The 55947-nt window shown below is 58.1% G+C and carries 56 protein-coding genes and 4 pseudogenes (2 of these 60 only partly in view); 24 read left to right on the forward strand and 36 right to left on the reverse strand.

Annotated elements, in window-relative coordinates:
* The 9 genes from ACQK2M_RS01140 to ACQK2M_RS01180 form a co-directional block, all read left to right on the forward strand.
* Positions 1-3566, forward strand: partial view of a nitrate reductase subunit alpha gene (locus ACQK2M_RS01140; protein ID WP_425416274.1) — the 3' portion only. 169 nt of this gene lie to the left of the window's left edge; the window shows 3566 of its 3735 coding nt (coding positions 170-3735); its start codon lies beyond the left edge, outside the window; it ends in the stop codon at positions 3564-3566.
* Entirely contained in the window at positions 3563-5086 is a 1524-nt protein-coding gene (gene narH / locus ACQK2M_RS01145) for a nitrate reductase subunit beta (RefSeq protein WP_425416275.1), read from the forward strand. Before ACQK2M_RS01140 ends, narH begins: the two co-directional genes overlap by 4 nt.
* Positions 5086-5805: a nitrate reductase molybdenum cofactor assembly chaperone gene (narJ, locus tag ACQK2M_RS01150; RefSeq protein WP_425416276.1), complete on the forward strand. Its 720-nt coding sequence runs from the start codon at positions 5086-5088 to the stop codon at positions 5803-5805. Before narH ends, narJ begins: the two co-directional genes overlap by 1 nt.
* 11 nt (positions 5806-5816) lie before the next feature.
* Positions 5817-6563 carry a respiratory nitrate reductase subunit gamma gene (gene narI / locus ACQK2M_RS01155; RefSeq protein WP_425416277.1) on the forward strand — a complete coding sequence of 249 codons (747 nt, stop codon included), beginning with the start codon at positions 5817-5819 and terminating at the stop codon, positions 6561-6563.
* 92 nt (positions 6564-6655) lie between these two features.
* The gene (locus tag ACQK2M_RS01160; RefSeq protein WP_425416278.1) at positions 6656-7444 is read left to right on the forward strand and encodes a peptidylprolyl isomerase; all 789 of its coding nucleotides are present in this window, start codon (positions 6656-6658) and stop codon (positions 7442-7444) included.
* Positions 7441-7998: a hemerythrin domain-containing protein gene (locus ACQK2M_RS01165; RefSeq protein ID WP_425416279.1), complete on the forward strand. Its 558-nt coding sequence runs from the start codon at positions 7441-7443 to the stop codon at positions 7996-7998. Before ACQK2M_RS01160 ends, ACQK2M_RS01165 begins: the two co-directional genes overlap by 4 nt.
* Before the next feature lie 4 nt (positions 7999-8002).
* A complete protein-coding gene (locus tag ACQK2M_RS01170) occupies positions 8003-8620 on the forward strand; it encodes a carbonic anhydrase (protein ID WP_425416280.1) in 618 nt (205 codons plus the stop codon).
* Entirely contained in the window at positions 8617-9897 is a 1281-nt protein-coding gene (gene glp, locus ACQK2M_RS01175; RefSeq protein ID WP_425416281.1) for a gephyrin-like molybdotransferase Glp, read from the forward strand. Before ACQK2M_RS01170 ends, glp begins: the two co-directional genes overlap by 4 nt.
* 12 nt (positions 9898-9909) lie before the next feature.
* The gene (locus ACQK2M_RS01180) at positions 9910-10428 is read left to right on the forward strand and encodes a DUF2478 domain-containing protein (RefSeq protein ID WP_425416282.1); all 519 of its coding nucleotides are present in this window, start codon (positions 9910-9912) and stop codon (positions 10426-10428) included.
* An 81-nt stretch (positions 10429-10509) separates the two neighbouring features.
* Here the strand turns inward: ACQK2M_RS01180 and ACQK2M_RS01185 are convergent, their stop codons facing one another.
* The 3 genes from ACQK2M_RS01185 to ACQK2M_RS01195 form a co-directional block, all read right to left on the reverse strand.
* A complete protein-coding gene (locus ACQK2M_RS01185) occupies positions 10510-10845 on the reverse strand; it encodes a transcriptional repressor TraM (protein ID WP_425416283.1) in 336 nt (111 codons plus the stop codon).
* A gap of 297 nt (positions 10846-11142) precedes the next feature.
* Positions 11143-11811 (reverse strand): acyl-homoserine-lactone synthase, encoded by a 669-nt coding sequence (locus ACQK2M_RS01190; protein ID WP_425416284.1) that lies wholly within the window; start codon positions 11809-11811, stop codon positions 11143-11145.
* A gap of 82 nt (positions 11812-11893) precedes the next feature.
* Positions 11894-12628, reverse strand: a complete 735-nt coding sequence (locus ACQK2M_RS01195; protein WP_425416285.1) for a helix-turn-helix transcriptional regulator — start codon at positions 12626-12628, stop codon at positions 11894-11896.
* A 205-nt stretch (positions 12629-12833) separates the two neighbouring features.
* Here ACQK2M_RS01195 and ACQK2M_RS01200 point away from each other — a divergent pair.
* Positions 12834-14185, forward strand: a protein-coding gene (locus ACQK2M_RS01200) for an IS3 family transposase (protein ID WP_425416286.1) whose coding sequence is annotated in 2 segments (ribosomal slippage) — positions 12834-13170 and positions 13170-14185 — 1353 coding nt in all. Because the reading frame shifts where the segments join, the coding sequence is not laid out codon by codon here.
* Positions 14186-14287: 102 nt separating this feature from the next.
* The gene (locus ACQK2M_RS01205; protein WP_223479710.1) at positions 14288-14752 is read left to right on the forward strand and encodes a hypothetical protein; all 465 of its coding nucleotides are present in this window, start codon (positions 14288-14290) and stop codon (positions 14750-14752) included.
* A gap of 119 nt (positions 14753-14871) precedes the next feature.
* On the opposite strand, the gene ACQK2M_RS01210 is transcribed toward ACQK2M_RS01205, so the two are convergent.
* The 15 genes from ACQK2M_RS01210 to ACQK2M_RS01280 all read right to left on the reverse strand — a co-directional run bounded on the left by ACQK2M_RS01210 (position 14872) and on the right by ACQK2M_RS01280 (position 25279).
* Positions 14872-15798: a cation diffusion facilitator family transporter gene (locus ACQK2M_RS01210; RefSeq protein ID WP_425416287.1), complete on the reverse strand. Its 927-nt coding sequence runs from the start codon at positions 15796-15798 to the stop codon at positions 14872-14874.
* A gap of 31 nt (positions 15799-15829) precedes the next feature.
* The gene (locus tag ACQK2M_RS01215; RefSeq protein ID WP_425416288.1) at positions 15830-17308 is read right to left on the reverse strand and encodes a multicopper oxidase family protein; all 1479 of its coding nucleotides are present in this window, start codon (positions 17306-17308) and stop codon (positions 15830-15832) included.
* Between the two features lie 37 nt (positions 17309-17345).
* Complete coding sequence (locus tag ACQK2M_RS01220; protein WP_425416289.1) at positions 17346-17843, reverse strand: c-type cytochrome; 498 nt, start codon at positions 17841-17843, stop codon at positions 17346-17348.
* Between the two features lie 14 nt (positions 17844-17857).
* Positions 17858-18523 carry a L,D-transpeptidase gene (locus tag ACQK2M_RS01225; protein WP_425416290.1) on the reverse strand — a complete coding sequence of 222 codons (666 nt, stop codon included), beginning with the start codon at positions 18521-18523 and terminating at the stop codon, positions 17858-17860.
* On the reverse strand, positions 18520-18996 hold the full coding sequence (locus ACQK2M_RS01230; protein WP_425416291.1) for a DUF411 domain-containing protein: 477 nt from the start codon (positions 18994-18996) through the stop codon (positions 18520-18522). The genes ACQK2M_RS01225 and ACQK2M_RS01230 overlap by 4 nt, the downstream gene beginning before the upstream one ends.
* Complete coding sequence (locus tag ACQK2M_RS01235; protein ID WP_425416292.1) at positions 18993-19304, reverse strand: hypothetical protein; 312 nt, start codon at positions 19302-19304, stop codon at positions 18993-18995. The genes ACQK2M_RS01230 and ACQK2M_RS01235 overlap by 4 nt, the downstream gene beginning before the upstream one ends.
* Positions 19304-19861 carry a L,D-transpeptidase gene (locus tag ACQK2M_RS01240; protein ID WP_425416293.1) on the reverse strand — a complete coding sequence of 186 codons (558 nt, stop codon included), beginning with the start codon at positions 19859-19861 and terminating at the stop codon, positions 19304-19306. Before ACQK2M_RS01240 ends, ACQK2M_RS01235 begins: the two co-directional genes overlap by 1 nt.
* A 58-nt stretch (positions 19862-19919) precedes the next feature.
* Positions 19920-20174, reverse strand: coding sequence for a hypothetical protein (locus ACQK2M_RS01245; protein ID WP_425416294.1), 255 nt, complete (start codon positions 20172-20174; stop codon positions 19920-19922).
* 127 nt (positions 20175-20301) lie between these two features.
* A complete protein-coding gene (locus ACQK2M_RS01250; RefSeq protein WP_425416295.1) occupies positions 20302-21687 on the reverse strand; it encodes a multicopper oxidase domain-containing protein in 1386 nt (461 codons plus the stop codon).
* Positions 21680-22525 carry a c-type cytochrome gene (locus ACQK2M_RS01255; RefSeq protein WP_425419963.1) on the reverse strand — a complete coding sequence of 282 codons (846 nt, stop codon included), beginning with the start codon at positions 22523-22525 and terminating at the stop codon, positions 21680-21682. The genes ACQK2M_RS01250 and ACQK2M_RS01255 overlap by 8 nt, the downstream gene beginning before the upstream one ends.
* 51 nt (positions 22526-22576) lie before the next feature.
* Positions 22577-23074 (reverse strand): c-type cytochrome, encoded by a 498-nt coding sequence (locus ACQK2M_RS01260; protein WP_425416296.1) that lies wholly within the window; start codon positions 23072-23074, stop codon positions 22577-22579.
* Between the two features lie 153 nt (positions 23075-23227).
* On the reverse strand, positions 23228-23590 hold the full coding sequence (locus ACQK2M_RS01265) for a hypothetical protein (RefSeq protein ID WP_025030056.1): 363 nt from the start codon (positions 23588-23590) through the stop codon (positions 23228-23230).
* On the reverse strand, positions 23590-24039 hold the full coding sequence (locus ACQK2M_RS01270) for a c-type cytochrome (protein ID WP_425416297.1): 450 nt from the start codon (positions 24037-24039) through the stop codon (positions 23590-23592). Before ACQK2M_RS01270 ends, ACQK2M_RS01265 begins: the two co-directional genes overlap by 1 nt.
* A gap of 132 nt (positions 24040-24171) precedes the next feature.
* Complete coding sequence (locus ACQK2M_RS01275) at positions 24172-24909, reverse strand: DsbA family protein (protein WP_425416298.1); 738 nt, start codon at positions 24907-24909, stop codon at positions 24172-24174.
* On the reverse strand, positions 24839-25279 hold the full coding sequence (locus tag ACQK2M_RS01280) for a hypothetical protein (RefSeq protein ID WP_425420129.1): 441 nt from the start codon (positions 25277-25279) through the stop codon (positions 24839-24841). The genes ACQK2M_RS01275 and ACQK2M_RS01280 overlap by 71 nt, the downstream gene beginning before the upstream one ends.
* On the opposite strand from ACQK2M_RS01280, the gene ACQK2M_RS01285 reads away from it, so the two are divergent.
* Both ACQK2M_RS01285 and ACQK2M_RS01290 read left to right on the forward strand, forming a co-directional pair.
* Entirely contained in the window at positions 25202-25387 is a 186-nt protein-coding gene (locus tag ACQK2M_RS01285) for a DUF2933 domain-containing protein (protein ID WP_425419964.1), read from the forward strand. The two genes, ACQK2M_RS01280 and ACQK2M_RS01285, sit on opposite strands and share 78 nt — an antisense overlap.
* Positions 25388-25662: 275 nt before the next feature.
* On the forward strand, positions 25663-27777 hold the full coding sequence (locus ACQK2M_RS01290; protein WP_425416299.1) for a protein-disulfide reductase DsbD family protein: 2115 nt from the start codon (positions 25663-25665) through the stop codon (positions 27775-27777).
* A gap of 189 nt (positions 27778-27966) precedes the next feature.
* Here ACQK2M_RS01290 and ccmI read toward each other — a convergent pair whose 3' ends face one another.
* From ccmI to ACQK2M_RS01325, 7 genes are all read right to left on the reverse strand, one after another.
* Positions 27967-29121, reverse strand: a complete 1155-nt coding sequence (ccmI, locus tag ACQK2M_RS01295; protein WP_425416300.1) for a c-type cytochrome biogenesis protein CcmI — start codon at positions 29119-29121, stop codon at positions 27967-27969.
* Positions 29118-29573 (reverse strand): cytochrome c-type biogenesis protein, encoded by a 456-nt coding sequence (locus ACQK2M_RS01300; protein WP_425416301.1) that lies wholly within the window; start codon positions 29571-29573, stop codon positions 29118-29120. The genes ccmI and ACQK2M_RS01300 overlap by 4 nt, the downstream gene beginning before the upstream one ends.
* Before the next feature lie 26 nt (positions 29574-29599).
* Positions 29600-30157: a DsbE family thiol:disulfide interchange protein gene (locus ACQK2M_RS01305; protein ID WP_425416302.1), complete on the reverse strand. Its 558-nt coding sequence runs from the start codon at positions 30155-30157 to the stop codon at positions 29600-29602.
* Between the two features lie 3 nt (positions 30158-30160).
* A complete protein-coding gene (locus ACQK2M_RS01310; RefSeq protein WP_425416303.1) occupies positions 30161-32158 on the reverse strand; it encodes a heme lyase CcmF/NrfE family subunit in 1998 nt (665 codons plus the stop codon).
* Positions 32159-32222: 64 nt separating this feature from the next.
* On the reverse strand, positions 32223-32519 hold the full coding sequence (locus ACQK2M_RS01315; protein WP_425416304.1) for an SHOCT domain-containing protein: 297 nt from the start codon (positions 32517-32519) through the stop codon (positions 32223-32225).
* Positions 32520-32563: 44 nt separating this feature from the next.
* The gene (locus ACQK2M_RS01320; RefSeq protein WP_425416305.1) at positions 32564-33946 is read right to left on the reverse strand and encodes an ATP-binding protein; all 1383 of its coding nucleotides are present in this window, start codon (positions 33944-33946) and stop codon (positions 32564-32566) included.
* Positions 33943-34665, reverse strand: coding sequence for a response regulator (locus ACQK2M_RS01325; protein ID WP_425416306.1), 723 nt, complete (start codon positions 34663-34665; stop codon positions 33943-33945). The genes ACQK2M_RS01320 and ACQK2M_RS01325 overlap by 4 nt, the downstream gene beginning before the upstream one ends.
* Before the next feature lie 568 nt (positions 34666-35233).
* Between ACQK2M_RS01325 and ACQK2M_RS01330 the strand changes: the two are divergent.
* A pseudogene (locus ACQK2M_RS01330) lies at positions 35234-36335 on the forward strand (transposase).
* A gap of 620 nt (positions 36336-36955) precedes the next feature.
* Here ACQK2M_RS01330 and ACQK2M_RS01335 read toward each other — a convergent pair.
* Both ACQK2M_RS01335 and ACQK2M_RS01340 read right to left on the reverse strand, forming a co-directional pair.
* Positions 36956-38307, reverse strand: a protein-coding gene (locus tag ACQK2M_RS01335; RefSeq protein WP_425416286.1) for an IS3 family transposase whose coding sequence is annotated in 2 segments (ribosomal slippage) — positions 36956-37971 and positions 37971-38307 — 1353 coding nt in all. Because the reading frame shifts where the segments join, the coding sequence is not laid out codon by codon here.
* Between the two features lie 383 nt (positions 38308-38690).
* Positions 38691-39503 (reverse strand): IS5 family transposase, encoded by an 813-nt coding sequence (locus tag ACQK2M_RS01340; RefSeq protein ID WP_425416307.1) that lies wholly within the window; start codon positions 39501-39503, stop codon positions 38691-38693.
* 230 nt (positions 39504-39733) lie between these two features.
* Here ACQK2M_RS01340 and ACQK2M_RS01345 point away from each other — a divergent pair, with 230 nt between their 5' ends.
* The 6 genes and pseudogenes from ACQK2M_RS01345 to ACQK2M_RS01370 all read left to right on the forward strand — a co-directional run bounded on the left by ACQK2M_RS01345 (position 39734) and on the right by ACQK2M_RS01370 (position 45284).
* Positions 39734-40264 carry a hypothetical protein gene (locus ACQK2M_RS01345; protein ID WP_425416308.1) on the forward strand — a complete coding sequence of 177 codons (531 nt, stop codon included), beginning with the start codon at positions 39734-39736 and terminating at the stop codon, positions 40262-40264.
* 945 nt (positions 40265-41209) lie between these two features.
* A complete protein-coding gene (gene lgt, locus ACQK2M_RS01350) occupies positions 41210-42088 on the forward strand; it encodes a prolipoprotein diacylglyceryl transferase (protein ID WP_425416309.1) in 879 nt (292 codons plus the stop codon).
* 193 nt (positions 42089-42281) lie between these two features.
* Positions 42282-42626, forward strand: coding sequence for a hypothetical protein (locus tag ACQK2M_RS01355; RefSeq protein WP_425416310.1), 345 nt, complete (start codon positions 42282-42284; stop codon positions 42624-42626).
* The gene (locus ACQK2M_RS01360; RefSeq protein WP_425416311.1) at positions 42623-43417 is read left to right on the forward strand and encodes a heparan-alpha-glucosaminide N-acetyltransferase; all 795 of its coding nucleotides are present in this window, start codon (positions 42623-42625) and stop codon (positions 43415-43417) included. Before ACQK2M_RS01355 ends, ACQK2M_RS01360 begins: the two co-directional genes overlap by 4 nt.
* A complete protein-coding gene (locus ACQK2M_RS01365; protein ID WP_425416312.1) occupies positions 43414-44097 on the forward strand; it encodes a response regulator transcription factor in 684 nt (227 codons plus the stop codon). The genes ACQK2M_RS01360 and ACQK2M_RS01365 overlap by 4 nt, the downstream gene beginning before the upstream one ends.
* A gap of 157 nt (positions 44098-44254) precedes the next feature.
* A pseudogene (locus ACQK2M_RS01370) lies at positions 44255-45284 on the forward strand (IS110 family transposase).
* Between the two features lie 718 nt (positions 45285-46002).
* Here the strand turns inward: ACQK2M_RS01370 and ACQK2M_RS01375 are convergent.
* Positions 46003-46722, reverse strand: coding sequence for an urease accessory protein (locus ACQK2M_RS01375; protein WP_425416313.1), 720 nt, complete (start codon positions 46720-46722; stop codon positions 46003-46005).
* Positions 46723-47085: 363 nt separating this feature from the next.
* On the opposite strand from ACQK2M_RS01375, the gene ACQK2M_RS01380 reads away from it, so the two are divergent.
* Entirely contained in the window at positions 47086-47898 is an 813-nt protein-coding gene (locus ACQK2M_RS01380) for an IS5 family transposase (protein ID WP_425416307.1), read from the forward strand.
* A 16-nt stretch (positions 47899-47914) separates the two neighbouring features.
* On the opposite strand, the gene ACQK2M_RS01385 is transcribed toward ACQK2M_RS01380, so the two are convergent.
* The 3 genes from ACQK2M_RS01385 to ACQK2M_RS01395 form a co-directional block, all read right to left on the reverse strand.
* The gene (locus tag ACQK2M_RS01385; RefSeq protein ID WP_425416314.1) at positions 47915-48406 is read right to left on the reverse strand and encodes a cytochrome b; all 492 of its coding nucleotides are present in this window, start codon (positions 48404-48406) and stop codon (positions 47915-47917) included.
* 123 nt (positions 48407-48529) lie between these two features.
* Positions 48530-49159, reverse strand: coding sequence for a methyltransferase family protein (locus ACQK2M_RS01390; protein ID WP_425416315.1), 630 nt, complete (start codon positions 49157-49159; stop codon positions 48530-48532).
* 239 nt (positions 49160-49398) lie between these two features.
* A complete protein-coding gene (locus ACQK2M_RS01395; RefSeq protein ID WP_425416316.1) occupies positions 49399-50073 on the reverse strand; it encodes an EF-hand domain-containing protein in 675 nt (224 codons plus the stop codon).
* A gap of 593 nt (positions 50074-50666) precedes the next feature.
* Here ACQK2M_RS01395 and ACQK2M_RS01400 point away from each other — a divergent pair.
* Positions 50667-51368: an IS5 family transposase gene (locus tag ACQK2M_RS01400; protein WP_425416317.1), complete on the forward strand. Its 702-nt coding sequence runs from the start codon at positions 50667-50669 to the stop codon at positions 51366-51368.
* A 260-nt stretch (positions 51369-51628) separates the two neighbouring features.
* On the opposite strand, the pseudogene ACQK2M_RS01405 reads toward ACQK2M_RS01400, so the two are convergent.
* The 5 genes and pseudogenes from ACQK2M_RS01405 to ACQK2M_RS01425 all read right to left on the reverse strand — a co-directional run.
* A pseudogene (locus ACQK2M_RS01405) lies at positions 51629-51772 on the reverse strand (transposase); the annotation flags it as partial.
* Positions 51733-52257 (reverse strand): hypothetical protein, encoded by a 525-nt coding sequence (locus tag ACQK2M_RS01410; RefSeq protein ID WP_425420130.1) that lies wholly within the window; start codon positions 52255-52257, stop codon positions 51733-51735. The pseudogene ACQK2M_RS01405 and the gene ACQK2M_RS01410, both read right to left, overlap by 40 nt.
* Before the next feature lie 439 nt (positions 52258-52696).
* Positions 52697-52957, reverse strand: a pseudogene (locus ACQK2M_RS01415) (glutaredoxin family protein); the annotation flags it as partial.
* A 12-nt stretch (positions 52958-52969) separates the two neighbouring features.
* Positions 52970-53824 (reverse strand): DUF305 domain-containing protein, encoded by an 855-nt coding sequence (locus ACQK2M_RS01420; protein ID WP_425416318.1) that lies wholly within the window; start codon positions 53822-53824, stop codon positions 52970-52972.
* A 215-nt stretch (positions 53825-54039) separates the two neighbouring features.
* The gene (locus ACQK2M_RS01425; protein WP_425416319.1) at positions 54040-54282 is read right to left on the reverse strand and encodes a hypothetical protein; all 243 of its coding nucleotides are present in this window, start codon (positions 54280-54282) and stop codon (positions 54040-54042) included.
* A 247-nt stretch (positions 54283-54529) separates the two neighbouring features.
* Between ACQK2M_RS01425 and ACQK2M_RS01430 the strand changes: the two genes are divergently transcribed.
* Entirely contained in the window at positions 54530-55126 is a 597-nt protein-coding gene (locus tag ACQK2M_RS01430) for a c-type cytochrome (protein ID WP_425416320.1), read from the forward strand.
* 3 nt (positions 55127-55129) lie between these two features.
* A protein-coding gene (locus ACQK2M_RS01435; RefSeq protein WP_223479521.1) for a c-type cytochrome crosses the window boundary here: on the forward strand, positions 55130-55947 show its 5' portion. Its footprint extends 85 nt past the window's final position; 818 of the gene's 903 nt are visible here — the first part of the coding sequence; its start codon is at positions 55130-55132; its stop codon lies beyond the right edge, outside the window.

The raw sequence follows: 55947 nt of genomic DNA on the forward strand, positions 1-55947 counted from the left end.
GGTCCTGTTCCTGGAAGATCTACGTAAAATCCGGGATAGTCACCTGGGAGACCCAGCAGACGGACTACCCGCGCACCCGGCCCGACCTGCCGAACCACGAACCGCGCGGTTGCGCCCGCGGCGCCTCCTACAGCTGGTATCTGTATTCCGCCAACCGGGTGAAGAACCCGTTGATCCGCGGCAAGCTGATGAAGGTCTGGCGCAAGATGCGCGAGACCAAGAGCCCGATCGAGGCCTGGACGGCGATCCAGAACGACCCGATCCTGCGCCAAGGCTATGTCGAGACCCGCGGCAAGGGCGGCTTTGTCCGCGCAACCTGGGACGAGGCAACCGAAATCGTTGCCGCCGCCAATGCCTATACGGCCAAGACCTACGGGCCCGACCGGATATTCGGTTTCTCGCCCATTCCCGCGATGTCGATGATTTCCTATGCGGCCGGCACCCGCTACCTGTCGCTCTTGGGCGGGACCTGCATGTCGTTCTACGACTGGTACTGTGATCTGCCGCCTGCCTCGCCGATGACCTGGGGTGAGCAGACAGATGTGCCGGAATCCGCGGACTGGTACAATTCCAACTACCTCCTGCTCTGGGGCTCCAACGTCCCGCAGACCCGCACGCCTGACGCGCATTTCTACACTGAGGTGCGTTACAAGGGCGCCAAATCTGCGGTGATTTGCCCGGACTATTCCGAGGCCGCGAAATTCGGCGATGTGTGGCTGAACGCCAAGCAGGGGACCGATGCGGCGCTGGCAATGGCCTTTGGCCATGTCATCCTGCGTGAGTTCCACCTCGATCGGCAGACCGAGTATTTTGAGGAGTACTGCCGGAAATATTCCGACTTCCCGATGCTGGTGAAGCTGGAGGATAAGAATGGATCCTTCGTCCCGGGACGCTTTCTGCGGGCGGACGACCTGGACGGCAAGCTGGGCGAGGACAACAACCCCGAATGGAAGACCGTCGCTGTCGACGAGTCCTCCGGCGGGCTGGTCGCGCCCAACGGTTCCATTGGCTACCGCTGGGGTGAGCAAGGCGAATGGAACCTCGAGGAAAAGGCGGCCGGAGCCGAAACCCGGCTGAAGATGTCGCTGGTCCTCGACAGCGACCAGGACGACGTGCTCGGCGTCGACTTCCCCTATTTCGGCGCCGACGCGACCGAAGCCTTCTCGACCGGCGACAAACGCCCCAACGTCCTGACCAAAAACGTGCCGGTGAAACGGATCAAGACGAAGGACGGTGAGATCGCCGTCGCCACCGTTTTCGACCTGTTCTGCGCCAACTACGGTCTGGATCGCGGCCTGGGCGGCGAGTGGGTGGCCCAATCCTACGACGAGGACGTTCCGGGAACTCCTGCATGGGCGGAGAAGATCACCGGCGTCGATCGCGCCAAGATCATCCATGTCGCCCGCGAATTCGCCGACAACGCCGAAAAGACCCGTGGCCGGTCCATGGTCATTGTCGGCGCCGGGATGAACCACTGGTACCACATGGACATGAACTACCGCGGCATCATCAACATGCTGGTGATGTGCGGCTGTGTGGGTCAGTCCGGCGGCGGCTGGGCGCACTATGTGGGCCAGGAAAAGCTTCGCCCGCAGACCGGCTGGCTTCCCCTGGCGTTTGCGCTCGACTGGGGGCGGCCGCCGCGGCACATGAATTCGACCTCGGCCTGGTATGCACACACGGATCAGTGGCGCTACGAGACGCTGACGGCGGGCGAGATCCTGTCGCCGACCGCACCCGAAGGCGATTGGGACATCGGGCTCATCGATTACAACATCCGAGCCGAGCGGATGGGCTGGCTACCCTCTGCGCCGCAATTGAAGACCAATCCGCTGGAGATCGCGAAGGCGGCGAAGGCGGCTGGCAAGGAGATCGCCCCTTACATCGCCGAACAGCTCAAATCCGGTGCGCTGGAAATGTCCTGTCAGGACCCGGATGATCCGGCGAACTGGCCGCGCAACCTCTTCGTCTGGCGCTCTAACCTGCTCGGGTCCTCGGGCAAGGGGCACGAGTATTTCCTTAAACACCTGCTCGGCACCGATAACGGCGTGATGGGCAAGGACATGGGCGAGGAGGGCCGTCAGCTTCCGAAGGAAGCGAAATGGCACGAGGACGCTCCGCGCGGCAAACTCGATCTGCTGGTAACCATTGACTTCCGCATGTCCACCACTTGCGTCTACTCCGATATCGTTCTGCCGACGGCGAGCTGGTACGAAAAGGACGACCTCAACACCTCGGACATGCATCCGTTCATCCACCCGCTGCAGGCGGCGGTGGACCCGGCCTACGAGTCGAAATCCGACTGGGAAATCTTCAAGTCCATCGCGAAGAAGTTCCAGGAGGTGGTGCCCGGATATCTGGGTCAGGAAACCGACATCGTCGCGTTGCCCATTCTGCACGACACCCCTGCAGAGATTGCGCAGGACCAGGTCAAGGATTGGAAAAAGGACGAATGCGACCTGATCCCGGGCAAGACCGCGCCGAACTATATCGCGGTCGAGCGGGACTATTCCGCGGTGTATGACCGCTTCACCGCGCTTGGTCCGCTACTCGACAAACTCGGCAATGGCGGCAAGGGCATCTCCTGGAATACCGAGGACGAGGTCGCCGCGCTGAAGGCGCTGAACGGCGAGCGGCTCGACGGATCGGCAAAGGGACGTCCCGCGATCGACACCGCGATCGACGCCGCCGAGGTGGTATTGATGCTGGCGCCCGAAACCAACGGCGAGGTGGCGGTCAAAGCCTGGGAGGCGCTTGGCAAGGCGACGGGCCGCGATCATGTGCATTTGGCCGAGGGCGAGCATCACAACAAGATACGCTTCCGCGATATCGCCGCCCAGCCGCGCAAAATCATCTCCTCGCCGACATGGTCGGGCATCGAAAGCGAGCATGTCAGCTACAACGCCGGCTACACCAATGTCCACGAATTGATCCCCTGGCGTACCCTGACCGGCCGCCAGCAGCTCTATCAGGATCACCTGTGGATGCGGGCCTTCGGCGAGGGTTTCATGTCCTACCGGCCACCGGTGGATCTCAAGACCGTCACCGACGCGATCCATACCGACAAGGACAAGCCGCATATCGTGCTGAACTTCATCACGCCGCACCAGAAATGGGGCATTCACTCGACCTATACCGACAATCTCTTGATGCTGACGCTCAATCGCGGCGGACCGGTAATCTGGATCTCCGAAAACGACGCGGCGAAGGCGGGCATCGTCGATAACGACTGGGTGGAACTTTACAACGCCAACGGCGCGCTGACCGCGCGGGCGGTGGTGTCTCAGCGCATGAAGGATGGAACGACCTTCATGTATCACGCTCAGGAAAAGATCGTGAACACGCCTGGCTCGGAGAAGACCGGCCTGCGCGGCGGAATCCACAACTCGGTCACCCGGGCGGTCCTGAAGCCGACCCACATGATCGGCGGCTATGCCCAGCAATCCTACGGGTTCAACTACTATGGAACCGTGGGCTCCAACCGCGATGAATTCGTCATCGTGCGCAAGATGAACAAGGTCGACTGGCTCGACGATGAAGCGACCCCGAAGGAGGCAGCGGAATGAAGATTCGTGCGCAAATCGGCATGGTGCTGAACCTCGACAAATGTATCGGGTGTCATACGTGCTCGGTCACCTGCAAGAACGTCTGGACCAGCCGCGATGGCGTGGAATACGCATGGTTCAACAATGTCGAGACCAAGCCTGGCACCGGATATCCGACGGACTGGGAGAACCAGGACCGCTGGAACGGTGGCTGGACCCGGACGAAGTCCGGCAAGCTCCAGCCCAAGCAGGGGGCGAAGTGGCGGATCCTGGCGAATATCTTCGCCAACCCCGATCTCCCGGAGATCGACGACTATTACGAGCCGTTCGATTTTGACTACGACCACCTGAAATCCGCTCCCGAGGGCAAGGCGTTCCCGACAGCTCGCCCGCGCTCGAAAATCTCGGGCGAGAGGATGCAGAAGATCGAGAAGGGTCCGAACTGGGAGGAAATCCTCGGCGGCGAGTTCGAGAAACGGTCGCAGGACTACAACTTCGAGGGCATCCAGAAGCAGATCTACGGGGAATACGAGAACACCTTCATGATGTATCTCCCCCGGCTCTGCGAGCACTGTCTGAACCCTGCCTGCGCGGCGTCGTGTCCCTCGGGCGCGATCTACAAGCGCGAGGAAGACGGCATCGTCCTGATCGACCAGGAGAAGTGCCGCGGCTGGCGCATGTGCGTCTCAGGCTGCCCTTACAAGAAGGTCTACTATAACTGGTCTACGGGAAAGTCCGAGAAATGCACGCTGTGCTACCCCCGGATCGAAAGCGGCAACCCAACCGTCTGCTCGGAAACCTGCGTCGGTCGCATCCGCTACATCGGCGTGATGCTCTATGATGCCGACAAGATCGAGGAGGCCGCGAACGCGGCCGAGAAGATGGATCTCTACGACGCCCAACTCGGCGTGTTCCTCGATCCCAAGGATCCCGCCATCATAGCCGAGGCGCAGAAGCAGGGCATCCCGCAGGACTGGATCAAGGCCGCGCAGGAAAGCCCGATCTGGAAGATGGCGATGGAATGGAAGGTCGCGTTCCCGCTGCATCCCGAATACCGGACGCTGCCGATGGTCTGGTACATTCCGCCGCTCAGCCCGATCCAGAATGCGGCCGAAGCGGGCGCGATTGGCATGGACGGTGCCATGCCGGACGTGAAGAATCTGCGCATCCCGCTCAGATATCTCGCCAACATGCTGACGGCCGGCGACGAAAAGCCGATTGCTCAGGCGCTGGAGCGGATGCTGGCCATGCGCGCCTATATGCGTGCCAAGAGCGTCGAGGGTGTGACCGACGAGGCGATCGCCACCCGCGTCGGCATCACGGGGCGGATGATCGAGGACATGTATCGAATCATGGCTCTGGCGGACTACGAAGACCGCTTCGTCATTCCCACGACACACCGCGAACAGGTTGAGGAAGCCTACGACTTGCGCGGCGGTTGCGGCTTCACCGACGGCAACGGTTGTTCCACCGGCGTCTCAAAGGGGTCGCTCTTCGGAGGCTCCAAAAAGCCGCTGAAAATGCCGCAGGAGGTGCGCTGATGACCCTCGTTCTGCAAGATCGCACCCTCAAGGCGTTGTCGCTCATCTTGAGTTATCCCACGAAGGAGCTGCAGCAGGCGATGCCGGAAATCGGTGGCGTCCTGTCGGCGGAACGGCGGCTGACAGCGGCGGCGCGGCGTGCGCTTCGCCCATTGCTGGAAGAGTTGCAAACGCGCGACATCTACGACCTGGAAGAGCAGTATGTGATGCTGTTCGACCGCTCGCGCGCGCTGTCGCTGAACCTGTTCGAACATGTTCACGGCGAAAGCCGAGATCGCGGCGGTGCCATGGTGTCATTGGTCGAAACCTATCGTGAGAAGGGATTCGAGCCAGCGACCAGTGAACTGCCGGATCACCTTCCGGTCCTTCTCGAATTTCTGTCCACGCGCCCCGCAGACGAGGCTCGGGAAATACTCGCGGACGCCGCGCATATTTTCGAGGTCCTCAATACACGGCTTGTCCGGCGGGAGAGCCCCTATGGAGCGGTGTTTGCCGTCCTTTTCCAGCTTGCCGGTGCCGCCGCCGACAAGGAGGTAGTGGCCGAGTTGCTCGACCAGCCCGACATCGCGGCCGACGATCTCGAGGCACTCGACGAGGTCTGGGAGGAAAGCGAGGTTCGCTTCGGCCCGGACCCGAACGCTGGATGTCCGCAGGTGCGCGACATGCTGGCGCAGATGGATCTTCCGATCAATCCCGCGCCCCGGGCGGCGGCCGAGTAACGGAGGCTGAAATGAACAACTTCTTCTTCGGAATCTATCCCTACATCGCCCTGGCGGTGCTGCTCATTGGCTCTGTCGCGCGGTACGAGCGGGACCCTTTCACCTGGAAATCGTCGTCGAGCCAGATGCTGCGGCGGCGGCAGTTGATGATCGGTTCGGTGCTATTCCATGTCGGTGTGCTGGTCATCTTCTTCGGCCATCTCTTCGGGCTGCTTGTCCCGCACGAGATCTACGAGGCTTTCGGCATTCACGCCGCTGCAAAGCAACTGCTTGCCGCCATCGTTGGCGGGATCGCCGGCGTTGCCGCGATCGTGGGTGGAGTAATGCTGGCGCATCGCCGCCTGGTCGATCCGCGTATCCGCACGAACTCCAGCTTCTGGGACATCGCGATCCTGCTGATGTTGATCGCCCAACTGGCGCTCGGCCTCATCAGCGTGCCCTGGTCCATCGCCACGGCCGAGCATGGCGAGGTGATCCTGTTCATGGAGTGGGCGCAGGGCATCTTCACCTTCCAGCCCGGAGCGGCCGAGCATATCGCGCATGTGCCGCTGATCTACAAGCTTCACATCGTCCTGGGACTGACGATCTTTCTCGTCTTCCCCTTCACCCGTCTGGTGCACATTCTGTCCGGTTTTGCTGCTCCCGTTCGTTATCTTTTCGCTCGCAAGGGGTACCAAATCGTTCGCACACGCAAGCAAGCGCCGCTGTCGATACGCGGATCGAATCCGCCGGCGAGTGCAAAGCAACCGGCGGAGTGACGACTATGGTCACGGTCCTATCAACCGCAAATCCGCGACACGATGCCGGGGCATCAACCGTCGGGACTGGCGCAGCCAATCCGGAACACCTCGTGGTCAACGGGGTGACTGTCCCGACGAAGGTAATAGCTGCGGAGGTGCAGAATCACGCAGCTCCCAAAAATCAACCGGGGCTCGCGTGGCGCAAGGCGGCGAATGCCGTCGCCATGCGCACGCTTCTGCTCCAGGAGGCGAAGCAGCGAGGAATACGGCCCGAACCGGCCGAGGTCGGGCCGGGGCGCTTCGAAACGGAGGAGGAGGCCCTGATCCGAAGCCTTCTTGAGGTTGCGGTTGAAGTCTCACCACCAACGGAGGATGAGGTCCGGGCTGAGTGGGCGCGTGGCCCGGAACGGTTCCGTGCACCGCCCCTCTGGGAAGTATCGCATATCCTGTGCGCCTGCGACCCGCGCAATGATGACGAGCGCAACGCCGCATTCACGCGTGCGAAGAGTTTGGCCGCACGCGTGGAGGGTGATCCGCAAGGTTTCGCCAGGCTGGCATCGGCGCACAGCGATTGCGGATCGAAGACTTCGGGTGGCGCACTCGGTCAGCTCGGTCCGGGTGACACGGTGCCCGAGTTCGAAGCCGCGCTACGCGAGATAAAAGAGGGTGAATTCACATCCGAGCCGGTGCTCACCCGTCATGGCTGGCACGTCATCCGCATGGATGCGATCGCTGAGGGCGCGGTACTCCCCTTCGACACGGTGCGATCGAAGATTGCCGATGCCATGGAAAAGGCGGCCTGGGCACGCAACGCCCGGGAATTCGCGGACCGGCTCGTCGCTTCCGCCCGAATATCTGGCGCCGAGATCGGAAACCGCTCACAGGGAGAGAGATTATGAAGGGCCGTTTGTCCAACGCACGACGCGGCGATAGCGAACGGGATCCGACCGATCTGAACTTGCTTCAAGATCCACTTGAGTTCATCCGCGAGGATCACATGCATATGCGCGCGGTTTGTGAGGAGATGGAGCGGGTTTCGCAAAGCCCGTCACCGGGCGGAGTCGAAATCTCACGGCTGCTGTATTTTCTCGAGCATGAAATCGGACTGCTGATCCATGACGAGGATGACGAACTGCGCGGGATGCTCCTGGTCCGGTGTACCCCGGAAGATGACATCGGACCAACGCTCGAGCGATTGAAGGTCGAGCATGAAGCGCTTGGCGACTCATGCCCGCGCCTCCGTTCGATGCTTAGGGAGATGCACGATGACAAGCGACCAGCCAAGGACGACGAAGCGGCCCTTCTGCGCGACTTTGCGGATCGGCTCCGCCGCCACCTGATCGTGGAGAACGCGATCGTATTGCCAATCGCACAGGCGAGATTGACGGTAGAGGATATCGTCCGACTGCGTAACGCCATGATCCAGCGACGGATCGCCGACATGCAAGCGTGATGTCATGCTGGAATCATTGCTTGCGCGAAACATCGAATGGTCCGCCGCGCGTCATGATGCTGACCCTGGCTATTTCGCGCGCCTCGCCGCGTTGCAGGCCCCGGAATTTTTCTGGATCGGCTGCTCGGACAGCCGCGTGCCGGCGAATGTGGTGGCGGGTCTCGATCCCGGCGAGGTCTTCGTTCACCGCAACGTTGCCAATGTGGTGCACTCGGCCGATCTGAATCTGCTCTCGGCGCTGGAATTCGCGGTAGAAGCATTGAAAGTGCGCGAGATCATCGTCTGCGGGCACTATGGCTGTGGCGGGGTCAAGGCGGCTACGGAAGACCCGCCGCACGGACTGTCGGACCATTGGCTCGAACCGATCCGTCGGCTTGCGCGGTCCTACGCCGTGGATCTCGCCGCTTGTGGAGGTGATGAAGATCGCCGCGACAAGCTGGCCGAACTGAACGTCATCGAAGGGGTCAGACGCGTTTCGGAGACGCCGATACTGCAGAAAGCGTGGGCACGCGGCGCAGATGTCCGCGTGCACGGACTGATCTATGGTCTGAAGGACGGCAGGCTGCGCAATCTCGATTGCTCCACCGGACCGGGCCACTTCGTAGAGGAGACGGCGCGATGACGATTGTGCAGAGGATCGACACCGGGAATTGCGGATGCGAGGCGTTCGACGCCGCGTCATCCCTTATATCTATCGATGAGGCCTTACGGCGCATTGCAAGGAACGCCGCGCCGGTTGACGGGACGGAGACTGCGCCGCTCTCCTCGGCGACAGGGCGCGTTCTTGCGGAGCCCGTCCGGGCGGCCGCGATGACCCCACCCTTCGACAATGCCGCAATGGACGGCTACGCACTCGATAGCACGGCACTGGAGGGCGACGGCCCGTGGAGGCTGTCGGTCGTGGAGCGCATTGCCGCCGGCGACGCGGCGGCCGGACAAGTCGCCCGCCGAACTGCCGCCCGGATATTTACGGGCGCACCGGTGCCGCCTGGAGTAGATACTGTCGTGAAGCAGGAGAGTGTCGTGCGCGACGGCGCCACAGTCATTCTGGACCGGCGTCCGCTGCCCGGACACAATATCCGCCGCGCAGGTGGCGACATGCGCCTCGGTGAGACTGTCCTGCGAGACGGCGTGCGGCTGGGGGCTCGCGAAATCGCTGCCTGTGCCGCCGCCGGCGCTGCCCGCGTCCATCTCCGTCGCGCCGTGCGGATCGGACTGCTCGTAACCGGCAGTGAGATCAGGCAGACCGGGGCCAGCCGCGAAGCCGCTCAGATCTGGGACGTGAATACGCCGGTGCTCTGTTCTGAATTCTCGCGACCGGACGTCGATCTGGTCAAGGTCGCGCAAGGCGTGGACGACCGCACCGAACTGCGCCGCTGTGTTGCTGACATGGCTGAAACCGTCGATCTGATCATCACGACCGGCGGGATCTCTGTGGGAGAGGAGGATCACGTCAAGCCGGTCCTGGAGGCCCTGGGGGCAGAAATCCATTTCAGTGGCGTCGCTATCAAACCCGGCAAGCCGGTGAGTTTCGGACGGGTTAGAAAAGCGGTTTGGCTAGGCCTGCCCGGCAACCCCCTATCGGCGTTCGTAACCTGGTATGTCTTCGGATTGCCGCTACTCGATGTCCTTTCGGGAAGACTGCGCGGATCGCGCAAGCGCCATCATGTCGTGACCGGAAAGCCGATTTGCCGCAAACCGGGACGGTGCGAGATCAGGCCGGCGCGCATCGTGGGGTTCGATGGTCAAGGGCGTGAGGTCGTGGACTTCGACGACACGGTCAGTTCTGCTCATGTGGCGAGACTGCCCTACGCGAATGGCCTGCTGTTCATTCCGGCCGAGGCGGAACACCTGCCTGAAGGCGCACTGATCGAGTTTCAGCCATTCCACCAGACGTAAGGACCAAATGAGATGAAACTTGCATACACGATGGCGCCGGGGCGGGGCGATACGGACCTGGTATTGCATGCTTTGGCTTGCTCGATCATCGAGCAGGGTCATCGCCCCGTTGGTACCGTTCAGATCAATACCGAGTCTGACGCCGGCCCCTGCGACATGGATGTCAAGATACTGCCAGACGGGGGCACCATTCGCATTTCCCAGACGCTCGGGCGTGCGTCCCGAGGGTGTCGGCTCGATCCCGCTGCGCTTGAAACCGCAGTAGGGCTTGTCGAGGCTGAGCTTTTCAAGGGTGCCGATTGCCTGATCGTGAACAAGTTCGGCAAGCATGAGGCCGAGGGGCGCGGCTTCAGATCGGTAATTGCGGAAGCCCTTGCGAGGGATATTCCCGTCCTTGTCGGTATCAACCGGCTGAACCGAGATGCGTTTCTTGATTTCGTCGACGGCTTTGCCGCTGAACTCGTTCCGGAGCTTCCTGTGTTGGAGGAATGGCTTAAGTCGGCATTCACTGATGGAGCGGCGGCAGCCTAGCAGGCACATCGAATTTCGCACAGCGCCTACACCTGTGTGAATCTCAATGACGCATAATATGTCATATGGAACTACGGCGCGTTACTGAACTGTTCTGACTTCATCCAGTTCAGGCACATATCCGAGAACATCGACGATCAATCGCACCAACTCATGGTGGATTTTGAGCTCGAGCATGGCGACTCGATATTCGCGCCGGAGAACTTCCAAGACATGACTTGAACTGTCCGCCGCCTCCGACTCTTCGAGCTTCTCAAAAAGAGACTGAGCCAGATCCACACGCCGCCTGTTTTCGCGAATGATCTCGACAGCGACGCGCGAAACTTCTTCGGACGGCAATCCGTCGAGGATTGCCAGAACCGGGCGCGCGTTAATCTGCGCGGTGGCAACTTCATTTGCGAAGGCCTGTTTCGGCACGTGTTCATCCCGCGGCTTGGGCCGCGGTGCGCCCCCGCGACAGAGAAAGATCTCGACCCATAGCCGGGGGTTGGAAAACCGCCTTAGACGGTCCCTGCGACCTTTAGCACCGGGGTACCTGGACATACGTCACAGGCCCCCGGCCGAAAGCCGGAGGATCTTGGTGCCGAAACGGCCGACACCAATCCGCTAAGGTGGGGTTTCCACGCCCCGAGGCGGCGCGTACCGCCTCGGGACCGCTTCTATTGCAAAAGGACAAGATTTTCCAGCACTTTGCGGTGCGGAAATGCCAATGCGTCACGCGGCCTTTTTAGCCAATGAGGGCAGCAGCGTTATTGCGTTCGGACTGGCGAGCACCGGCGCACCAAAGCCGCCAACCCTGGCGAGACGCGTCCACATCGCGTCGGACATCTCGAACAACGCAGCATGGGTCATGACCTTGCCGATCCGCGTCGGTGTCCCGATCTCCTCGTAAGGGCAGTCGACCGCTCTGAATATCCGCGCCATGCGTGCATCGAAGACCGACACGATCTGGCCAATACCGGATTTCTGACAGACCTCGACGATCCCGCACAGCAGTTCAAGCGTTATGCTGTTCACCCGGTGGTTCGCGTGGGCGCGATCGTCACCGGCGAAAATGCGCGGATTGATGGCAAAGCGCGAACTCTCCCAGATCAACGGGCTTTCAGGCGCACCACCGGGAACCAGCTCGGAAAAAACATCGCGCAGCATGTTCGGCCCGGTCGTCGGCAGCAAGCGGACAGCACCCTGAAGGGCGCCGGTCCTCTCGTTGACGGACAACAGATAGGCCGGGTCTTCCTCATCGAAGCGGTCGATTTCGCGGCCATTCGTGACGGAGACGTCCCATCCCAGCCTCCCGGAAAAAACTTCGGCGCGCATCCGGAACATCTGGTCGATCAGTTCGGGGAAGTGGTGCCGGTTGTGGCTCTCGATTGTCAGGATCATATTGGTCTCCATTCGTGTGTTGACGACGGAGAACCAGATATTTTGTGATGGTCAGGGGCAGTATCCGGCCGGTCAGCCGGATTTACAGCCGCGGGAAGAACAGCCCCGATTCATGGGCAATGGATACCGCATGGGTATTGCTGACAGCATTCAGCTTCTTGCGAGCAGTTTCGAGATAGCAGCGCACGGTGTTTATAGAAATGCCGAGAATGATTGCGCATTCCCAAGCGGTCTTTCCTTCGGAGATCCACTGCAGGCATTCGAGCTCACGCGGCGCGAGCTTCACGCCGGTATGAGACTGGGCCGCAAGCTGAAGGACCTTCTCGTGGAGATGTACGGCCAGCATCTGAAAGTCGCGCAGATATTCGAATTTGGCGGCCAGCCAGTCACGGTCGGTAAAGTCCGACGTCACGGTAAACAGGGACCTGTTACCGCCCCTGCCATGGACCGGGATCGTCAGGCCGTGGCGGCCAAGGCCGAACTCCGCCGCCTCGCCGAAGAATGCTTTCAGATCGTCTTGCGACGAATCGAAGTCATCCCAGTCGATCGGCAGTAGGCGCCGGAAACCCTGATGGACGACAGGATCGATTTCGACATAGCGCCGGCTCTTGTAGTGCACGACCCAGTCCGAGGAGTAGGTGACCGCAAGGAACGGTTCGCTTTCGTTTCGGGCGATTCCCGTGCCCATATAGGCGGCTGATTTGATGGCATAGGCCGGCAACAGACCTGCCATGACCTTGTCGAGCGTGTCGTGATCGGCCGAAGCCGAAATCTCGGCCAGAGCGCGTGCAAGGCTTCCGCCATCGTTCTCGTTCACCGTCGACACACCCCAATACGCAAATCTCGACCCGGAATATCTTCCGGGAATGGATTAAATCGACAATTGCAGGAATGGCTACTTCGCTTACATTCCCTTGGACCGGCGCCTGAAGATCATGTCCGGGTTCAGCACCAATGAGACAATTTCGGCTTAACGGATAGAGGAGGATTTCTGGCTCATCGTAGCCCTTCAAGGAGCGAAGATGAGACGGAAATCCGGGACACAGAAGGAGCCGGCGGAAAAGGTCATCAAGGACATCCGCCGTGCAACCCGCAAACATTATTCGGCGGAAGAGAAGATCCGCATCGTGCTGGAAGGCTTGCGCGGTGAGGAGTCGATTGCCGCGCTGTGCCGGCGTGAAGGCATTGCCGAGAGCCTCTATTACAATTGGTCGAAAGAGTTCCTCGAAGCCGGCAAGAAGCGGTTGGCCGGCGACACCGCGCGGGCAGCCACCAGTGACGAGGTCAAGCATCTGCGTCGCGAGGCCCATGATCTGAAAGAGGTCGTCGCCGAGCAGGCGCTGGAACTGCGGCTGCTTAAAAAAAGCATGATCGCGGATGGGGGCGACGACGAATGAGATATCCCGCCTCCGAGAAGCTGGAGATCATCCGGCTCGTCGAGCAGTCGCATCTGCCGACCAAGCGCACGCTGGACAAGCTCGGCATTCCCCGCTCGACCTTCAATCGCTGGTATGACCGCTTTCTCACCGGCGGCGTCGATGCGCTGGAAGATCGCAAGCCTCAGCCCGGGCGGGTCTGGAACCGCATTCCCGACGACATCCGAGAAAATATCATCGACCTTGCGCTTGATGAGCCGGAGCTGTCACCGCGCGAACTGGCGGTGACGTTCACCGACACGCGAGGCTACTTCGTCTCGGAATCCTCGGTCTACCGCCTGCTCAAGGCGCAGGATCTGATCACCAGTCCAGCCTTCATCGTCATCAAGGCTGCCGATGAGTTCCATGACAAGACGACCGCGCCGAACCAGCTGTGGCAGACCGACTTCACCTATCTGAAGGTCATCGGCTGGGGCTGGTTCTATCTGTCGACCATCCTCGACGATTACTCGCGCTACATCATCGCCTGGAAGCTATGCACCACGATGAAGGCCGGGGATGTCACCGACACGCTGGAACTCGCCCTGCAGGCATCGGGTTGCGACAACGCCAAGGTGATGCAACGTCCACGGCTCTTGTCAGACAATGGTCCATGTTACGTCGCCGGCGAACTGGCCGATTGGCTCTCCGGCATTGGGATGGAGCACACCCGCGGTTCGCCTTGCCATCCCCAGACCCAGGGCAAGATCGAGCGATGGCACCAGACGTTGAAAAACCGCATCCTGCTCGAAAACCACTTCCTGCCGGGTGCTCTCGAAACGCAGATCGACGCCTTTGTCGATCATTACAATAACCGGCGCTACCACGAGAGCCTCGGCAATCTCACACCGGCCGACGTCTACTTCGGACGCAGCCAGACCATCCTGCAGACAAGAGAAAGGATCAAACGCGAAACTATCAATCAACGGCGCTTGCTGCATCGCAAGGCCGCCGCTTAGAATGAAATCCTGATGGGCCAGAGCCTCCACTAGATCAGGCCGCCGAACTGCTCAAAACCTCTGACGACGGACATTCCGCAAAACCAAAGCCAGGGTCTTTCCATGCGCGCAATCACGTACCAGCCCGAATTCAACATCGTCGTATTCTCTTTTCTTCTCCATTTCGTATGGGAGTTCGTCCAGGCACCCACCTATGCCGGGATGATCGAGATGAACCATTGGGACGGCATCAAGCTTTGCATGTCAGCGACATTCGGTGATGTCGGCTTTGCCCTTGTTGCTTTCGGTCTCACAAGCCTGGCAGCGCGGACGCGTCAGTGGTTTCTCCGTCCTGCCGCTCGGCAGTATCTGATGTATCTCGGCATCGGGATCGGCCTGACAGTCGGTTTCGAGTATTACTACACGCAGGTCTCACTGCGCTGGACCTATTCGGGGCTGATGCCTCTGGTGCCACCGTTTGGAACAGGTCTGAGCCCTCTGTTGCAGTGGCTGGTCGTTCCAACAGTTGTCTTGTGGATCACGCGAAGACAGATCGCCGGAATCAAGGTCAAGGAAACCGAGCAATGATGGACAACAGTCTGGGAAGCGGCATGATGGGATTTGGTGGCATCGGGATGCTGCTGATCGGCATCCTCGTTGTGTTGGCGATTGCGGCCCTGGTCAAATATCTGATGAAGTGATCGCATTCACGTCGCCATCGACCGATCAACGAGCGCATCGATTGTGCGCGCTCGTTCCTCGTCATGACATCGGGTCTCCACCTGGATTGTAGTAAAGAAAAATCCGAACTCATCCACGAGCTTTCCTTGTGCAATCGTCAAGACCTCGTCCGAATCAATTTCGGCGCGTTTATCCACCATGACATGTGCCGAGAACACATATTTGCCGCTTGTAAGTGCCCAGACGTGGACGTGATGAACATTCTTCACACCCGGAATTGTCGCGAGAGCGGCCTTGGCTTCGGCAAGCGAAATCTCATCAGGCGTTCCCTCCATGAGAAGATGAATGGCGTCGCGCAGTATCCCCCAGCTGGCCCACAGAAGCAAAAACCCGAAGATAATCCCCAACACGGGATCAATTGCGAGGAAGCCGGTAAATCGGATCACCAGTGCAGCGACAATGATTATGAGACTGCCGACGAATGTCTGTATGATGTGCCAATAGGCACCCCGTACATTCAAATCACTGCCCTGTTGCCGGTACAAAAGATACAGCGAAATGAACTCCGTAACGAGGCCTCCCGCCGCTGCAATCAGCATCGGACCGGTGGGGAGATCGATCGGGTTTCCGAGCCGCATCAGGCCCATGACAATCACAACCAGGGCCATGATCAGAAGAAATGCGCCATTCACGAGCGCGCCAATGATTTCGGCGCGCAACCAGCCGAAGGACTTTTGTTCGTCCGCCGGCCTTTTCGCGATGCGGGCAGCGATGATTGCAACCAGAACGCCTCCGACCGCGGAGAATGTATGAAAGGCGTCGGAGATGACTGCGACCGAACCGGTCCACAGTCCGATGCCAAGCTCCACGATAAAATAGACGCCCGTGAGCCACGCAGAAATCGTAAGCGCCCGGCCGCTTGATGGCATATGACCGGCATGGTTTTCTGACATCGGTTTTGCCTCCTCTCAGGTCAGTTCGGAGCTAGGTCACAGTAAACTGCCCCATCATGCCACCATCCTCATGCTCGAGAATGTGGCAGTGATACATGAAGGGCGTTCGATCACCTGCGGGCTGCGTGAAGCGCATCAGCAATTCGGTTTCGCCATCAATGACGACAGTATCCTTCCACCCACTGCTTTCGGGTAGCGGATCACGAGCGTTTTCGCGGACGACCTGAAACGACACGCCGTGGATGTGGAAAGGATGGGCCAGCATGGTTGTGCTGACGACCCATTTTTCGGTGTCGCCAAGACGCACGCGTTGGTTGACGACGGCCATCTCGAACGGATCTCCGTTGATGGCAAACCCGCCCATCATGCCTCCTCCCATGCCCATGTCGAGTGAGAAGCGCCTGGTTTTGGCAATTTCAAAATCCGCAAGTGAGATCGCTACGCCTCCTATCGTATCGGGGATTTTGGCAACCGCGACCGGGAGGCGTTCATCGACAAGGATTGGCAGGACCTCGAAACGCCGCGCGCCCGTCAAACCATCGAGCATTCCCCGGGCACGGCCCATCATGCCGCCTATTCCCTGATTGGGATCACCGTCACTCACGAGAGAAACGCCATGCCCGCTCGTGAAATCGACCAGAATCTCTGCACGCTCACCGGGACCCATTCGCAGCGTTTCGAGTGCGATCGGCCGGGCAAGATACCCGCCATCGGTCGCGATGAGATGTATCGGGCGGGAGTCGCTCAGGCGCAACGAATAAATGCGGGCATTGGAAGCGTTAACAATCCGCAGCCTGACAATTCCCTTCGGTACATGCGCCGCCGTTCCAATCTGGCCGTTGACCAGGATCGTGTCTCCGGTCATGCCATGCATAATGTCCATCATCGAATTCGCATAGGCCAGCCGCCCGTCACCGGCAAATCTGCGATCCTGAATGACCAGTGTGAGATCGTCCGTGCCATAGGTTTCTGGCAATCCACGCTCCGCATCGTGGCCATCAACGATGTGGATCACTCCGGCCAACCCGGCATAGACATCCTGTGCCGTTCGCCCGTGTATGTGTGTGTGAAAGAAGGCCGTGCAAGGCGGCTGGTCGATCTGCATATCAGGCGTCCAGTTGGAACCCGGGCCGATCGGCAAATGCGGACCGCCATCGTGTTCGCCAGGTACGAGCAGTCCATGCCAGTGGGAACTGACAGGCCATGACAGGGCGTTGGCGACTTTCGGCTGCAACGGCCCCTTTTGAACGCGAACAACCGGCCCGAGATAAGGCTGGTTGAATCCGATTGTCGGTGTCGCCCTGCCGCCGATGAAACTGGTCGTGCCGGACTGTGCGGTCACGTCGAAACGCCCCGATTCGGAAGTATCGAGCAATGGCGGCATTTGAAGCCGAGGGAAGCCGGTTGCCCTGGCAAGGTTCACGGACGGCCGTGCGCCCAAAACGCCGTAGGCGGCGGCGCCAGCGGCCAAAGCCACACCTCCTGCAAGCAGTCCGCGCCGCGTTGTCATTAGCGTCTCCCTTCAACATTTTCTGCCCAACCTGCGTTCATCTCGTGTCCCGCGGTTCCAAGGCGTAGCGCTTGTTCATCTCGTCATGGCCGGCGCGGATTTCATCGGGCCAGGTGCTCTTGATGTAAGACAAGACGGCGACGATCTCCTCATCCGACAGAATGCCCTCGTAAGCGGGCATCGCGGATGTGTAATCCTTCAGATTGGCCGCTTCGGCGACCCCAAGTTTGGTGATCTTGAAGAGCAACTCGTCGGGATGATGCCAAGTGTGTCCTGTTTCATCGTGCGGCGGAGCCGGCATCAAGCCGTCGGGTCCCCGGGAACGCCAATCCTCTGCCTGGCCCTGCAATTCCGCTCCGTGACAGGACGCACAGTTGGCAGTGTAGACCTGTTGGCCGAGCGCGACTTTTTCCTGGTCATCCGGCCTAAGGAGAGCCGCGCTTTCCCCATTACCTGGGCCGACCCCAATCATGGCGACGACGCCGATCGCAAGTAATGCCAGACCGGCAAGGGAAATTATCTTCAATCGTCTCATCGACATGGCTTCACCTAAACGACCACCAGGGAAGACCCGCTGGGGACACGGCTGTAGAGATCGATAATGTCCTGGTTCATCAATCGAACACATCCGCTGGAGACAGCCCTGCCGATGGTCCAGTATTCCGGCGAACCGTGAATCCGGTACAGCGTGTCCTCTCCGTCCTGAAAAATGTAGAGGGCTCTCGCTCCCAGCGGATTATCGAGCCCCGGTGGCATGCCGCCATTGCGTGCGCTCCATTTTTCGAGGTCCGACTCCCGCGCGATCATTTCCTCGGGCGGAGTCCATTTCGGCCAAGCCTGCTTCCACTGGATGACCCCGCGGCCCGACCACGAAAATCCCGCTCTGCCGAGTCCGACGCCATACCGCATCGCCTTGCCGCCCTCCTGGATCAAATGAAGGTAAAACGTCTGCGTATCGACAATCAGGGTGCCGACCGCATGAGGCCCCGAATAGTCGACCTGACGACGCCAGAACCTCTCCGGGACCTTGTTCAGATCGACGGCCGGTATCGGAAAACGCTCTCCGGACATCGGCCCATACATGGTTGCATACGTGCCTGGAATTCTCGGTGCCGGTTGCGGCTCGAGCGCCTGTTCGGGTGTGGTGGTTGTACAGCCGGAAAGGGCAAGCAGCGACAGGCTGCCTGCCCCACCCAGGAGTTGCCTGCGATTCATTGCTTGCCGGCCTGGTAATACAGGGTCGGCGTCTCTCCGGTTTTGCCGGTGAAGGCGAGGACGTCGTATTTCGCCTTCGGATCTTCTCCCATGCCCAAAGAGCCCATCGGCATACCCGGCGTGGAAATGCCGCGAATATCCGGTTGTTCAGTCATGAGCTTGCTGATCGCTGCAAGCGGGACGTGTCCCTCGAGAACGTATTTTCGATCGCCTCCGATGGCGGCCGTATGACAGGCTTCGAGTTTTGCCGGCACGCCCGCCTGCTTCTTGATCGAGGAGAGGTCTTCCATGTCCTTTGTTTCGACGGTGTAGCCGGCTTTTTCGACTGCATCGACCCAGACCTGACAGCACCCGCACCAGGGTGTCTTGAAGACGGTGATATGCTTGTCATCGGTTTCGCCTGCATGTGCATGCAGCGTCAGCAGGTTGCCGGCCAACCATGATGCGGCCGCGATTTTGATCAGTGTTTTCATTTCTGGTCTTGTCCTTTGTGTGTTTGATGGCCGTGACAGGTCCGGCCCATGATCTTGTGCATGACGAGGTGCGCCCCAAGGCAAAAGCCGATTGGCGCCAATGCGCCGAGGCGTTCAGCCCAACCTGCGCCAGCGCCCATGCCCCAAAGCAGCAGTCCGGCGCCGCCGACCATCGGACTGCAGCATGCGATCATGATCCAGGTGCCGAATTTCCGCGGTTCGGGAACGCCCGTGACGTCATGTGCTCGAATTCTCGGCATCCCGGAGGAAAGTGCATAGGGCGATAGTTTTTGCGGGTCCTGAGCCATCACAGCACGACCACCTTTGCGCCCACCGGAACCTTTTCATACAGGTCCTCGACATGCGCATTGATCATCCGGATGCAGCCGTTCGAAACAGAGCGCCCGATCGAAGATGGCTGAGTGGTGCCGTGAATCCGATACATCGTGTCACGGCCACTGCGGTACAAATACAGCGCGCGTGAACCAAGCGGATTTCCGGGTCCGCCGGGAACGCCTTTTGCATATCTGGCGTATTTGCCCGGCTCACGCCTGATCATGTTCTTGGTCGGGGTCCAACTTGGCCACTTTGCCTTCCGCCCGATGGTGGCCGAGCCCCGAAAAGCCAGACCAGCTCGGCCGACGCCGACCCCATATCGCCTTGCTGTTGTCCGGCTTGTTTGCAGGTAGAGAAAGTGGTTGCCTGGATCGACCACCAGCGTGCCGGGACTGTAGCCGGAGAATCGAACAGTCTGCGGTTCGAACCGCGGATCAAGTTTGAAGACGCGTTTGTGTGCCTGTGCCAACGAGGCAGGCAGGAATGCCGACGACAAAGCGCCAAGCATGAAGCTACGTTTGGAAAGCATGGTTTCCCTCTCAAATCCAATTACTCGACGAACGCCATTGATGGCTGGCGAAGTAAGATCAGATCGAGATGGGGGGCCTCATCTGGAAATATATCACTTCCAGAAGCGTCTCGGACTGTGCCGGGATTTCAACCGACGCCAGGACAGGCGAACTTTGTAGCGGCGTGAATTCGGGAAGATAGTGGCAATCGGCCGCACAACTGCCTTGGCGGTTATCAATGCCGCTTTTCGACTTCTGACAGCACTTCATCGCGGCCGTCTTGTCAGCGGCCAGAACCTCATGAACCTGACCGGTCACTTTCGTCGATGTCATGTCGGCATGCGATTGGATCACAGCCGGCATCATGGCCCCGAGGACCAGAACCAGTATCATCAACGATGGTAAAAGTCTGCGCATTTCAGTAGCGTAACGCCGGTTCCGTAAATTTTCTACAATCGTCTCAGCTGACTTCGAACCATGTGGTCATGCCTGCCGCCGCGTGTTCCAGCATATGGCAGTGATAGAGCCATCTGCCGGGATTGTCAGCGACGAAGGCAACCTCCGTCGTCTGCTCAGGTCCAATCAGGAATGTGTCGCGCCAGGGCTTGCCGTCATCGACGTCGGCTCCGGATCGGCTGAGAACACGGAAGTGATGACCGTGGACATGCATGGCGTGTACCCAGCCTGTCTGATTTATCGTTTCCAGCAGCACCGTTTCGCCGCGCCGAACCGTGAAAAGCGGAGCCTCCGCCAGGTTTGCTATGCCGTTGAATGCCCAGGACTGGCCCGTTTTGCGGAAATCTTCGCCTTCAAGGCGCTTGCCCTTGTAGGTGATGTTCACAAAGCCGCCCATGGCGCCACCTTCCATAACGACCTTCACTTTCCGGGCGCCCGTCACATCGGGCTCCGGTATCAGGTTTACCGGAATTGAAGGCGTCAACTGCGCTGTACGCGATATCCCGTCGACGATCCCGTCGACCAGGGGGAATGGCTGATCGCCCGAAATCTCTTCGATCGTGAAATCAGCGTCCGGAACAACCATAAGGTCGATCCGTTGCGCTGGTCCGAGAAGATGCGGGGAATAAGGCAGAACGACGGATTCCGGCAGCGCCTGTCCGTCATAGGCAATTACCTTTCCGCCGAACCGATTGGGATCGAGTTCCAGAACACGTGCGTTCGAGGCGTTGATCAGTCTAAGGCGATAGGCGTCGCCACTGCGCAGCTTCAAGACCGGACGTGACTTGCCATTCACAAGGAGCCAGTTACCGAGACGCCCTCCGTGGCTCCAATCCATCAAGGAGCCGAAGCTGTCCGTGTCCAGAACGCCAGGCTGGCGCAAGCGCCAGTCATCAATGATGAGGGTGATGTCATGGTCGCGATCAAAGGTGGAGGTTCGCTCCTCCACGATCAACGGGCCATACAAGCCACGCCCGACCTCATTCCAACTCTTGTTGTGCGCGTGATACCAATATGTACCGGCATCCGGAAGCTCGAATTCATAGACGAAACTGTCTCCGGGCTGCACGGGTTCCTGGGTCAAGCCGGACACCCCATCCATCGCATTTTCGATGCGGATCCCGTGCCAGTGGATGGACGTGGGCTCCTCAAGATTGTTGCGAAAGTTGACGCGTATCCGCTCGCCCTTTCGGACCCGGATTTCAGGACCGGGTACAATGTCGTTATAGGCCCAGAGATCTGAGGGCTGCTGCTCGTAAAGTGCTTGCTGGACCGGTCCGGCGATCAGATCAAACTCCTGCGCACCCGCCTTTGCCACAGCAAGACCGGGCAGGACGCCTGCTGACACGAGCACCCCGGTTCCCGCCAGGAAATTGCGTCTGTCAATCATTCTCCCGCTCCAGCAAAAAGGTTGCGATTGCCGTCAGATCGTCCTGACTGAGAAAGGATGTTCCGTCACGCACCACTTCCCCCATCGAACCACCAAAAGCGTCGCCGTCCGGTTGGATGCCTGTTTTCAGCGCATAAGCCAGATTGGACACAGTCCAGCCCTTTTCCTTCAGCACATCCCTCCTGATCGAAGGGGACTTGCCGCCATCGGGCAGACTGTCTGATCCATGCAGGCGCAATTCCGCCTGTCGGGCACCCGTGAAGTTCCGTGGCGTGTGGCAGGCACCGCAATGCGCTGGCCCTTCAACGATATATTTGCCACGGTTCCATGCATCCGATCTCGCCGGATCAGGTTCGAATGTCTTGTTTTCCACGAATGCGGCGCGCCAAAGCTTCAGACCCTCGCGGAAGTTGAAGGGGACCGCCATCTCCTGTGGTTTTGATGGCTCCTCCACCGGCGGGACGGTCTGGAAAGCCGCCCAGAGATCGGCGATGTCCTGGTCTGTCAGCCGGGAATAAAACGGGTAGGGAAATGCCGGATAGTAAGGCTTGCCTTCCCGGGAAACGCCCTGCCGGACCGCCTTGGCGAAGTCTTCAACCGACCACGCACCTATCCCGTAGGTCGTGTCTGTCGTGAGGTTGGGCGAGTGGAAGGTGCCGAACTGGGTCGGCAATGCCAGGCCGCCAGCAAGCGGAGCGCCGCCGTTCTCGGCATCTGTGTGACAGGCTATGCACCCGGCCATGCGCGCCAGATAGGCACCACGGTTCGCGTTACCCAGTTCTGCGTTCAAGGAGACGGTTTTTCCGATAGGCCACCAATATAGGCCGGTAACCGCCACGCCGGCCAATGCCAGCGCAGCGGCTCCCAAGAGGAGCAACGTTTTCATGTGTTACTTCTTCTCCAGCCGGAATTTGGTATGGCAGGAAGAACACGTCCGGGCCACCATGTTGAAGACGCTGTCGGCGGGCATGGTCGCCAATTGCTCGGCGGTCATCATCGGTTGTGTAGTACCCATCATACCCGATCCGCCACCCATCATGCCGTTCTGGTTGCCCGTCATCATGGAGTTGTTGTTGTCCATCATCGAGCCTTGCGCGTCGCCAGACATGGCAAGACCGTTGTCAGCGGCGCTTTCCAGCCCGGTTGCATAGGTTTCCAACTGACTGGCCAGTGCTTCAAAGGCCTCCCAGTCAGTCCAGATTTCTGCCCGGGCTTCGGAAGGTGCCTCGGTCGTTCCTTCCGGAAACAGCGAGGTCATGGCTTTGCCGGCGTGGGATTTGATGATCAGCGCCCCCGCCTGCACCGACGCGGCATCGTAATCGACCTCGCCGCGCATCATCGCCGAAAGGGATTTGACGACCTTGCTCATGTCCATCATGGCATCCATGCGCTGCTTGTATATTCCGGTGGCGCCGCCATGGGCATAAGCCGCGACGCCACCTGCAAGGATGATGAATGCTGCCGCGGCAGCTGCAATTCTTGTTATCACGATTTCTCTCCTGAATGATCTCTTCGATGGCCAGGAATGCTGGCTGTTTCGTCAGAAGAGGATCCGCGGAGGTGGCGGGTCGAAACCGAGTGTGATGCCCGCATAGTTCGCGGCACCTGCCGGTCCATGCAATTCCGTGCGACAGCGGCTTTTGATTTCGACGGACTCGACCGGCAGAAGGATAGGCGCACCACAATGCATTGCGCGCGTCCCGTCCGACTGGTTTTGCGAAGTCCGCTCCGTGTGATCATGTGAGCCGTCGGCGAGAACGGCCTGGATCGGCCCGGCGTGTTCATGCGGCATCATATCAAAATGCGTGAACCTGCCGCCGGCAAGGACAAGCATGAAGACGGCCAGTACAGTGACCGGCCACTTCATCCACACAATCTTGCCCTCGATGTCATATCCCCTCATCAGAATATTCCGTTCGCCTTTTGCAAGGCTCGGACGTAGGCGATAATCTTGTCAACGTCTTGTTCGCTGACACCCGGTACCGGCGGCATGTTCCCAAAATGCCAGTGATGGGCGCGCACTCCGTTTTTTACCGCAAGCTGAAAAGCGGCATCGCCATGGTGGTTCGGCTCATAGATCCTGTGAACGAGGGGCGGAGCCGTACCATCCTGCCCGGCCGCATTAACACCGTGGCAAGTGGCACAATTCGCTTCAAACGCTATTCGTCCCGCTTCCGCTTTGGGCGAAAGCCCGGGAACTGCAACCGTGGCAAGAGCCGCACCAGCCTCCCCGGGTGCCACCTGCACCGAATGAGGATTCGGCTCCCGAGGAGAGCCTGTCCAAACATTTTCATAGACAACCACAAATATTCCGAGGCTAAAAACCCCAACAACTATGTATTTTGGGTTCATAATTCCCTTTTGTCGAAAGACTTATTTTAAATCGGCAATCTGTAGACTTGGCATTGCTTATCAATGCAACAACTCGGAGTTCAGCGCTCTGCGCTTCTGATGTGCTCCGTCAGAAATTGCTAACGAGATTGATCATTTCTTATCGTCTCTCGCTCGTGCATTATCTACAAGGCCTGCCAGTTTCTCCTTCTCCACGAACCCGGCCACTAGCTCATCACCAATAACAAACGACGGCGTACCATTGAAACCGAGCTGCTGGGTAAGACGCATTGAAGTAGAAATGTGCTGCTCGATCGACGGGTCGTTCATGTCATTACTCAATTGCTCCAGATCGAGGCCGACCTGCTTCGCCACCCGGAGGACAGATGCTTCTTCGGCGCGCTCCTGGAGTGCCATCAATGCCCAGTGGAACTCCGCATACTTGCCCTGCTCCCGAGCAGCAAGCGCCGCTCGAGCCGCAAATACCGACCCCTCACCCAGTATCGGCCACTCCCGATAAACGAGCCGTATATTTGCGTCTTCTTTCAGGAGAGCTTGAATTTCGGGCTTCACACGCCGGCAATAGGGACAATTGTAGTCAAAGAACTCTACAATTGTTACATCACCATTCGGGTTTCCAAGTACAGGTGCATTTGAATCCCGCTCCAACATATCGCGTTGACTTGTAAGCACTTCCGTCTGGGCAACGGCCTGCGCCTCCGCTTCACGCTTTCTCAAAATTTCCACCGCTTCCATCACGATTTCCGGTTTTTCCCGGATCGCTTCAAGGACAAGCGCTTTTACGCGCGCTTCATCCAAATCATCCGCAGCAGCACCGAACGGAAACGCAGTCAGCACCACTGCTGCAAACGACCAAGACTTGAAATTCATGCGCATCCTCAAAACCCGACAAAAAAGGCCCCCGCCTTTCAATCGACAATTCTCTGGAAATCAATTCCATCAGAATATCATTCTGAAAATGCCCGAACCGGTTTTTTTTGTAACCAAATGTATCCTTGACCTTTCCCTGCGGAAGGGCTGCAAATACGGAAAATCGCTTAGGAAAAAAGAAAATCAGATGCCTACCAAATCCCAAGTTAAAATGAATACCCAGTCGAACCTGATGCGCTTTGGGATGATGGCCTGTTGTGTCGTCATGCTGTTGCCCATAGCCGGGTTTTTCGTGGCTGGCGGCAGCTTGGCCGGTCTTTGGACTAAAGCAGGAGTGTTCGCGCCGCTTCTGCTTTGCGTAGGCGCTCATCTCGTCATGCACAAATTGATGGGTAGATCATGCCATGCGGCAAAGAGTGAAAATGAACTTCAGGCGGTACCAGTCCTTACGGATCAGCGAGCAGAAAATAGACAGTAATTAGGTTCCGTGTAGATCTTCGCCCCGGCTTTCCGAAACCTGCGAAGCAGGCCTCGACAGCAACGTACCCCGTCTCAAGGCATCATCTACCCGACTGCGTGCGGGATTGATCCTGTGGCATAGTTCGTGGCCGCTCCTTGTGGCCACCGACGATATGTACCAAAAGGTGAGCAGGCAGCATTGTGATAGCTGAAAGAAATCCGAACACTCGGCAGTTTGGCGCGGTCAAGCGATACATTGTGGTCGCCGTTCTGAACACGTCGTATTGAGCAAAGATGTCGAAGCTTACGGGAACCTTGATTGGCGCACTCGGGCTGGTGCTGCTTTCAACTTATCTGGCAGTTGCGAAATCATCGGTCCCGTTCACTTCTCCTGCCGTGACAGCAAAACTTGTCACCGCCCAGAATGGTGTGCCACCGGGCGCGGAATCCCTGTCAGCAGGCCTCGACCTGGATCTTGGTGAAGGATGGAAAACATATTGGCGGTCACCAGGCGAGGTCGGCATCCCGCCACGGGTCGATTGGTCAAGATCGCGAAATGTTGAACGGGTGGATTTCCTCTGGCCCGCGCCTGCACGCTTCACTGCCTTTGGCATAGAAAACTTCGGCTACAAAGACGAGGTCTTGTTTCCGCTTCGCATTATTCTGAAGCGCGCCGGTGAGCCGGTCCATCTTTCGGCAACAGTGAACCTGCTGACCTGTTCCGAGGTCTGCGTACCCCAAAACTTCGATTTGGAGTTATCTTTAAGCCAAGGGTCATCGATCGACCAGATATCGGCTGACAGAATTGGCGCCTATCTCAAACGAATTCCGGACGAAGAGGAAAAGGCGGGCATTACCTCTTCCAAAGCACACCTCGACGAGAAGCGCACAAAGCTGACCGTCGAACTGGAAAGCGACATCCCCTTCAAGACACCGGACATCTTTCCTGAACTGGGCGACGGAAGTGCGTTAGGAAAACCTGATATTCGCCTTAGCGGGAATCGCCGCCTCCTGTGGGCATCTTTTCCCGTGTTGGCCATCTACAAAAACGGTTTGATACCCCCCCGGATCACCGTGACCGACGGATCCGCTCGGTCACTGACCGTGGTCCCGAATTTGATAAAGTCCGCCCCTCCCCCTCCAACTTCGATCGAAGAACAGGCTCCCGCACTGGGTGAACTTCTTTGGATCGCGTCGATCGCGTTTATCGGCGGACTTATCCTCAACGTCATGCCCTGTGTTCTTCCGGTCTTGTCGGTAAAACTATACTCGGCAACGAAACAGCAAGGACGGACGGCATGGGCGACGCGCGCCGGTTTCCTCGTGGCAGCCGCAGGGACAATGACATTCATGTGGGCGCTTGCCTCGGCCCTATTCGGTCTTCGGTGGATCGGCGTGACCATCGGCTGGGGATTGCAATTCCAGAATCCCGCTTTTCTCACCCTTATGTTCGTGATCCTTGTCGTGTTCGCAACAAACCTTTTTGGTTTTTTTGAGATTACTCTGCCTACCGCCATCCAGAATCGCCTGTCGAGGTCTGGGGGCAACAATGGCTACTTATCCGACTTCTTTACCGGATTGTTTGGGGCGGTCCTGGCGACCCCGTGCTCTGCACCTTTCCTGGGCACCGCGGTCGCATTTGCACTCGCCGGGCGCGGAATCGATATTTTTATAGTATTTACAAGCCTTGGACTTGGTCTCGCACTCCCCTATCTCGCTATCGCCTCTGCGCCCCGACTGGTGAATTTTCTCCCAAAGCCGGGAGTATGGATGACGACGCTACGGTTTGTCTTGGGCGCTTTGTTGCTCGCTACCACGGCTTGGCTGCTGACGGTTTTAATCGGAGTAGCCGGTAAGTATGCAGCTTTTACTGTCCTGATGTCGACGACGGCTCTAGTAACTGTACTGGTTTGGCGGCGGCTTGGGGCAGCCCTGCGCTGGAGCAGTATCACCATCTTCGCGATCCTCCCCCTGTTCGCCGCAGAGGTTCTCACGGAGGATGAGGTAACTTCAGCAAGCAATGGAGAGAGCTTGAGCTGGCTTTCTTTTGACCGTGCGCAAATCCCGCGCCTTGTGTCGCGAGGTCAGACCGTATTCGTCGATGTAACTGCCGATTGGTGCCTGACCTGCAAGGCGAACAAAGCTCTGGTCCTGGATCGCGATCCTGTTGCATCGCGGTTGGACACGGAGGGCGTGACGCTCATGCGTGCGGATTGGACCAAACCTGACGAGCGCATTTCGAAATTTCTTGAGAGCTACGGCCGCTATGGCATTCCGTTCAATGCGGTCTTTGGCCCCGGCGCCCCGGACGGCATCGTGCTATCAGAGATTTTATCAAGCGCCAAGGTTATCGAGGCCCTGGATATGGCAACAAAAAAAGCTGATGATACTATGGCCGGAAGACGGTAGCTCTTCGAGTTTTGACTTTACATTTGTCCGGGGTTTCCGGCGATTGATGAGCTCGCGCATCCGTAAAGGCCAACCGACAGGGCAATTAAGTTTGCCACAGCGAAACCCGCGGTTTTCTTCTATCAGGACGAGAAAATAGACCCGGTTATCGGAGTTGCACCGGGTGCCCCTGCAATTCGCCGTGCCGATCTAATTCCCGAGTTTTTTCAAGCCATTCTCAATCTGAACGCGCCGCGAGTCGTTTTCGGGCACGTCGCCCAGAAGTGCCCGTGCTCTCACATAGGCAGCAATTGCCTCGTTACGCTCTCCGATGACGCTGTAAGCATTGGCAAGGCGAAGCCATCCGTCAAGATCTTCCGGCTGGCTCTCGAGCCTCGAAGCTAAGCGCTCCACCATTGAACGGATGAACGCCGCCCGATCTTCGCCGCTCATTGCCTGGGCGGCTGCAATATCCGCCGCTGTCGGACCACCTCTCCCCCCTGAAGCGTAGTCGGACATTCGCACCTCCGGCTTTCCGATACTTTCGCTGATGCGATTAGCTTCGCCCACGAATGCTTCCATCCACGGCGCAAAATCATCGGCGGTCTCCAACCGCCCGATCAGCAGATCATATGCCGCACTGGCATCACCGATCTGCTGCAGCGAAACAGCTTTGTAGAAGATGGCAGCGGGATTTCTCGCATCGAGTTCGATAGCCTTTTCTATCGCGATTTGCGCATTCGGCGTCACTATTCCGGCTTCCGCATTGATCAAAGCTTCGGCGAGCAACGACCATATAGCCGAGTTTGCGTCATCGCGCTGTACAACTACCTCAAACGCGTTGGCCGCATCTGCAAACAGTCTCAATCGCATGTAAGACTGCCCCAGAAGCATCCACCCATCGGTAGCTCCGCCACTCGGGTCCGCCAGCAAACGTCCCCTCAATGTTTCGGTAAGTTCGGCAATTCGCTGTTCCTCTGCGCGTTGGAAGCGGCGTTCCGCGTAAGTTTGACTGGCGAGACCGGGTGAGCCGTTGACTGCATAGAAACCGAATGCGAAGGCGGGCGCTATAAAAGCTAAGGCGATAATAGCCAGGCGGCCCTCGCCGGCCCTCATGGCCGCTGGTTCGGCTATTCGTCTCGACCGGGCCAGAATACGCCTTTTTATTTCCAACTGCGCAGCCGAAGCCTCCTCCGAGGCAATCAGGCCCCGATCTAGATCTCTTTGCACTTCGTCGAGCTGATCCACCAGGATCAACGGCACAGAATCGTCATCCGTCAAAACGGGAGAGTTGCGCATTGCAAGCGGCAAGAGTACCAGCCCTGCCGCCAAAAGCGCCAGAGCGCCAAAACCAATCCAGATCATGTCCGATTCCCAGCCTGTTGCGCTTTTACGAACTCCCGGACCTCTGCCTCTTCCTCCGCGCTCAACACGTCCGCGCATGGCTTGCTTCGATGCCGAACAAGGATGATGGCACCCGCCAATAGTACCACTACTGCGAACGCTGCCGGCGTAAGCCAGAGCACAGCGGTCTTTGGCTGGAACGGCGGGTTGAGCAAAACGAAATCTCCGTAGCGCGCCCGAATGAAATCAAGGACTTCCTTGTCATTGTCACCCTCGATAAGCCGTTCCCGAACCATCAGCCGCAGATCGCGCGCAACACCTGCATTCGAACTGTCGATGTCCTGGTTCTGGCAGACGACACACCGCAACTTTTTCGAAATATCGCGTGCGCGCGCTTCCAACACCGGATCCGGCAGTATTTCGTCGGGTTCCACTGCATATGCCGATACTGGCGGCAACAGCAGTACAACCATGATGACCAATATCCTGAACATCATCATCACTCGCTCGCGAACGCGCCGGCTTGTTTAAGCACCGTTCCGATTTTCCTCACGGCCTCGTCGCCAATGATGGGACCGACATAGCGATAAAGCACGGTGCCGGTTTCCCCGACTATGAAGGTTTCGGGCACGCCGGAAATCCCCCATTCGATTCCGGCGCGGCCAGTCAGATCGGACCCGATACGCTCATAAGGATTCCCAAGTTCAGATAGCCAGCGCACGGCATCTGCAGGCTGGTCCTTGTAGTTTATTCCGAACAGGCGAATGCCTTCCCTCTCGACAAGATCCGTGAGCACCCGGTGTTCGGCGCGGCATGGCACGCACCACGACGCGAAAACATTCACGACGATAGGCTGGCTAGCGTTCACCAAATCCGATCGCGCGAGCCCCGGAACGGATAAGCCTTCGATGGCTTCAAGTTGAAACTCTGGGACGGGTTGCGCAATCAGTACCGAGGGTATTTCGTTCGGATCACGGTCTGGATTGAGGCCCCAGAGGAAAAAGATCCCGAGAAAAAGCGCTATGAAAAAGGGCAATGATGCAAGCAATCGTGCCATGACTTATTCCGCTGGAACCGCCTGTGCATCTTTTACGGCGGGCCGTGGCGCCCCAACGCGCAAACGTCTGTCCGATAGCGACACCCCCCCTCCTAAAAATAATATTAGCGACCCTACCCAGATCAGATTTACTAGAGGTTCGTAGAGAATGCGCAAAGTCCATTGACCGCTTTCTCGCGCCTTCTTTGACGAGGGCTCTGATATCGACGCATATAAGTCTCCGGCCAAGGTCGAACGTATCGCTGACTCTGTAGTCGAACTTTGTGCGACGGGGTAGTTACGGCGTTCCGGGAAGAGTGTTGTGACAAGTTTTCCGTCTTTCTTAACCGATAACGAACCACGCTCGGCGAAGTAGTTTGGGCCTCTCACCCTCTCGACACCGTTAAAGGTTACCTCAAATCCCGCGATGGAAACAACGGAGCCCGGTTCAACGAAAGCGATTTCTTCGGACTTCCATATGCTCGAACCGATGAAGCCGAACATCGCAATGGACAGGCCTACATGCGCCAATGTCATCCCGTGAGCGGCGCGCGGGAGACCTTTCGCTCGGCGCAACGCTGTCGCCATCGGCAGCTCGAAAAGACGAATTCTCAATGCCCATTCTCTGACCGTTGCCAGGAACAGCCAAACTGAGAAAAAGATTGAGACATAACCCAGTACAGGTCCACCGCTGATAAAGTACCAAGCGGCAAGCGTGGCTAGCACGGTTAGCACTGCGACGAACTTCAAACGCTGCAGCACGCCTTTGAAGTCCGATCGCTTCCAAGACAAAAATGGCCCTATCCCCATGATGAATACGAGAGGCAGCATAATGGGAACGAAGGTTATATTGAAGAAAGGCGGACCTACCGAGACTTTTTCACCCGTGACTGCTTCGAGAAACAATGGGTAGAGCGTGCCAACAAGCACACTACCGGTTGCAGCCGCGAGAATCAGATTGTTAAGCATAAGACCGGACTCACGACTGATAGGCTTGAATAGTCCACCGCCTTCCATCATCGGCGCCCGCCACGCGTAGAGAGCAAGCGAGCCACAAATGGAAATGCCGAGTAACATGAGGATATACAGACCGCGTTCCGGATCGACCGCGAATGCATGGACCGAGGTCAACAGACCGGAGCGAACTATGAACGTTCCTAACAGCGAAAGAGAAAACGTGAGGATTGCCAGCAAGATTGTCCAGCTTTTGAAAGCATCACGCTTTTCCGTCACGATGGCCGAATGCAACAAGGCGGTTCCCAATAGCCACGGCATGAAACTCACATTCTCGACTGGATCCCAAAACCACCATCCGCCCCAACCGAGTTCATAGTAAGCCCACCACGATCCGAGCGCGATCCCGGCGGTAAGACTCATCCAGGCCGCCAAGGTCCATGGTCGGACCCATCGAGCCCAAGCGGCATCGATGCGGCCTTCGAGAAGCGCGGCGACAGCAAAAGAAAAAACAATCGAAAACCCGACATAACCAAAATATAGGAGTGGCGGATGCATGGCGAGACCGACATCCTGCAGAAGCGGATTAAGGTCACGTCCATCTGACGGCGGCGGAAAGACGCGTTCAAACGGATTTGAAGTAAGCAATAGAAACGACAAGAAACCTACGCTGATCCATGCCTGCACAGACAATGTACGCGCCATGACGGCTTCGGGAATGTTTGAGCCAAACAGGGAAACACTGGCACCAAATACGGCAAGGATAAGCACCCAAAGCAGCAGCGACCCTTCGTGACTACCCCAAGTACCGGCCACTTTGAACAACAGCGGCTTTAGTGAATGAGAATTCTCTGCGACATTCAAAACGGTGAAATCGCTAACTACAAACGACCACATGAGACTGGCGAAGGCGAGCGCGACGAACAGCAGCTGGCCGACCGATGTCGCCCGGGTTGAGCCCATCCAGAGAAGGTTCTTCTTCGCAACTCCGATCAGCGGAAGTACGCTTTGCACGAGGGCAAGAGCGAGCGCCAAGGCTAGCGCGAAATGACCCATTTCAGGTACCATGTTTCAACCTCGCTGCAATACAATGCTGTTCACTTCCGAATGGCTGTCGTGCGAGAAAGCGCGATCATTCTTCGAGAGCGGCTTTCCGCTTGCGATACTCGTCCTCATCGATTTCGCCTTTGGCAAATCTGTCTTTAAGAACATCGATCGCCTTGGAGGTGTGCACACCGGATTTGTTATCGGCGAGCCAGCGAACTGCGAAAAAAACGAGTACGATTACAACTCCCCAGAAAACCAACATCATGAGACCGCCCAGCATCCCAAATCCTCCGCCCCACGCCATATGGGTATAGTCACGAATCCAGGGCCCTTCCGGATCTGCCTTTGCACCCGAAGTCACAAACAAAGCCGCCAGTCCCATAGCTACTGATCTTAGTCTCATCTCAGTGCCTCTTCTTGAGTGAATTATGCCGAGATTGGTATTGTAATAGTGACGCACAGGCCGCCTTGTTCCCGGTTCTGAAGCGCTATGTCTCCGCCGTGCCCGCGAATGATTGTGCGTGCGATTGCCAATCCCAAGCCGTAGCCTCCTGTCTCCAGCGATCTCGAAGTTTCCAGCCGGAAAAATGGCTCGAACACCCGTTGGAGTTCAGCTTCTGGAATGCCGGGGCCATCATCATGGACTGTGATGACCAATTCATCTCCGCGCGTGAAATATCGAACATGCGCGGAACCACCATAGCGAATTGCGTTCTTGATGACGTTGCGCAAAGCCCTACGCAAAGCGGTAGGCCGGAACCGCGCCAAGACTTCTGGACCGGGTTCCAAGGAGAACGAGGAATTAGGTTCCAATTTCAATCCGAGGAAGAACTCTTGGACATTAACTTCCTCCGTATCCTCGGTAGCGCTCATTCCGCGTGCGAAGACCAGCGTAGACTCCACCATAGTTTGCATTTCTTCGATTGAAGCGATCAGACTCTCGCGGGTTTCCTGGTCATCAACCATCTCGCTTCGTACTCGCATGGCGGTGAGCGGAGACCACAGATCGTGCCCCAGAGCCGCCAGCAAAAGCGTGCGATCGGAAATGAAGCGCGTGAGCCTATTGTGCATCTGGTTAAAAGCGAACGTGAGTTGCCGGATTTCGCTTGGGCCAGACATTTTGAGGCTGGCGACACCCTCGCCCCGGCCTAATTTCTCGGCAGCTACGGCGAGGCGCCGCAACGGCCCTGTCAACTGAGTTAGGAGAAACCAAAAGACGGCGACCAGTATCGCCGCTGCCGTAAGCACGAAAGTCACCATCGAATAGAGCGGCCATTGAAGCGGCGGTCGCTCAAATCGTGTACCGACGTTCAACCATTGACCGCCCGACAATGCGATCGATAGGTTCATCTCGACGGCGGAGAGTTCGCCGCGCATCATCGCAATATGCAATTCAGCCATATCGGGCGACAAATGCGGCAACGGTAGAATCCGGCCCTCGATTTGGTGCAGCTCAACACGGATATCACGGCTGTATGTGTCGCCCAACAAGGTGCGAACACGGGATTCGACCACACCCCCAGCGGCGGTATCATTATGATCAACAGCCGGCTGGTCGCCTAACTCAAATCTCACCAGAGGCGAATTTGCTGCTCTTATAATGGATTCTCGCAGATCCGGCGATGCTTTTTCAATTAATTTTGCAACATTTGCGGCACGTCCGGTCGCCTCGAATCCGAGAGCGGCCCTGACCGCCAGACTTCGCTCGTCGGCGAAAAACCACAAACTAAACAACTGCGCAATTATCAGGGCAGCAATTACTAGCAGCACCAGTTGCAGTCGCAGGCTATTAAGAGAATCCCGGATCATTCCAGAACCTCTATATTCACCGCAAGGCAGTACCCTTCATTCCGAACGGTCTTGATGATTTTCGGTCGCAGGACATCAACCTCTATCTTCCGCCTGAGACGACTGATTTGGTTATCGATGGTACGGTCGAGTGGCCCAGCCGACCTTCCGGCGGTGAATTCGAGTAACTGCTCGCGGCTCAACACCAAACGCGTTCGTTTGAGAAGTATGATTAGAAGCTTGAAGTCCGAGGACGTGAGACGGATTTCATTATTCGCCTCATCGACAAGCACATGCTTGTCAACATCGAAAACCAAATGCCCGAAGCGTATGCGCTTCCCGGCGAAATCGCCTGCGTGCTTCTCCATCTGTCGCGAACGACGTAAAATTGCCTTTATGCGCGCCAATAGTTCGCGAGGATTGAAGGGTTTCGCCAGATAATCATCGGCTCCGGTCTCAAGGCCAGTTATTCGATCGGTTTCTTCGCCCAACGCCGTTAGCATTAAAATTGGAAGATCGCGCTCAACTGAAAGCCGACGACACAGAGACAATCCACTCTCGCCAGGCATCATCACATCGAGGACCAAGAGGTCGAAATGGCCGGTCGAGAGCCTCTCGTCCGCCTCGCGGGCGTCCTTTGCACATGTCGCGCGCATCCCGCTTCTTTCGAGAAATCGCTTAACGCTTTCCCGAATCTCTTTGTGATCGTCAACGACGAGTATGTGCGGGACAACTGACACTTCAATCTCTTCTAGTTAAAAAAATCACAGCTGGTCAGAGCAAAAATTGTCACCATTTGTATCAGAAGGCATTTGACGCGGACCACAGACCTGGTTCCCGCTAATCCCAACCTCTTTGGCAATCCTGGATTAACCCGCCCAAACATCCAGTAAGGTCATCATCCCCATCGCGATACGCGCCATATGATGGCGGTACGACATCAACGGCGCTTCCTCGCCCGCGTCAAAGGCAATCATAACTTATTAGATCGGCCGGGATATGTACCGGGTCGCGCATAGCTCCGATGAACCGATTGCCCGTCACACCACCCAACTTGAAAACATGCCTTAACAATTATATCAGATGGTCATCATAAACATGTCTGGAATATTGTAACGTGATGGATCTTGCGAGAGAAAAGTCGGCTTGATCATAGATGTTCGCGCAGCGCTTCGTAATGCGTTTTCCATTTAAGGCGCCGTACGCTCTTGCTAGCTTATGGTGTCCGGGTTCAGCGCCAATGAGACAATTTCGGCTTAACGGATAGAGGAGGATTTCTGGCTCATCGTAGCCCTTCAACGAGCGAAGATGAGACGGAAATCCGGGACACAGAAAGAGCCGGCAGAGAAGGTCATCAAGGACATCCGCCGCGCCACCCGCAAACAGTATTCGGCGGAGGAGAAGATCCGCATCGTGCTGGAAGGCCTGCGTGGCGAGGAGAGCATTGCCGCGCTGTGCCGGCGTGAGGGCATTGCCGAGAGCCTCTATTACAATTGGTCGAAGGAGTTCCGCGAGGCCGTCAAGAAGCGGTCGGCGGGCGACACCGCGCGTGCAGCCACCACCGACGAGGTGAAGGTGCTGCGCAAGGAGGCCCGCGACCTGAAAGAGGTCGTCGCTGAGCAGGCGCTGGAACTGCGGTTGGTCAAAAAAAGCATGATCGCGGATGGGGGCGACGACGCATGAGATACCCCGCATCCGAGAAGCTGGAGATCATCCGGCTCGTCGAGCAGTCGCATCTTCCGGCCAAGCGCACGCTGGACAAGCTCGGCATTCCGCGCGCGACTTTCAATCGTGGTATGACCGCTTCCTGACAGGTGGCGTCGATGCACTGGAAGACCGCAAGCCTCAACCCAAGCGGGTCTGGAACCGCATTCCCGACGAGGTGTGCCAGAAGGTTATCGATCTGGCCCTCGATGAACCGGAGCTATCACCACGGGAACTGGCTGTGACATTCACGGACATTCCCGCCTTCGGCTACAAGAACCACGCGGCAATCGACCGGCACCATGGCTTCATCCGCGGCTGGAACGTGACGAGTGCGGCCGCCTGGGACGGTGCGCAGCTCCGCAATTTCCTGGACCGGAGCAATACAGGCTCGACGGTGTGGGCAGACACGGCCTACCGTTCGAAGGCGAATGAAGCCCGGCTCGAACGGCACGGCTTCATCTCCGACATCCATTCGAAGAAGCCAAAAGGGCGACCACTGGGCGAGGCGACGTCTTGCGCCAGGGTGCGGCGTCCACGGATCCGGTCATGCATCGAGCATGTCTTTGCGCGGCAGAAGGCGCAGATGAACCACGTCGTGCGCACCATCGGCATGAAGCGGGCGCGGGTGAAGATCGGCATGTCCAACCTCGCTTACAACATGCTGCGTCTCGTCTGGCACGAGGGGCAACGTGCGCCCGCATGACGCCGAAATGGCCCGAGCCGACAGCGCGCCGGCCCAAATCACACCTCGGAAGGTCAGAAAACCTCTGTAATCACAGCCGGCATCCAGCCAATCTGCGCATCTCGACCATTTCCGGGCCGCAAACGTCGGTAATTAGAAGCGTCCGATTGGTTCCACAATCGTCGCTTGCTGAATTTCATCGGCAACACTCCGCCAGCAGAGGCCGAAGAAAAATTCAACGTAGCTCTGGAAACTTCAGAAATGGCCACGTAAGTTATTGATCGGCCTCCGTCACACGCGGGGCGGTTCAGTTGCGATGGTTGGCTAGGCCTAAACATCTGCGTGACGCAATCGGCCAAATGGCGGAGCGGAGCTCCAAAGGAGCCTATGCACGATAGGCAAAAATAAAAATTGATCCATACAATCGGCAACGATCTGGGCTTAGGCTGACGCAGGCCGAGCTAAACCGTGCCGCATCGTTTTGGTCAGGATTCGCAAATGCCCCGGACAATCCTTATGTCGTCGCTTGTTTTCCTTTTTTCGCTTCTGGTGTCCGGCTGCGTCACCGTGTCCGTCGTCAGAGGTTTTGAGCAGTTCGGCGGCCTGATCTAGTGGAGGCTCTGGCCCATCAGGATTTCATTCTAAGCGGCGGCCTTGCGATGCAGCAAGCGCCGTTGATTGATAGTTTCGCGTTTGATCCTTTCTCTTGTCTGCAGGATGGTCTGGCTGCGTCCGAAGTAGACGTCGGCCGGTGTGAGATTGCCGAGGCTCTCGTGGTAGCGCCGGTTATTGTAATGATCGACAAAGGCGTCGATCTGCGTTTCGAGAGCACCCGGCAGGAAGTGGTTTTCGAGCAGGATGCGGTTTTTCAACGTCTGGTGCCATCGCTCGATCTTGCCCTGGGTCTGGGGATGGCAAGGCGAACCGCGGGTGTGCTCCATCCCAATGCCGGAGAGCCAATCGGCCAGTTCGCCGGCGACGTAACATGGACCATTGTCTGACAAGAGCCGTGGACGTTGCATCACCTTGGCGTTGTCGCAACCCGATGCCTGCAGGGCGAGTTCCAGCGTGTCGGTGACATCCCCGGCCTTCATCGTGGTGCATAGCTTCCAGGCGATGATGTAGCGCGAGTAATCGTCGAGGATGGTCGACAGATAGAACCAGCCCCAGCCGATGACCTTCAGATAGGTGAAGTCGGTCTGCCACAGCTGGTTCGGCGCGGTCGTCTTGTCATGGAACTCATCGGCAGCCTTGATGACGATGAAGGCTGGACTGGTGATCAGATCCTGCGCCTTGAGCAGGCGGTAGACCGAGGATTCCGAGACGAAGTAGCCTCGCGTGTCGGTGAACGTCACCGCCAGTTCGCGCGGTGACAGCTCCGGCTCATCAAGCGCAAGGTCGATGATATTTTCTCGGATGTCGTCGGGAATGCGGTTCCAGACCCGCCCGGGCTGAGGCTTGCGATCTTCCAGCGCATCGACGCCGCCGGTGAGAAAGCGGTCATACCAGCGATTGAAGGTCGAGCGGGGAATGCCGAGCTTGTCCAGCGTGCGCTTGGTCGGCAGATGCGACTGCTCGACGAGCCGGATGATCTCCAGCTTCTCGGAGGCGGGATATCTCATTCGTCGTCGCCCCCATCCGCGATCATGCTTTTTTTAAGCAGCCGCAGTTCCAGCGCCTGCTCGGCGACGACCTCTTTCAGATCATGGGCCTCGCGACGCAGATGCTTGACCTCGTCACTGGTGGCTGCCCGCGCGGTGTCGCCGGCCAACCGCTTCTTGCCGGCTTCGAGGAACTCTTTCGACCAATTGTAATAGAGGCTCTCGGCAATGCCTTCACGCCGGCACAGCGCGGCAATCGACTCCTCACCGCGCAAGCCTTCCAGCACGATGCGGATCTTCTCTTCCGCCGAATAATGTTTGCGGGTTGCACGGCGGATGTCCTTGATGACCTTTTCCGCCGGCTCCTTCTGTGTCCCGGATTTCCGTCTCATCTTCGCTCCTTGAAGGGCTACGATGAGCCAGAAATCCTCCTCTATCCGTTAAGCCGAAATTGTCTCATTGGTGCTGAACCCGGACACGTCACCGTACTGGAAACGGTGAAGAAAGCCGATCAACCGATTCCCACTGAGCTCGTGGCGTCGATGCGGTCAAAGGGGATGACGTCTGCGGACCCGGTTCTCATTCGGCTGTTCAAGGAAGAAAGCGAGCTTGAGGTCTGGAAGCGAGATAAATCGGGTCGGTATGCGCTCTTGAAGACGTTTCCGATCTGCAGGTGGTCGGGTCAACTCGGCCCGAAAACGCGTGAAGGCGATCGTCAGGCTCCGGAAGGCTTCTATCAAGTAATTCCCGCAGGACTGAGAGTCCGACTCGAAACTCATGCTGACCGGGCCAGTCGTCGTGTGAGCAGCATGACGGATGCGGCGTAGAGGAAGACCTCGGCGGAGGCGATGGTGCCTTCGAAATCCTTGGCCAGCCGTCGGTTGCGACTGATCCAGGCGAATGTGCGTTCGACCACCCAGCGGCGCGGCAGGACGTGGAAGCCGATCTGGTTGGCGATCTTCTTGACCACCTCGATGGCGATGCATGTTGCATCCTTGACCCTCTGGGCGCCATAGGCGCTGTCGGCGAAGGTGATTTCGACGAAAGGGAAGGATCGTCGTGACGCCTTGAGCAGCGGGACGGCACCGTCACGATCCTGAATGTCGGCCGGATGCGCCTGGATGACCAAGGCCCGGCCATCGGTATCGACCATGGCGTGGCGCTTGCGCCCTTTGATCTTCTTGCCAGCGTCAAAGCCCCTGGGGCCGCCGGCCTCGACGGTCTTGACGCTTTGGCTGTCGATCACCGCCGCCGAGGGACTGGCCTCACGTCCGGTCCGTTCTCGATCGGTCATGACAAGGTGGTGATTGATTGTCTGGAACAGACCTTCGCGGCGGAAGCGCAGGAACCAGCCATAGACCGTCGTCATCGGCGGGAAGTCCTTGGGCAGAAGCCGCCAGGCGATGCCACCCCGCAGCACATAGAAGATGGCGTTCATGATCTCGCGCATCGGCCATTGACGCGGCCGGCCGGTCCTTGCCGGCGCCGGCATGAAAGGGGCGAGAATTTCCCATTCCGCATCACTCAGATCGCTTCCATAACGCAGATGATCGCGGCTATGCTGCCGCCGGGTGGCCGGTGTCCACATGAGGCTCTCCAAACTGGCTTTGACAACCGTTTGGAATCACATTCGGGACCGGCCATCCAGCCTCGCCCCGAGTTTCAGGACGGCCTCTGAATCCGAACTCGAACTACTACCTCTCCTTCAATATTGGCTATCCGAACAAGCTTGAGCGCGCGCTCGGCTACACAGGCAGTGCAATCATGGTGCACGGGGCATGCTCGTCATCCGGCTGCTATGCGCTTACAGACCGCGGCATGGCCGAAATCTATCCCCTGTTGCGCGAAGCCGTAACGGCCGGGCAGAAATCCATACAGGTGCAAATCTTTCCGTTCCGCATGTCTGTCGCCAAGATGCTGGAACACGAAGGCAACCCAAATTCCCAGTTTTGGAAGAACCTCAAGGTCGGCTATGACAGCTTCGAACTGAGCAGGAAGCCCCCCTTGGTCGGCAGTTGCGGCGGACGCTACGTGTTCGCGTCCGCAACCGGCACGGAACTCCCGAACAATCCTTTGGGAGACTGTCCGGGAGGCGCGAGCAAGTCTATATCCGAGGTCGCGGCAAATGGGTCGCTCGACGGCGAGAGGTCTCCGCAGATTAATGGAAATCCACAGGCACCGGGAGCGCACGCCTATTCGGACGGGAGCATGAACCCGTATTTCAGGAGGATCCTAGAGCAGAAAGGCGCCGCCAAGCTGGCGGAGATGACTTCACTTACTAACGTTCCGGTGAGCCGTCCACAGGCCGCCCTTTTCGAGCCACATTTGGCCGCCCCGATGACCGATTGACCGCGCTGCACTGCGAACAAGCCCGAATTATGAGACCAGACTACGAGTATTCGCGCGATCTTCGGCGATTGCGAAGCTTGAGCATTGTTGCACGAAGGGAGGTGGCCCTGCCACGATCTGATGACAAATCGTCGCCTTCGTTATTATGTGGCGAATTGACCTTTGGTTCCTCAGGAGCGGAAATTGTTGGGATCGTCCCCGTGAAAAAAACTCTCGCTCGAAACGGACAGATCCGAAAAACCTCGGAGCAATTGACAAACGTTTCAGGACCGCTTGTCTGATCAGGTCCGGGCAAGTATCCATCGGGCTGCAAATCCTTACCGGCGGACGTTGGCAATATGAGCAGATATGCGCTAGTTCTTGGTCATGCTTAGGTTCCCGGCATCTGTGTTTTTCGCCCTGATTCTGCTAATGCACGCTTCTGCAATTGTGCCCGCTGCGCACTGGGACGGAGCCCGCGATACCGGAGAAGTCCTGACCGAATCTGTCATCTCCGTGCCGACAGCCAAGGCTGCAGCGGATACTATGCACCTAGCCCCGACCGTCCTTGCCACTGGCACGCCGGTTTTGCACTGCGCGTCGACGTGCCCAGCTATCCTTGGCGATGAATTTTCAGTTCTCGGTCCAAGTGGCGATCGGCCAACCTTGCGACCAGGCAGACGATTGCATGCGGCGGTCGTTGCCGTGCATTTCCGGCCACCCATCGGTACGCGTGTCCTTTCATAGAGCGCGCTGACTGCGCCTGGCCTGTCAAACCGACCGATGGAATGGGTCATTCGGTTTACCGAAACGGGTATGACCCCATATTCCCCGAATTCAGCCCGCCGTAATAGGCGCTGAACCTGCCCATGTGGGGCGGCGATGCGTCTGAAATCGGCGGCCATCGCAGTCAGTTGGTACCTGACGCGCGGATTGAATTCCGCGCCCAACTGGAAATCTTGAAACATGAATTATGCTTTGTTGCAGTCGGCCTTGCTGGCCTACCCTGCGATCAATCCGGTGATTGTGTCTGTCGGCCCGCTCGACATCAGGTGGTACGGAGCCGCTTATGTGGCGGGAATTCTGCTCGGCTGGCTTTACGCCCGCGCCCTCGTGAGAAACCGCAGGCTCTGGGGAAGCCGACCGGCACCCCTCGCTCGCTCTGATCTCGACGACTTCATTGTATGGGCCGCCATCGGCATCGTGGTCGGCGGCCGCGTCGGATACATCCTCTTCTATGATCTCGCGCCTGTGCTCGCACATCCGATGCGGGCCATCGAAATCTGGCGTGGCGGCATGTCGTTCCATGGCGGCCTCGCCGGCGTGACCATCGCAATGGTGCTGTTTGCCCGCTCGCGCGGCATCGGCGTCTGGCGCCTTGCCGACATCATTTCCGCCTGCGCACCGATCGGCCTGTTTTTCGGGCGAATCGCGAATTTCATCAACGGTGAACTCTGGGGGCGAGAGACAGACGTGCCATGGGCGATGATATTCCCGGGCGCGGGTCCGCTACCGCGTCACCCGAGCCAGATTTACGAAGCCGGTCTTGAGGGCCTCGTTCTCTTCGCGGTCCTGCGCCTCCTCACCCATCACTCGGTCAGCTTGGCATTGCCGCGGCTTACGACCGGGGCGTTTCTTACCGGATATGCATTGACCCGCATGTTCGCGGAATTCTTCCGCCAGCCCGATGTTCAACTGGGATTTCTGTTTGAGGGTTGGCTGACCATGGGCATGGTGCTCTCGGCTCCAATGTTTCTGGCGGGACTCTTCCTGCTTTTGAGAGCCCGTCTTCTCCGACAGCGGCAGTCCGAGACCGAACCGACGACTGGAGGGCAAGGGGCATGACATGCACCGACAGCGTGTTCCGCAGCCCTCTTGGAGGGACAAACGACCTGATCGGTCATCAACACTGCCGCGCCAAAGTTCTGCATGGCGCGAAGCAACGCCTTCGAACGATCGACCACGCACGGCTTCGTCGACGCACGATCTCCCATTTTATCGGCTCGATTTCGACGTCGAGGATACAAGGAGGGCAAAGATGAAAAGGGTCCTCAGAACCGTCAAGGCTCTGTTTCTCCTCGATATCGTCGGCGGATTGACCTATTCGATTTGGGCATTTTCCATTTTGACCATAAGGAATTGCGGCATCTTTCTCGACTGTCCGGCATCAAACGCAAAATTCGCCGGCGTGCTGGCCGTTCTCTCCAGGTTCGTGCCGGACTTTTACCTGTACGCTCTCACCGTGTCCGTTGGTCACGGCATCATGTGGATGCCGAACTTCCTTCTTTCGCTCTCCTGCTACCGTGACATCTGCTTTCCCGAATGGCTGCTCGTAAATGACACACCGTCTTTCGAGGCATTCGTTCACCTGGTTTCGAGATGATGAACTACCGCGCAGATACCGCCCGCTCCGCGCTAATGGCAAAAAACGTCTATGACAAAGCCCCGATCTCCCGGATCGAATTGCTGGACGCATGGAAAGGCCTCGCAATCATTGGCGTCGTTGTCTTCCATTTCGCCTGGGACCTCGAAGCATTCGGACTGGCGCCCGCGGGAATGACGTTGCGGTCGGAAGGGATATATTTTGCCAGAAGCCTCGCGGGCAGCTTCATGTTGATCGTCGGCATCAACCTCTACCTCGCCCACGGCAGGGTGATCAGATGGCTGGCGTTTGTCCGCCGTCTTTTGCTCATCCTCATCGCTGCTTTCGCCATAACGGCATTTACCTATATGATGTTACCGCGAAGCTTCATCTATTTCGGCATTCTGCATTCCATCGCGATCTCTAGCGTATTGGCGCTGATCTTCCTGAAGGCACCGGCGCTGCTGACGGCAGCGTTCGGCGTGTTCTTTCTTGTCGCAGGTCGACTGCCGTCGTCCGCCTTTTTCGACACGCCGTATTTGTACTGGACCGGCCTTTCGACCTTCGTCCCTCCCTCAAATGACTTCGAGCCAATATTCCCCTGGTTCGGCCTTGTGCTGATTGGCATGGCGATCGCCAAGTCCGCTGCCATGGGCGGCGCGCTCCAGACCGTATCCGAATTGACACCACGGGGGCAGCCGTTCTCCTTTCTCCGCTGGACGGGCCGCCACACACTAGCGATCTACCTTGTGCATCCGGCGGGCTTTATGTCGCATTCGTCGGCGTGTGAACAATTCGAAGGTCAGGCATGACGAAACCTCGAATCCTGATAGTTTGCAGCAATCGAGAGTTTGCCCCCACCATCGGCGCGCAGCTTGCCGACCGGGAATTCGCGCCGACGGTAGTACGGTGCGAGTCGAAAGCCACCGAGATGATCCTGTCGCAGGTTCCAGATGCCGTCCTGATAAGCCATGGCGCAACAGGAGACATCGACACAACGGAAATGATCATACGTCTGAGATGCAAAGGATATCATCGCCCCCTTGTTGTCATCAACGCGAGGACATCTACGAGTGAAGAAGTCCTATTATTCGAATTGGGCGCCAACGATGTAATCGCAGACACGGAATCATTTCCCGTCTTGGTGGCGCGGATTCGGGCCCGCCTGAGACAGTTTTCCGACACCCGGCACATCGCCATCCAAATAGAACGTTTTGTTTTCCGTCCGGACTTCCGACTTCTCGTCTCGCCCAATGGTTCACGCATCAGGCTGAGCGAGAAGGAAACCGAATTGCTTCAGCGCCTCGTGCAGGCAGACGGCGCCCCCGTTTCTCGTAGAATTCTTCTTGGCGAGGTATGGGGCGATCCCGATAGTCTATCTCACACGCTGGAGACACATATCTATCGGCTGAGGCAGAAATTGAGTGATTCCGGCTCGACACCACGTCTCATAATGACCACTGATCGCGGGTACAGATTGCTTCGGCTATAATATGGTGACGTCAAGCGTCGAGAATCGGTTGCTTTCGAGCGGCTGAACAATATCTCTGCGCCCGACAAGCGATTGGTGACCTAATGGGATGAACTGCCTTCCCACCTCGAACGCGGCTATCGTCGCGGGCAAACGGTGGAGCAGAAGGAGCATCCTGATGGTTGTCGCGGTTCTTGGCATAGATCTCGGGAAGACGATTTGCAGTGTCGCCGGTCTGGACGAAGGAGGCGCCGTGGTGTTGAGCAGGCGCATTCCAGCGCTTCCGACTGCTGGACTTTCTTTCTGCGTTACCGCCTTGCGTTGTTGCAATGGAGGCGTGCGGCGGTGCCCGTCACATCGGCCGCTTCTGCGTCGAGCATGGCCATGAGCCACGATTGATGTCGCCGCTTTATGTGCGTCCCTATGTGAAGGTGCACAAGAACGACGACCGGGATGCTGAGGCAATCGCAGAAGCGGCCACATATCCAACCATGTCATTTGTCGCGGTGAAGTCCGAAGAACAGCTCGACTTACAAGCTGTGCACCGGGCCAGAGAGCGCCAGTTGCACAACCGGACCCGACTGATCAATCAGGCACGTGGATTCCTGACAGAGCGCGGCGTTCGTATTGGGACCAGTCGGCACGTGTTCCAGTGCGCTCTCGGCGAGTTGATCGGCGATCCTTCGAAGCAGCTGTCATCGGCGATGACAGCAATCCTCTCGGACATGGCGGAGGAACTGAGTGCGATCAACAACAGGGTCGCGGAACTCGACAGGGAGATTGCCGCGCATGCCCGCCGCAATGCGGACATGCGGCGCTTGATGGAGATACCTGGTATCGGTCCGACTATTGCGAGCGCACTTGTCGCCGCGGTCGGTGACGGTGGATGCTTCGCAAGAGCAAGGGATCTGTCCGCCTAGCTCGGCCTCGTGCCGCGTCAGATCACGACTGGTGGCAAACCCAGGCTGATTGGAATCTCGAAACACGGCAACAGCTACCTGAGAAAGCTGTTCATCCATGGTGCGCGAACGGTCCTCCATCTCGTGAAGGGCAGAACGTCACCCATTACCCAATGGTCCGATGGCTTGAAGGAAAGAGCATACGTAAACGTTGCTGCCGTGGCGATGGCAAACAAACTCGCACGCATCGCATGGGCCGTCCTGACGAAAGGCGATCGATACCGTCACAGTGCACTCGCCGGCGCATGATGGTGACGATGTGAACACGATAGGCTGAAAAGGAATCTGCGAGCGGAGTGAAGATGGACCAACGGCCAATCGGCGTTTTGTGAGTCTGGCGGGGAGCATGGCCTTCGAGTGCCGATGACCTAATGAGACACTGAGCGCGCGACTTCCCAGCTTGGTCAGGGGTATCACAATCCCCGAACAAAGACCGAATACATAGAAGCAGGGTCAACGGGACATCGACAAATCGCTTGCACGGGAATGCAGTTCATACATGCTTCCCTGAATTGTTGTCAGAAGACTGGAGGTTCGAATCCTGCCGAAGGCCCCACAGGCCTTCCGGAGTGCTTGGCCGCGTATCCATAAACGCCTACGTCCGGTCTCGGCGGTTTTCGGACGCGGCTCGATCGGCTTTACGTGTCGCTGATGCGGACAGATCGGACATTCCAGCGTGAACCCTGAAGGATAGCCACAGCCCAAAACCGTCTTTGGGACTATGCGCGGAAAAAGTCTGCTTCGAGTGTGCGTTAGCACCCATAATCCCGGTGACACAATTGTCGACCGAATGCCGGTGCACGGAGATGGGTTAGCACTCCAGATCAGCGAGGCCGCGCGAAGTGGCGGCAGCGGCGCTTACGACGCCTTGTATCCGGGCCATCACGCTCATCTGTTCGATAAAGTCCTGGCCAAACACCGTCCGTTCGTCGATATGGCCACGCATCGTTTCGTACTCGCTGCCCGTTCAGCCCCCGACGAGACTGAGCGCTGTCCCATTCTCGATGATGATCGTCGCGCCGATCCACAACGCGGCAATGCCAATTGCCGCGGAGGTACCAGTGCGCAGCCAGTTGGCCCCGCGCTGCGCCAGCAGCAACGGAAAGCTGACCACCGTCGACAGCGCCACCATCCCGGCCATCGAGCCCAACCCGAACACCGCGAAATGGGCCAGCGCCTGGCCAATACTCTGCGTCGCGCTGACTGTCAGAACCAGAAGCGCCCCGGACCCCGCTGCACCGTGGACCAGCCCGACGCCAAGGGCCTTGGCGTTGGTCCTGCGGTGGGTGTGGTCGTGGCGAGCCTCGTTGTGCGGAAGCGTCTCCCCCTTGTGCGAATGGGCGTGCATATGCTTGCAATCGCCATGCTTGTGAACGTGGATGTGTACACGGTCCCGTTGCAGCCGCCACAGCGTTTGCGAGCCGAGCGCCACGATCATCACGCCGACCGTAAACTCCAGTCCTGCCTGCGCCCGGCCCGATATCGTAAGGCCCAGAATCACCACAACAGCGCAGAACCCGAACAGCGCCAGTGTGTGCCCAAGCCCCCAGAACGTCCCCCGTGCGATCAGCGCGCGACGGCCGCCCTTCTGGACCAGCATGTTGGACACGGCGGCAAGGTGATCGGTCTCAAGCGCATGGCCCATACCGATGACGAATGCGAGTGACAGAATCGTAGAGTAACTCATGTCGCGATCCTCATGTCCTGAACGCGGGAGGCAATGCGGGGGATGCGGCCCTTACCTGCAACGCTACCAGTGCCCTCGTGAACCACCGCGTCGAATTTTTCACCCGGTCGACGTCCCTGTCGCCGCCGTCAGCGATAAGTGCAACCCCTTAATCGGTTTGATATAACGTTTGCTCCGCAGGCGGTATGGACGTTCGCATCAACTACAAATGAGCGCGACCCGTCCAAAGTCACCGACGCCGCGCGTGCATGCCTCGTCAGCCTCAGGCTCATCTTAGAGGCCGTCCTGAAACTCGGGGCGAGGCTGGATGGCCGGTCCCGAATGTGATTCCAAACGGTTGTCAAAGCCAGTTTGGAGAGCCTCATGTGGACACCGGCCACCCGGCGGCAGCATAGCCGCGATCATCTGCGTTATGGAAGCGATCTGAGTGATGCGGAATGGGAAATTCTCGCCCCTTTCATGCCGGCGCCGGCAAGGACCGGCCGGCCGCGTCAATGGCCGATGCGCGAGATCATGAACGCCATCTTCTATGTGCTGCGGGGTGGCATCGCCTGGCGGCTTCTGCCCAAGGACTTCCCGCCGATGACGACGGTCTATGGCTGGTTCCTGCGCTTCCGCCGCGAAGGTCTGTTCCAGACAATCAATCACCACCTTGTCATGACCGATCGAGAACGGACCGGACGTGAGGCCAGTCCCTCGGCGGCGGTGATCGACAGCCAAAGCGTCAAGACCGTCGAGGCCGGCGGCCCCAGGGGCTTTGACGCTGGCAAGAAGATCAAAGGGCGCAAGCGCCACGCCATGGTCGATACCGATGGCCGGGCCTTGGTCATCCAGGCGCATCCGGCCGACATTCAGGATCGTGACGGTGCCGTCCCGCTGCTCAAGGCGTCACGACGATCCTTCCCTTTCGTCGAAATCACCTTCGCCGACAGCGCCTATGGCGCCCAGAGGGTCAAGGATGCAACATGCATCGCCATCGAGGTGGTCAAGAAGATCGCCAACCAGATCGGCTTCCACGTCCTGCCGCGCCGCTGGGTGGTCGAACGCACATTCGCCTGGATCAGTCGCAACCGACGGCTGGCCAAGGATTTCGAAGGCACCATCGCCTCCGCCGAGGTCTTCCTCTACGCCGCATCCGTCATGCTGCTCACACGACGACTGGCCCGGTCAGCATGAGTTTCGAGTCGGACTCTCAGACAGTCACCCTACCGAACATACCATCGCCGCTTATCAGGTGATAGACGGCGGCGACGATGTGGAAGAATGCCACTACAAGAATAATCTTCCAGATATATGCGTGGACTAACCTCGCCGGTGCCCAAAAATATGAGGTAATGGCCCAGTCCGCGACCTGGTGTAGTACCGAGAAGTAAAGCCCGAGATGTACGATCCGCGCCAGTCGGTCTTGCCATTTCTGGGACGTCGGGAACGGCGCGACCGTTCTCATGTAGGATAGCCCAAATCGGATCAGCATGATGATGCCGATCAGCAGTCCGGCATATGTATGAACCGCATGCTGGAAAAGATCGATCTTCGACGGCGGTAGAAGCGAACTGTGCGTGCGGGGTATTGCGCTCGAGGTGTACCATTGGCCGATAATCAGGAGGACAACCAGCCAATGCAGCGATATCTGGGTTCGCGTATATCGGCCATTGAACACCATTCGAGTGGATACTTCTGGCAAGGTATCGCTCCCACGTTCGACTCGATGGCGCCTGAAACTGACTTCTAACCGATTTCTTGACATTCAGTCGGATTTCGTAAGGGGCAAAAGCTACTGCGGGGAAAGCCCAGTCCGAAGCACCGCCTATTCAGAACCAAAGAACTTCCACCGCGGCACGAAACGAGGCACGGCGGACCGGTATTCTTCGAATGCGTTTCCGAAGCGATCTGCCAATAGCCTGTCCTCCCGGGCAGCAAGACCGAGATAGAGCCAAACGATCACCGGCGCGAGCACGATACCCGGAAGGGTCGGCCAGTTCACGAGTTGACCGCCGATCAAGAGGAATATCCCGGCATACTGCGGGTGCCGGATCGTTCCATAAATACCGCTGGTCACAAGCTCGTCGCCGAGAAAATAGATCCTAACCCAGCCCTTCACGATCAGCAGCATCCCGAAGAGTATAAGTGGCCAGGCGACAATGGCTTCGACCGCCGCGCCAAGGCGGCCGAATCCTAGGAGAGAGCTCCAAAGGTGGCCGCTTGATTCTGTGATTGGCATCTCGAACGGCAGTAAACTTGCGAGAAGATAGACCGTGAGCGGGAAGCCGTACATCTCTGCATAGAGGGCGATGATAAAAGCCTGAACCAGCCCCGCGCCGGTCCATTCGCGCCAACCTGACGGGGCTAGAAAGTAGTAGGCACCCCAGACGCCCACGACAATGAAGAGGACGGCGAATGGCCAGAGGCCGATCCACTGATTGATATCTACGGTCATCTGGCAGCTTTGCCGCGGTGCGGTAGCGACAGACCACTTCCGGGATGCATCGGCATACCTATTTTCGCAGGAATTTCATCAGGGGGCGGCAATCGCGAGGATCACCAGAACAGTGACGAGTAGCATGCCGACGCCACCCATCCCGAAACCAAAACCATATTCGTTCGTCATTATGGTCTCCGCGACCCCGAATGCGATGGCACGACGGAGCCTGGGTTGACCGGGCTCCGCCTTGGCGATCAGTTTTCGCCAGCGCCGGCATCATCCATCATCTGCATGCGCTGCTGCCTCGGCGCACCAACTGCGGGCTGATTGCCACGCATTTCGTCACGGTACATCGGCATACCGAAACCGCGGCCACCACGCATCCTCATCCGGCCTGCGCGATCGGCTGCAGCGGTAATCTCGTCTACGGTAACTTGGCCATCGCCGTTGTCGTCTAGCGCCTGGAACTGATCGACCATCTGCCAGCGGACGGTGGCGGTGTAAGCAGGATCGAACTCATTGATCGAGAGAGTTCCGTTCCCGTCGCGATCATTGTTCTTGAGGATAGCGGTCAACCCGGTACTAAATTCTTCCGAGGTCACCTGACCGTCATCATCAGCATCCAGCGACTGGACAAAGGCAACATTGCCAGCCGCGAACATACCACCCATGCCCATTGGCATTCCGCCCATTCCCATGCCATCGCGTTGGCTGTTCATCATCTGCATCATGCGCATCATCTGCATCATATCCGAGCCGCCCATGGGACCGCCCTGCATATTCCAACTACCGGTCCCTCGCATCATCTCCTGACGATCGTAGGAAGGACTGGCACGGTTTTCATGTCGCGAGTATCCAGGATCAGCGAATGCGGAATTGGTGGCGGCAACAAGCGTTGCGGCGAAGGCCGCCAGGAGGGCTTTTCTCATTTTTTACTCCTATTCTGTCAACATACACTCCCAGCATACGCTTTGAATTTCGCTAAATTCTGTTTCAATGATCCTAAAAATGTATCCAATTGTCACAGACTGGAATCTGCCCGTCGCAAGTGGGCATCCCTCGCCCGCCTGATACGCGGTGACAAAAGAAATCGAGCGTTCTCGAACCGCAGTCGCATTCATGCGCGATCGCGCTGCAAACCGACAACTGCGCCAAGGAACAGGAAAAATAGAGCAGAGGTGATCGCCGGCAGATTATCACCATTAATGAGACCTGTGCGCGGGTAGCGCCGGACGACAGTGAGTATTTCTGATTCCCTCGATTTGAACAGAGCACTGAGGGTGGCGATGGCGCTGCGACAGATTGGTCAGGGAACGTTCAGGTTCGCTATTGGCGGCGGCCGACGGCGTTCTTCACTGGACGAACTTTCCAGCCTCATCGACCGGTTGCCTGTCGAAGATTTTGTTTGGCTGCGATCTACTGCGCGGCCAAGGGCGAACCGGCATGGCCGCCGCTGGCACTGTTCAAGGCGATGCTGCTTTCGATCTGGTAGGACCTGTCGGATGTAAAACTATCCGAGGCGTTGAATGACCGAGCTTCGTTCCGGCGGTTCTGTGGATTTTCGGCATCAGAGCCGACACCCGAGCGCACCGCCTTTGTCCGTTTCCGCAAAGCCCTTGTGGCGCATGAACTGTATCGGTCACTGTTCCATGAAATCACCGGCCAGTTCAAGGCCAAGGCAAGCACGATCAAGACCGGTACGCTCGTCGATGCGACCATCATTGCCTCGGCAAGCGAGGAGGACGGCGACGCGCATTGGGTTAAGCACAAGGGCAGACCAGCGGTTCACGGCTTCAAAGCCCATGTGGGCGCCGACGCCGATACTGCGCTGGTTGAAGAGGTCGCGATCACTCCGGCCAATGTCAATGATGGCAAGGCTGGCCCGCAGGCTTTGCCGGACGATCCCGGCGAGGTTTTTGCCGACAGCGCCTATCGGGGAACGCAATTTGGTGATGCCGTGCGCGCCAAGGGCGGCACGCCACGCATCGTTGCTACCGGCATCTGGGGCCGTGACGAAGCCGAAACCCGAAAGCGACTCGATGCCCGGAACCCACCGATCCACCGTATACGTGGCCGGGTCGAGAAAATCTTTGGCACCTGGAAGCGAAGCTACGGCCTTCGTCGCATGCGATGGCAGGGATTGGCCAAGGCCGCCATCCAAGTTCATCTCACCGCTATCGCCTGCAATCTCAAACGCGGTCTGGTGATCGTCACCGCGGCGTGACCAACACGACAACCCTGAGGTCACCACGCTTACGCCGAGGAGCCATCGGCATCGCCAATGGCTATGGGCTGAACTGCGCTGCCGAACGGCCATGAAATCAACGAGAAAGCGCTACCCGCGCACAGGTCTCTAGAAAGCCCCATTCGGCATGCGGATACCCATCGAGGCCGGGAGCTAGGCTGCTCCACACAGAGGCCGGATACATTGACGCAAATGTTCAGCGCAGACCGAAATCCTGCCTGCACACCCGGGGCGGTCCATACATTTCCCTTTGCGGCCTCGTGCAGGATAAGCTTGTCCAGCGTCAGATCCGAAACAGCCTTCCGCAGCCGCTCGTTCTCCTATTGCAGGCGCTTGAGTTCTCTCAGCTGGTCCGTTCCCATACCGCCATATTGCTTGCGCCAGCTAGTGGGATGGACGGCTCTCCCTCCACCTCGGCAGACTTCGGCCGTCGACATAAAAGGAGAGAACCACGACCGCCATAGACATCCTCGACATCGATATCGCGAGGAACGTCTTTCAACTGCATGGAGCCGATCGACGAGGCCGCCCGGTCTTCAAACGACGAGTGATGCGCGATCAACTCCTCAGTGTACTTAGCGGCATCGAGCCATGCACCATCGCGATCGAAGCCTGCACCGGCGCGTTCTGCTGGGCGCGGAAGTTCGAGGAACTCGGGCATCCGGTGAAGATCGTAAGCCCGCAATATGTGAAGCCGTTCGTGAGGGGACAAAAGAACGACGGACACGACGCTGAGGCAATCCGCACCGCGGTGCGCCAGCCGCATATTCCACTTGTGCCGATGAGAACTAAAGAGCAGCAGGACATTAAGGCGTTGCATCGCGCTAGGTAGCGCCTTGTAAACCACCGCACAGCGACGATCTGCCACATTAGAGGACTACTCCTCAAGCGCGGCGTCGCTTTTGGCAAGTCAATACCAAAGCGCGACGGATGGTCCCTGATATTCTCAGCGACATGACCAATGAGTTGAGCGAGATAGCTCGTGATGCCATCGCCGAACTATGGGTTCTGTTCTGCGATCTCGATCGGGGTATCATTTCCTTCGACAAGAAGATCGAAGCGGTCTTCAGGGGGAGTGCAACCTGCCAGCGGATCATACTCAGCATCTCAAAGCAAGGAAGCCATCATATGTCTGCTCGGTTACGCGAACCTCGCGGATCGTATCCACACGCGCCATCCCCTGGCCGACAAGCACCTCAACCTGCCGTTACTTCGTGACTATCTTTGGTTTGTGCCGCTTGTTGGGCATCTTCGATCCTCCTTCTTCCGAAACATAACGGTAAACCCATTTCTTTGGAGAGGCTCACCTCCGCCAGGGGATCGATGCCCAAGCGGATCCGCAATTCATCATAACCGCCGATACGCTCACCTGAGATGCAGATCTGCGGCGTGGTTTCGACGCCGTACCGTTCCATGAATGCATCGGTTTCCGCACGGGTGGTCAGATGATGGTCCTCGACCTCGAAGCCCTTGCGTTCGAGTAGATCCTTCGATTTCAAACCGTATGGGCAGATATGATCCGGCATGACCATTCTGTAGAGTTCTGCCTTTTTCGTTGCATCCGTCATCATGACCGCCTCCTACGAAGCTACGCAGGCATAGTGTCCCCGGAAGCCGGCCTCATATTCGGTTCCTGCAGTCACAACCAGATCGTAGAGGTCACCATCGCCGCTTTCGCGCAGTTCGGCCACGAGAGGTTCTGCTTCGAAAGTGCCGCCTTGGCGCGTTGCATCTTCCGTTGGCAGCTGGACCAAGTCGCCGCTGATTTTGACGAGCCCAACCAGACCGTCAGTCGTGTCGCCCACGACAAAAACTGGTGGACTCCTCTCTGCGTAGGCATACCTACAGGCCGCTCCTTCCGGGAAGATATTGGCGATCTCGTCTTCTTTCAGGAATTCCGGATCGATGGTGGCCAATACCTCCGTCGAAAGTGCCTCACGCGCGTCGGCCTGACGTGCCGCCGACTCTGCTTTGTCGTCCGAAGCGTCTCCGTTCGCCGCAATGTCGGCGATCAGATAACGCATCTCGGCGATTTCCTTGTCTTGGGCGTAGATGATGCCGTCGGCCAGCTTCCTCACACGCGGATCGGATATGTTAGCTCTTGTAGATGTCATGATTGCGATGGAGTGGTGCGGGATCATGGCGCTCATATAACTGCGGTCCTCAACGGTAGTCTGACTGCGAACCAGCCAAAGCGCGACAGCGAAGACTGCGATCGAACCTGCAAAAATCGCGATGTTCAGACCGTGACTTGCGTACATCGACAACATGAAAGCGAGCATGATGAACGCCATCGTAGCGCCCATCACGACTGCCATGTAGACCCGGGTCTCCGACCAGAAAACGTGATCAACAACGTATGTGTTCAGATACATCAGACAAAACATCACCACGGTCGACGTAGCAATCATCGCGAAAAATCGACTGTAACTCATCTTCACCTCCGTATTTGCGGATGCCACATCAATGACGTTCCAGCGCTGGAAGGTTTCACCGTTCCCTCAAATTTTTCACGCAACGACGAAAAACGGTTTCTATCCTGGAGAAATAAGCCCATTCTCCCCGATTAATTCAGATATGACCAAATGTAGCCTCAATCTGATCGTTCATCGGAACTGAAATCCATTTTGGTTGGTTGACCGTCTGAGCATCAAAGACGGCCAACTAGAAGTGGCATCTGAAGAGGATCAGGGTTTCCTGTGACACCCCAAAAGGCTAAATTCCGATGATGAATGATGCCACCGTCATTGGATTTCCATGCAGGTTGCACCTGTTTCTGGCTGTCGTAGCCCTGCTTTCGCTCCTCGTGACCGGAGGTACCTTTTCGAATGCCGAAGAAATTGGTTTGCAGGATCACGTTCATGCGGCCGCAAACGCCGCTGATCACAGCCATGCAACCGAATGTCCCGCCTGCGAGGTGAAAGACCTTCCAATACATTGCGGTTCGAGCATCCTAATTTTGGCCGGGCACGAGGAATTTACTGTCGCTGCTGGCGGCCATCAATTTTCCAACAGCCGTTTCGAACCTCTGGCCAACCTCCCTATTATTCCCGAACCGCCGCCACCTCGCTCCTTCCCCGTTTTCGACATTTGACGCCGCAGCTGAATCAGCTGCCCGACATCGAACAACGAGGAAAGATATGAAAATCCAGAAAATTATCGGAGCGGGTGCCATCGGCCTCGCGTCCATAGTCGCTGCATATGCGCATGGCGGCGCGACCGGCATTGTGAAGGAACGCATGGAAGCCATGGGCACGATGAGTGACGTCGTCAAGGCGCTTTTGGCAATGATGCGTGGCGAGACCGCATATAACGCTGATGCCGTCCGCGACGGCGCGGAGACGATCCGCCGCCACGCCGGCGAGGCGCTGACCGGCCTGTTCCCGGAAGGAAGCGGCGGCGAACCCTCCGAGGCCAAGGCGGAAGTCTGGTCAAACTGGGACGAGTTCTCCGCGCTGGCGGCGCAACTCGAAACCCTATCGGAAGGCCTAGGCCTGGCCGCGGATAACGGTTTAATGTCCGGAAGCGGAGGACAAGCGCAGGGCGGCATGATGGGTGGCGGAACCGGCATGATGGGTTCGGCCAACACCATGATGGGTGGCACAGCGCCGATGATGGGCCGGGGCGGCAGTTTCGACGCCGCCGCGCTCGCCGCAATGCCTGCGGACGGAGTGTTCAATATGATCGCGCAGTCCTGTTCGGCCTGCCACACCAAGTTCCGGCTCGAAAAGAACTGAGCCATGCGACGGATAGCCAAACTTGGAGCGCTCGCCGCCGTCCTTGCGGCGGCGGGCGCGGCCTCGCTTCACGCCTGGCCGATCGGCCGACCGGTCGCGCTAGAATCGATCGCGGGCGACGCGGCGCGCGGCGCGTATCTTGCGCGGATGTCGGGATGCATCGCCTGCCACACCAACGCGGAAAACGGAGGCGCGCCGCTGGCCGGCGGCGTGAAACTGCCGACGGATTTCGGCACGTTCCACTCGCCCAACCTCACCACCGACACCGTAAACGGGATAGGCGGCTGGTCGATCCAGGAATTCTCCAAGGCCGTCCGGCAGGGCGTCTCGCCGGACGGCGAACCCTACTACCCGGCTTTCCCCTACCCGTTCTATTCGCGGTTCTCCGACCAGGACATCGCCGATTTGTGGGCGGCGTTCCAAACGGTGCCTGCGGTCTCGGAATCCGCGCCTGGACAGGATCTCCGATTTCCGTTCAACTTCCGCCCGGCTCTGAAAGCCTGGCGGGCGATGTTCCTCGATACCGGGCCGCTCGAACCGCGCGAAGACAAGAGCGAGGCATGGAACCGGGGCCGCTTCATCGTACGCGGACCGGCGCATTGCGGAGCCTGTCACACGCCGCGCAATCTGCTGGGCGCTAGGCAGGCCGAGTTCGCCTTGCACGGGGCTGAGGGCTTGCCCGACGGCGGAAAGTCGCCGCCGATCACCAAGGCAAAGCTCGAAGAACGGGGTTGGACTGTCAGCAGTCTTGCCTACGCATTGCGCAGCGGCATCACCCCGGGCGGTGATGTCTTCGGCGGCTCGATGGGCGAGGTGGTGCG

Source organism: Oricola indica (assembly GCF_965227485.1).
GTDB classification, from domain to species: Bacteria; Pseudomonadota; Alphaproteobacteria; order Rhizobiales; family Rhizobiaceae; genus Oricola; species Oricola indica.

Excerpts from the sequence above, each read along its gene's own strand:
- narH (WP_425416275.1), top strand. The coding sequence starts at position 3,563 with ATGAAGATTCGTGCGCAAATCGGCATGGTGCTGAACCTCGACAAATGT.
- narJ (WP_425416276.1), top strand. The coding sequence starts at position 5,086 with ATGACCCTCGTTCTGCAAGATCGCACCCTCAAGGCGTTGTCGCTCATC.
- narI (WP_425416277.1), top strand. The coding sequence starts at position 5,817 with ATGAACAACTTCTTCTTCGGAATCTATCCCTACATCGCCCTGGCGGTG.
- ACQK2M_RS01165 (WP_425416279.1), top strand. The coding sequence starts at position 7,441 with ATGAAGGGCCGTTTGTCCAACGCACGACGCGGCGATAGCGAACGGGAT.
- ACQK2M_RS01170 (WP_425416280.1), top strand. The coding sequence starts at position 8,003 with ATGCTGGAATCATTGCTTGCGCGAAACATCGAATGGTCCGCCGCGCGT.
- glp (WP_425416281.1), top strand. The coding sequence starts at position 8,617 with ATGACGATTGTGCAGAGGATCGACACCGGGAATTGCGGATGCGAGGCG.
- ACQK2M_RS01180 (WP_425416282.1), top strand. The coding sequence starts at position 9,910 with ATGAAACTTGCATACACGATGGCGCCGGGGCGGGGCGATACGGACCTG.
- ACQK2M_RS01190 (WP_425416284.1), bottom strand. The coding sequence starts at position 11,811 with ATGATCCTGACAATCGAGAGCCACAACCGGCACCACTTCCCCGAACTG.
- ACQK2M_RS01205 (WP_223479710.1), top strand. The coding sequence starts at position 14,288 with ATGCGCGCAATCACGTACCAGCCCGAATTCAACATCGTCGTATTCTCT.
- ACQK2M_RS01210 (WP_425416287.1), bottom strand. The coding sequence starts at position 15,798 with ATGTCAGAAAACCATGCCGGTCATATGCCATCAAGCGGCCGGGCGCTT.
- ACQK2M_RS01215 (WP_425416288.1), bottom strand. The coding sequence starts at position 17,308 with ATGACAACGCGGCGCGGACTGCTTGCAGGAGGTGTGGCTTTGGCCGCT.
- ACQK2M_RS01220 (WP_425416289.1), bottom strand. The coding sequence starts at position 17,843 with ATGAGACGATTGAAGATAATTTCCCTTGCCGGTCTGGCATTACTTGCG.
- ACQK2M_RS01225 (WP_425416290.1), bottom strand. The coding sequence starts at position 18,523 with ATGAATCGCAGGCAACTCCTGGGTGGGGCAGGCAGCCTGTCGCTGCTT.
- ACQK2M_RS01230 (WP_425416291.1), bottom strand. The coding sequence starts at position 18,996 with ATGAAAACACTGATCAAAATCGCGGCCGCATCATGGTTGGCCGGCAAC.
- ACQK2M_RS01235 (WP_425416292.1), bottom strand. The coding sequence starts at position 19,304 with ATGGCTCAGGACCCGCAAAAACTATCGCCCTATGCACTTTCCTCCGGG.
- ACQK2M_RS01240 (WP_425416293.1), bottom strand. The coding sequence starts at position 19,861 with ATGCTTTCCAAACGTAGCTTCATGCTTGGCGCTTTGTCGTCGGCATTC.
- ACQK2M_RS01245 (WP_425416294.1), bottom strand. The coding sequence starts at position 20,174 with ATGACATCGACGAAAGTGACCGGTCAGGTTCATGAGGTTCTGGCCGCT.
- ACQK2M_RS01250 (WP_425416295.1), bottom strand. The coding sequence starts at position 21,687 with ATGATTGACAGACGCAATTTCCTGGCGGGAACCGGGGTGCTCGTGTCA.
- ACQK2M_RS01260 (WP_425416296.1), bottom strand. The coding sequence starts at position 23,074 with ATGGATGCCATGATGGACATGAGCAAGGTCGTCAAATCCCTTTCGGCG.
- ACQK2M_RS01265 (WP_025030056.1), bottom strand. The coding sequence starts at position 23,590 with ATGAGGGGATATGACATCGAGGGCAAGATTGTGTGGATGAAGTGGCCG.
- ACQK2M_RS01270 (WP_425416297.1), bottom strand. The coding sequence starts at position 24,039 with ATGAACCCAAAATACATAGTTGTTGGGGTTTTTAGCCTCGGAATATTT.
- ACQK2M_RS01275 (WP_425416298.1), bottom strand. The coding sequence starts at position 24,909 with ATGAATTTCAAGTCTTGGTCGTTTGCAGCAGTGGTGCTGACTGCGTTT.
- ACQK2M_RS01280 (WP_425420129.1), bottom strand. The coding sequence starts at position 25,279 with ATGAGCGCCTACGCAAAGCAGAAGCGGCGCGAACACTCCTGCTTTAGT.
- ACQK2M_RS01290 (WP_425416299.1), top strand. The coding sequence starts at position 25,663 with ATGTCGAAGCTTACGGGAACCTTGATTGGCGCACTCGGGCTGGTGCTG.
- ccmI (WP_425416300.1), bottom strand. The coding sequence starts at position 29,121 with ATGATCTGGATTGGTTTTGGCGCTCTGGCGCTTTTGGCGGCAGGGCTG.
- ACQK2M_RS01300 (WP_425416301.1), bottom strand. The coding sequence starts at position 29,573 with ATGGTTGTACTGCTGTTGCCGCCAGTATCGGCATATGCAGTGGAACCC.
- ACQK2M_RS01305 (WP_425416302.1), bottom strand. The coding sequence starts at position 30,157 with ATGGCACGATTGCTTGCATCATTGCCCTTTTTCATAGCGCTTTTTCTC.
- ACQK2M_RS01310 (WP_425416303.1), bottom strand. The coding sequence starts at position 32,158 with ATGGTACCTGAAATGGGTCATTTCGCGCTAGCCTTGGCGCTCGCTCTT.
- ACQK2M_RS01315 (WP_425416304.1), bottom strand. The coding sequence starts at position 32,519 with ATGGGACTGGCGGCTTTGTTTGTGACTTCGGGTGCAAAGGCAGATCCG.
- ACQK2M_RS01320 (WP_425416305.1), bottom strand. The coding sequence starts at position 33,946 with ATGATCCGGGATTCTCTTAATAGCCTGCGACTGCAACTGGTGCTGCTA.
- ACQK2M_RS01340 (WP_425416307.1), bottom strand. The coding sequence starts at position 39,503 with ATGTGGACACCGGCCACCCGGCGGCAGCATAGCCGCGATCATCTGCGT.
- ACQK2M_RS01345 (WP_425416308.1), top strand. The coding sequence starts at position 39,734 with ATGGCCGAAATCTATCCCCTGTTGCGCGAAGCCGTAACGGCCGGGCAG.
- lgt (WP_425416309.1), top strand. The coding sequence starts at position 41,210 with ATGAATTATGCTTTGTTGCAGTCGGCCTTGCTGGCCTACCCTGCGATC.
- ACQK2M_RS01355 (WP_425416310.1), top strand. The coding sequence starts at position 42,282 with ATGAAAAGGGTCCTCAGAACCGTCAAGGCTCTGTTTCTCCTCGATATC.
- ACQK2M_RS01360 (WP_425416311.1), top strand. The coding sequence starts at position 42,623 with ATGATGAACTACCGCGCAGATACCGCCCGCTCCGCGCTAATGGCAAAA.
- ACQK2M_RS01365 (WP_425416312.1), top strand. The coding sequence starts at position 43,414 with ATGACGAAACCTCGAATCCTGATAGTTTGCAGCAATCGAGAGTTTGCC.
- ACQK2M_RS01375 (WP_425416313.1), bottom strand. The coding sequence starts at position 46,722 with ATGAGTTACTCTACGATTCTGTCACTCGCATTCGTCATCGGTATGGGC.
- ACQK2M_RS01380 (WP_425416307.1), top strand. The coding sequence starts at position 47,086 with ATGTGGACACCGGCCACCCGGCGGCAGCATAGCCGCGATCATCTGCGT.
- ACQK2M_RS01390 (WP_425416315.1), bottom strand. The coding sequence starts at position 49,159 with ATGACCGTAGATATCAATCAGTGGATCGGCCTCTGGCCATTCGCCGTC.
- ACQK2M_RS01395 (WP_425416316.1), bottom strand. The coding sequence starts at position 50,073 with ATGAGAAAAGCCCTCCTGGCGGCCTTCGCCGCAACGCTTGTTGCCGCC.
- ACQK2M_RS01420 (WP_425416318.1), bottom strand. The coding sequence starts at position 53,824 with ATGAGTTACAGTCGATTTTTCGCGATGATTGCTACGTCGACCGTGGTG.
- ACQK2M_RS01425 (WP_425416319.1), bottom strand. The coding sequence starts at position 54,282 with ATGGCTGTGATCAGCGGCGTTTGCGGCCGCATGAACGTGATCCTGCAA.
- ACQK2M_RS01430 (WP_425416320.1), top strand. The coding sequence starts at position 54,530 with ATGAAAATCCAGAAAATTATCGGAGCGGGTGCCATCGGCCTCGCGTCC.